Genomic DNA, 56,747 nt, shown 5'->3' with positions numbered 1-56,747 from the left:
GGCGGCCGGCTCCGGGTCGTGGGGCTCCAGGAACTCCAGCCTGTTTCCGACGGGGTCCTCGGAGTAGAAGCGGCGGTGGCCCGGCAGGTTGTCGTCCCAGACGACCTTGGCGCCGCGTTCCTCCAGTCTGCCCGCGTAGACCTCGATCCCGGTCACCCGCAGCCCGGGGTGCGCCTTGCGGGCGGGCCGGAAGTCCTCTTCGACGCCCAGGTGCAGCTGGACGGGCCCGGCGGCGAACCAGCAGCCGCCGCAGGCGGCGAGGACGGGCGGTTTGGGTATCTCGGTCATGCCGAGGACGTGCGTGTAGTAGGCGCGGAGCCGGTCTTCCGAACCGGGCGGGGCGGCGAGTTGGACGTGGTCGACTGCGGTCAGCACGGTCAGGGCTCCTTGCGGGCGACAGCGAAGATGCGGCGGAACGGGAAGACGGTGCCGCGCGGTCCGGGCGGGTACGCCTCGCGCAGCAGGTCGCGGTATTCGGTGAGGAAGGCGTCCTCGGCGTCCCGGTCGTCCCCGAGGGCGGTCAGGACGGGCCTCAGGGCGGTTCCCTTGACCCAGTCGAGCACGGGATCGGGGCCGGACAGCAGCTGGTAGTACGTCGTCTCCCAGGTGTCGACGGCGCAGCCCAGCTCTGTGAACCGGGTCAGGTACTCGCCCGGTTCGAGGAGGTGGATGTAGCGGGCGCCGTGGCCGCCCAGCCGGCTCCGCCAGCGCGGGGTGTCGCAGAGCAGGGCGAGGAGGGCGTGGCTGGGGGCGGTGAAATTGCCGGGGATCTGGAAGGCGAAGGTGCCGCCGGGGCGCAGCCCGTTGGTCCAGGCGGCGAAGGAGCCGGGGTGGTTGGGGACCCACTGGAGGGCCGCGTTGGAGACGATCAGGTCGTAGGGCTCCTCGGGGAGCCAGCTCGCGAGGTCGCCGTGGCGGAAGTCCAGGCTGCCGCCGCCGGCGGTCTCGCCCGCGTACTCCGCGCGGGCGCGCCGGAGCATCTCCTGGGAGAGGTCGAAGCCGGTGATGCGGGCTTCGGGCCAGCGCTCGGCAAGGAGGGCGGTGACGTTGCCGGGGCCGCAGCCGAGGTCGGCGATGCGGGCGGGGCGGGTCGGGAGCTCGGGTATGCGGTTCAGGAGGTCGAGAAAGGGGCGGGTCCGGTGTCCGGCGTGCCGGAGGTATTGCTGGGGGTCCCAGGTGGGCGCGGCATGGGTGGTGGCCGTGGGGATCCTTGCCGACGCGATATCGGAATACATGTTCGAGCCTCCCTGCTGGCGGGCGGTCGGAAGCGAAAGCGGTTCCGGCCCCTCCATGCCCATCGTCGCCCAAAATATATCTTGACGTCAAGAGTCACGGCCTCAAGATATCCATACCGGAGATCCTCGATTTGAAGAGACTTCACATCGACAGACCCCTTACACTGATCGGCATGGAGGACGAGGTCGACCGATTGGTCGCGGCATGGCGGCGGGAGCGCCCTGACCTCGACGTGGAACCGCTCGAAGTGCTGAGCCGCGTCAGCAGGCTGGCTCGCCACCTCGACCGCGCCCGCAGGCTGGCTTTCTCCGAGCACGGCCTGGAGCCTTGGGAGTTCGACGTCCTGACGTCGCTGCGCCGCGCCGGCGCGCCCTACCAGCTCTCGCCCGGCCAGCTGCTGACGCAGACTCTGGTCACCTCCGGCACCATGACCAACCGCATCGACCGGCTCGCCAAGAAGGGCCTCGTCGAGCGGCTGCCCGACCCCAACGACCGGCGCGGGGTGCTGGTCCGGCTGACACCGGAGGGCCGTGACCGCGCCGACCAGGCCCTGGCCGGCCTGCTGGCCCAGGAACGGGCGATCCTGGCCCAGCTCTCACAGGCGCAACGCGGCGATCTCGCTGCGCTGCTACGCCAGTTGACCGCTCCGTTCGACAACATCCCCGGCTAGGTCGGCCGGCCGCACCCCGGCCCGCCGGGCCAGTGCCACCGCAGCGAGCGTGGAGTGCACCCCGAGCTTGCCCAGCACGTTCTGCATGTGGGTGCGGACGGTGTGCGGGGACAGGAACAGCCGGGCCGCCACGTCCTTGCGGCCCAGCCCCGCCACCATGCAGCGCAGCACCTCGTGCTCCCGCGGCGTGAGGGACTCGACGAGCCGTTCGCTGTCCGTACGGTGCTTGCGCGCGGCGGTCAGTTCGCGGAGTACTCCGGTGAGCAGCGCGGGCGGAAGGTGGGTCTCCTCGCGCAGGACCCCGCGGATGACGGCCAGCAGCCGCGAGAGCGAGCAGTCCTTCGCCACCCAGCCGGAGGCCCCCGCCTGGAGGGCGAGCGCCGCCCGGCGCGGGTCGTCGCGCTCGGCGAGGACGACGGTGCGGACCCCGGAGTGGGACACCCGTACCCCGGCGACCAGCGCGATCCCGTCCGGGCCGGGCGGTGGCCCGGAGCCCGGCCCGCGCTGGGCGGGCACGGCCCCGGCGGCGGCGCCGAGATCGGCGTCGACCAGCAGGACGTCGAAGCGGCGGCCCTCGGCCACCGCGCGTTCGAGACAGCGCAGCGCGGCGGGACCGCTGCCGGCCGCGGACACGTCCACGTCGGGCTCGGCCGCGAGCGCGGCTGCGAGCGATTCGGCGAAGATGCGGTGATCATCGACCACGAGAACCCGGATGCGAACCACAAAACCCCCAAGGGTCGGGGAACGGACGACTGCGGGTACGGCGCCCGGACCGGGTGATCCGCAGCTGCCGCGGCCGCCGCCGAGACATCTCTGCACTACCCCGGACCGGACGCCGTACCCGGCGTGTCTCGACCCCTGAATCAACACCGGCCCCCACCGGTGTCACGCTCAGCGTAGAACGGGGCACGGCTCGCAGTTGGCCGAATAGCAGAAGTTTTCCGAGCGAATTTCCGGCTGGGCGGTGGCGAACAGGGTTCATCGTGGCTTGAATTCAACCGTACGGAAGGTCCGGAAGACGGTTTCCTACCGGCGCGTGCCATGGGCAGTTGCACGGAGGGCATTTCACTCGGCGCGTACGCGCCGGGCGCCCGCGCACCGAGCCCGCCCACGGCGCCGACCGCCCCTCACGCGCTCCCTGCGCACGCCGCCGCATGCACCGCACCCCCCGCACGACCGGGTGCGGGGGGTGCGGTGCACGCGTGCGGAGAGGAGTCAGGAACGGTGCTTGCGCGTGAAGTTCCACGCGTCCGTGATGATGCCGGTGAGGTCCGAGCGGGCCGGGGTCCAGCCGAGCTTCTCGTGCGCGGCGCGCGCGGAGGCGACGAGCACCGCCGGGTCGCCGGCCCGGCGCGGGGCGACGACCTCGGGGATCTCGGCGCCCGTGACCTTGCGGACCGTCTCGACGACCTCGCGGACCGAGAAGCCGTTGCCGTTGCCGAGGTTGCAGATCAGGTGCTCGCCCTCGGTGGCGGCCTCCAGGGCGGCCAGGTGGGCCTCCGCCAGGTCGGCCACGTGGATGTAGTCGCGGACGCAGGTGCCGTCCGGGGTCGGGTAGTCCTCGCCGAACACCGAGATCGACTCCCGCTCGCCCAGGGCGACCTGGAGCACCAGCGGGATCAGGTGGGTCTCGGGGTCGTGGCGCTCGCCGAACTCGCCGTACGCACCGGCCACGTTGAAGTAGCGCAGCGAGACCGCGGCGACGCCGTGCGCCGCGCACTCCCCCGCGATCATGTGGTCGACGGCCAGCTTGGAGGCGCCGTACGGGTTGGTGGGCTTGGTGACCGAGTCCTCGGTGAGCAGGCCCTCGGTGGGCTCGCCGTAGGTGGCCGCGGTGGAGGAGAACACCAGCTTGCGCACCCCGGCCCCGCGCATCGCGGCCAGCAGGGCGAGCGTGCCGCCGACGTTGTTCTCCCAGTACTTGCCAGGGTTGGCGACGGACTCGCCGACCTGCGAGGACGCGGCGAAGTGCAGCACCGCGTCGTAAGAGGCGTCCAGGTACCGCTCGGCGTCCTGGATGCGGCCCTCGATGAAGGCCGCGCCGGCCGGGACGCCCTCGCGGAAGCCGGTGGAGAGGTCGTCGAGCACCGTGACCTCGTGCCCGGCCTCCAGGAGGTGCGCCGCGACGACGCTGCCGACGTAACCGGCGCCGCCGGTGACCATGTATTTGGAAGTCGCCGTCTTGGAAGCCGCCGTCTTGCTCACTCGTCTACTGCCTCTCGCAGGGGGACGCACGCGGGGCGCGTGCACATGCCGGTCACTGGCTTACCGGATTACTGGCCTCCGGGGAAATCGGCGGCCGCCGGCGACAGCCCCGCCCGGTCCAGCAGACCCGTGCGCGCGGCCAGTGCGGCCGCCTCCAGCCGGGACCCGACGCCCAGTTTCATCAGCACCCGCTGCACGTGCGTACGGGCGGTGCTCGGGGCGATCTCCATGCCCGCGGCGATGAGCCGGGTGTCCTCGCCCTCGGCGACCCGGACCAGCACCTCCACCTCGCGCGGGGTGAGCAGCCGCAGCAGCCGGCTGCCCTCGTCGTCGGGCTGGGCGGCGGGGTTGAGCAGCTCCGCGAAGGCCCCCTGGAGCAGCTGCGGGGAGATCGCGACCTCGCCCGCGCGCGCCTTGGCCAGCGCCCGCTCCACGCCTTCGATCCGCTCGTCGTGGCGTACGTATCCCGAGGCGCCGGCGGCGAAGGCGGCCGCGATCCCGCGCGGGCTCGGCACCGGGCCGAGGACGACGACGGCGATCTGCGGCCGTTCCCGCTTGATGCGGACGACCGGCTCGAAGGCCCCGGGCTCGGCGGGCGTGGCGGTGCCCAGCAGGCAGACCTCCGGCGCCCGGCTGATGACCAGTTCGGCGGCGCCCGCGGCCGGGGCGGCCGCGGCCAGCACCCGGTGCCCGCGCAGCTTGAGTGCCGAGGCCAGTGCCTCGGCCAGCAGTCGGTGCTCGTCGAGCACCATGACCCTTACGCCCATTGGGCACCCACCCCCGACCCTTCTGACCCGGCAAGCTACACGCTTGTTCGACGGTGCGCGGCGGATACCGCGCAGAAGCCCCCGGAAGGCGGACCTTCCGGGGGCTTCTGCCGTGTGCGGGGTCCGGCCGGGATCGGCCGGGGATCAGCTGGCGCTGAACGAGACGAACAGGTACTCGGGGTCGCTCTTGACCGAGGACGGCTTGCTGACCGTCGTCCGGGAGATGAAGAGCTTGCCGTTGTGGTAGCGGTATTCGGAGTACTCGGGCGAGAAGCCGGTCTCGACGGTCCGGCTGGTCACCGGGTTCTCCATGAGGACGGTCTCCTTCATCGTCGTACCGTCGATGCTGACGATCTGGCCGCCCTTGTCGTACGGGGGCTCCTTGTACGCGATGACGTTCGACCCGTCCATGCGGAGCGGGTACAGGGTGTACCGCTCGCCCGCGTCGGCGCGGTCGGTGGTCTGCTTGCCGGTCTCCAGGTCGAAGGAGAGCAGCTCGTTGGTGCGGCCCGAGTCCTTGCCCTGGTGCTCGACCGAGGACAGGTAGACCTTGCCGTTGCCGACGACGAAGCCGGAGCACTTCTCGACCTCGGTGCCCCCGCACTTGCCGCCGAAGTTGCCGGAAGCCAGCGAGATGCGCGCCTTCAGCTCGCCCTTGGGGTCGACGACGAAGAGGTCGCTGACGCCGGAGGCGTTCTTGGCGGTCTTGCCGACGTCGGCGGCGACGATCAGGGGTTTCGTGGAGACGATGGACGCCCACTCGATGCCCGGGGAGAGCTTGTACGAGGCGGTCTGGGCGCCGGTGGCCGGATCCAGGGTCTGGGCGTACAGCGTCTCGTTGTCTCCGCGGCCGCACTTGCGGATCACGCCGAGGGCCTCGCCGCCGGCGTAGCCGCTGTCGTAGCAGCCCTCGCCGTCCACCTTGGGCGTCCACAGGGACTTGCCGTCGGCGAGGTTCCAGGCGGCGCCGCCGCTGGTGCCGCCCGCGGCGACGGTCTGGCCGCTGAGCGTGACCTCGTAGTAGGAGGCGGGCTTGTCGCCGGTGGTGGCGCCCTTGGCGTTGCCCGACCAGAGGAGCTTGCCGGCGTTCAGGTCGATGACGCCGACCTCGGTGCACGCCGGGTACTTGTTCTCGGGCGTGGCCTTCGCCGGGCGGAAGAGGACGGCCGTCTTGTTGTCGCTGACGTGCTTGGTGGCCCCGCAGAGCTCGCCGGGGAAGGGGATCTCCCACTTCTTGGCGCCGTCGACGGTGTTGTAGCCGACGACCTTCGCCAGGTCGGACTTGACGTAGGTGGTGTCGGTGAGCCAGGAGCCCGCGACGGTGGCGATGTCTTCCGGGGTCGGGTTCGGCTGGTTGAACAGCGGCTTCGCCTTGGTGTTGGCGGGCGCCTTCTCCGAACCGGCGGAGCCGGTCGCGGGCTTGTCGCCGCTCGGGCTGCCGTTCGCGGTGGGCTGCTTGTCGTCGTCGCCGCCGTCGCCGGAGACGTACCAGAGGCCGCCCGCGATGATCAGGACGACGGCCAGCACGGCCGCCCCGACGATCATCAGCTGGGTGCGCTTCTCGCTGCCGCCGCCCGCGCCGGCCGGGGCCGGGGGCTGGGCCGCCTGCATCGGGGCCGTGGGCGCGCCGTAGGGCGGCGGCGGGGTGCCGGGAGCGGCGGGCTGCTGCGGGTAGCCGTATGCCTGCTGCGGGTAGCCGTATGCCTGCTGCGGGTAGCCGTACGCCTGCTGCGGATAGCCGTACGCCGGCTGCCCCTGCGGGGGCGCGGCGGGCACGGCGGGGGCGGGCATCGTCGGCGGTACGGCCGGTACGGTCGGCGGCGCGGCCGGCTGCTGTGGCATGGTCGGCGGCGGCGCGCCGAAGCCTCCGGGCGCGGGCGTCCCCCCGGCGTTGGCCGGGGGAGGATCCTGCGGCGGTCCGAAGCCGCCGGCGGGCGGCTGGTTGGGGGGCGGCGGGGTACTCATCGCTTGCTACTGCCTCTCGGTGGGCGGCTCGGTGGACTCGTTCACTTGCCGAAGACCATCAGGAGCTTCTCGTCCGTGCCCTTGGCGCGCAGGCGGGAGGCCGAGATGAAGAGCCGTCCGTCCGCGTAGTCGATGTTCGGGGAGTAGAAGCTGCTCTCGATCGGGGCGGCCGTTCCCGACGGGTTGCGCAGGAGCGCGGTGGGCGCGCCGCCGCCGGCGGGGACGGAGACGACCTCGCCGCCCTGCTCGGACGCGGCGCTGCGGTAGGCGAACAGCTGCCCGTTCGCGGCCCCGATCGGGGTGAGGGTGCGGCCGTCCCCGGCCGGGGTGCGCCACTTGGCCTTGCCGGTGCCCAGGTCGAAGGCGACGATCTCGTTGGCCTTGCCGGGTTCGGCGACGGTCGGCATGTAGAGGGTGTTCGCGTCCACGGCGGTGGTGGAGCAGACCTCGACGGAGCGGAAGAGGCCGTTGGTGCACTCCGTGGCGAAGCTGCCCTCGCCGCTGACGGTGGCGCGCTGCTTCCCGTCGGGTCCGAGGACCACGATGGAGCGTTCCTTCTTGTCCTCGTTGCCGATGTCGAGGACGAGGGGGTCCAGCGAATAGACGGCGTTGACCTTGTACTTGGCGGGCAGTCTGAAGGTCCAGGTCTTCTTGCCGGTGACCGGGTCGGCGTCGGACACCTCGCTCGACATGTCGTCGTCGTAGCAGGTGGCGATGGCGATCATCTTGGTCTTCTCGGCGACGTACGCGTCGGGCTTGCAGCCCTCGGCGGTGGCGCTTCCGAAGAGTTTGTCGCCGGTGCTGACCTTGAAGGCGCTGGCGGTGCCGCTGCGGCTGACGGCGACGGTGTCGCCGACGATGCCCAGGCTGGGGCTGGTCATGATGTCGAAGAGACCCTCCTTGGGGACCTCCTTCGTCCAGCCTTCCTTGCCCGCCTTGAGGTCGATCTGCTTCATCTGGTTGCAGGAGGCGCTGTCGCCGTCGCCGTCCTTGAACATGACGACGGTCTTGGCCTCGGCGGTGGTCTGCCGGGTGACGGAGCAGAGGGGAGTGGGGAACGCGAGGGTCCACTTCTCCTTGCCGTCGGCGATCCCGTAGGCGGTGAGGTTCTTCCAGACGCTCTTGACGACGGTGTCGCCGACGATCCACTGGCCGGCGGAGTCCACGCCCAGGCCGGGGCCGTCGATCTTGGCGGTCCTGAGCCAGAGGACCTTGCCCTCGCCCTGCTTGCGGCCGGCGTTGAGGTCCTCGGTCTCCTTGGAACCGCCGCTGCCGTCGCCCTTGTCCACGTCGGCGGAGGGCTTGTCGTCGGCGGGCCCGGAACTCTGCGCGGCAGGCTTGCCCTTGTCCTCGTCACCGCCGCCGGAGAAGGCGAAGTAGCCGCCGGCGCCGAGGACGAGGGCGCCGGCGACGGCTGCGGCGATGACCACGGCCGTCTTGTTCCTGGGCGCCGCGCCTGTGGCCTGCTGCATCGCGACGGTCGGCATGCCGGGGGGCGGCGGCGGGAAGTGGCCCTGCTGCGGCATCGGCTGCATCGGCTGTGTCGGGGGCTGCTGGGCGTACGGGTTCTCGCCCTGCGACGGGTAGCCGTAGCCGGGCTGCGGCGGGCCGGGGAGGTGACCGTAACCGGAAGGTGTGGGCGGCTGGTTCGGCGGCTGGGGCTGCTCGGTCATCAGCGCGTACCTTCGGCGTCGGGTGGGTGGGAGATCACCTTTCTATCACTGACAGCGCTCATACATCGGGCCGGTCGATCCCCTGTTCCCAAGGGAGGACCGGCCCGTGACAACGCCGTTATCAGGCCAGTTGGCGACCCGCGCCTGGCGGGATCTAGGCCTCCTCGGCCAGTTCCAGCCAGCGCATCTCCAACTCGTCCCGGTCCGAGATGAGTTCGCGGAGCTCGGCGTCGAGCTTGGCGACCTTGTCGAAATCGGTGGCGTTCTCGGCGATCTGGGCGTGCAGGTTCGTCTCGCGGTCCGCCATCTTGTTGAGCTGGCGCTCGATCTTCGCCAGTTCCTTCTTCGCGGCGCGCGAGTCGCCGGAGGCCGTCGACTTGGCGGCGGCCGGGGCGGGCGCCGGGGTGGCCGCCTCGATCATCTTCTGCCGGCGCTCCAGGTACTCGTCCAGACCGCGCGGCAGCATGCGCAGGCTCGCGTCGCCCAGCAGCGCCATCACCGTGTCGGTGGTGCGCTCGATGAAGAACCGGTCGTGGGAGATGACGATCATCGAGCCCGGCCAGCCGTCGAGGAGGTCCTCCAGCTGGGTCAGGGTCTCGATGTCAAGGTCGTTGGTGGGCTCGTCGAGGAAGAGCACGTTGGGCTCGTCCATCAGCAGCCGCAGGATCTGCAGCCGGCGCCGCTCGCCGCCGGAGAGGTCGCCGACGGGCGTCCACTGCTTCTCCTTGGTGAAGCCGAACTGCTCGCACAGCTGACCGGCCGTCATCTCGCGGCCCTTGCCGAGGTCGACGCGGTCGCGTACGCGCTGCACGGCTTCCAGGACCCGCAGGGACGGGTCGAGTTCGCCGACCTCCTGGGAGAGGTACGCCAGCTTGACCGTCTTGCCAACCGTGACGCTGCCGGCGGCGGGCTGGGCCTCGCCCTGGGTGCGGGCCGCCTCGGCGAGCGCGCGCAGCAGCGAGGTCTTGCCGGCTCCGTTGACACCGACGAGGCCGACGCGGTCGCCGGGGCCGAGGTGCCAGGTGAGGTGCTTGAGCAGGACCTTGGGTCCGGCCTGGACGGTGACGTTCTCCAGGTCGAACACGGTCTTGCCGAGGCGGGCGTTGGCGAAGCGCATCAGTTCGGACTTGTCGCGCGGCGGCGGCACGTCGGCGATGAGCTCGTTGGCCGCCTCGATGCGATAGCGCGGCTTGGAGGTCCGGGCGGGCGCGCCGCGGCGCAGCCAGGCCAGTTCCTTGCGCATCAGGTTCTGCCGCTTGGACTCCTCGGTGGCGGCGATGCGCTCGCGCTCGGCGCGGGCGAAGACGTAGTCGCTGTAGCCGCCCTCGTACTCGTGCACGTCGCCGCGCTGCACGTCCCACATGCGGGTGCAGACCTGGTCGAGGAACCAGCGGTCGTGGGTGACGCAGACGAGCGCGGACCGGCGCTCCTGGAGGTGCTTGGCCAGCCAGGAGATGCCCTCGACGTCGAGGTGGTTGGTGGGCTCGTCGAGGACGAGGAGGTCCTGGTCCGCGATGAGCAGCTTGGCGAGCGCGATGCGGCGGCGCTCGCCGCCGGAGAGCGGGCCGATGACGGTGTCGAGGCCCTGGCCGAAGCCGGGGAGGTCGAGGCCGCCGAAGAGTCCGGTGAGCACGTCGCGGATCTTGGAGTTGCCGGCCCATTCGTGGTCGGCCATGTCCCGGATGATCTCGTGGCGGATGGTCGCCGCGGGGTCGAGGGAGTCGTGCTGGGTGAGCACGCCCATGCGCAGGCCGCCGCTCTGGGTGACCCGGCCGGTGTCGGGCTCCTCCAGCTTGGCGAGCATGCGGATGAGGGTGGTCTTGCCGTCGCCGTTGCGGCCCACGACACCGATGCGGTCTCCTTCGGACACGCCGAGGGAGATGCCGTCGAGCAGGGTACGGGTGCCGTACACCTTGCTGACTGCCTCGACATTGACCAGATTGACGGCCATCAGGAGCGCTCCAGGTGGGGGTCCCCCCGGACGGAGCCCGGGTGCGGGTGTGGATCAGCCCCCCAGCCTAACCCTCCGGGCCGCCCCGGAACGTTCCACCAGGAGCCAACCGCCCAGTGCCATGGCGATCGCGGCGGGCGCGGTGACCGGGAGGGCCACCAGGGTGGCGCTGTGGCCTTCGAGCAGGCCGCCGAGCCCGGTCATGGACAGGCCGAGGACGCCGAGCAGGCAGAGCGTGATCCCGAGGGCGGCGAGGGGCCCGCTGCCGGGCTCGGCGGTGCTCGGCGCGGGGGCTTCGAACCTGCGGAAGACGGCGACGAGCACGGCGGTCAGCCCGGCGGCCGCGAGCAGCCGCAGGGGTACCTGGGCCCACCAGGCGGCGGTGGCGGGTGCGGGGAGCCCGATGCCGAGCGCGAGCTGGGCCCCGTACACGGCGAGCATGGCGGTGAGGTGCCAGAGGAAGGCGGTCATGGCGATCCCGTTGGCGGCGACGACGGCGCGCCAGACGCGGGGCCGGGCGAGCCGGGCGGCGGCGGGGGCCCGCAGCAGTTCCACGGCTCCGACGAGCCAGATCCCGTGCGCCAGCAGGGCGAGGGTGGGCGGGGCCATGTTGGACACCTTCTCGCCGGGCATCCCGACCATGGACAGCGGGTACGGGCCGTACGCGACGAGCAGCACGGCGCCGGTGAGTCCGGCGGCGGCGAGCGGGCCGGGGCGGGTGATCCGGCCGTCGGCGCGCAGGAAGCCGAGCTGGTGGACGGCGAGCCAGACGAAGGCGAAGTTCAGGAACTCGACGTAGGGGACGGCGAGCGCGAAGCGGAGTACGTCGACGGCGGCCGCGGCCCCCGCGAGCAGGGCGAAGGCCCCCCAGCCCCGGCGTTGGTGGAGTTTCAGCAGGGCCGGGGTGAAGGCGACCATGGCGAGGTAGATGCCGATGAACCACAGCGGCTGGGTGACCAGCCGCAGGGCGGCCCCGGTCAGCCGCCCGTGACCGCCGCCGGCGAGCTGTACGGCGAGCGCCCCGGCGGTCCAGACGAGGACGAAGACGAGCGTGGGCCGCAGCAGCCGCTGGAGCCGGGCGCGCAGGAAGGCGGCGTAGACGGGCCGCCCGTCGGCGCGCCGGGCCAGGGACCGGTACGACAGGGCGTGCGAGAACCCGCCGACGAAGAAGAAGACCGGCATGATCTGCAGTCCCCAGGTGAGCACCTGGAGCGCGGGGACGAGGGCGAGCAGATTGCCTATGCCGTCACGGCTGACGGCGGCCATCAGCCAGTGCCCGAGGAGCACGGTCCCGAGCGAGGCGACCCGCAGCAGGTCGACGTACCGGTCCCGGCTCCCGGGGGTGGCCTCGGCGAGGTCCTTGGCGGTGTATCCCATGGGGGCACGCTCCCGCGCGGGACCCGGCCGGGACCAGAGTGCGGATACTCATTTCCCCCTGGGTACCCGCGGCGTGGGCCGCCGGGGCTCCGGGGCCCCGGGGCCTCCCGGCCGGACGGTCAGGACGGCAGCACCGTCCCGCCCGGGGCCGGGCCGGTGGCCGTGCGGGTGGTGCGGCAGGTGCCGGAGGCTTCGAGGGCGGCGGCGACCTTGAGCGCGGACTCCGCGTCGCGGACCAGGAACGCCGTCGTCGGCCCGGAGCCGGAGACCAGCGCGGCCAGGGCTCCCGCGGACGTGCCCGCCTCCAGCGTCGCGGCCAGCTGCGGGCGCAGCGACAGCGCCGCCGGCTGGAGGTCGTTGGCGAGGGTCGCGGCGAGCGCGTCCGGGTCGCCCGACGCGAGCGCGGCGAGGAGCGCCGGCGAGGCCTCCGGGGCCGGGACGGACCGTCCCTCGGCCAGGCGGTCGAACTCGCGGAAGACGGCCGGCGTGGACAGGCCGCCGTCGGCCACCGCGAACACCCAGTGGAAGGTGCCCGCCGCGACCGGGGTCAGGAGCTCTCCGCGCCCGGTGCCCAGTGCCGCCCCGCCGAGCAGGCTGAACGGCACGTCGCTGCCCAGCTCCGCGCAGAGCGACAGGAGCTCGGCCTGCGGGGTGTCCAGGCCCCACAGGGCGTCGCACGCCAGCAGGGCACCCGCCCCGTCCGCGCTGCCGCCGGCCATGCCGCCGGCCACCGGGATGTTCTTCGCGATGTGGATGTGGACGGCGTCGGACAGGCCGTGGCGGGCCGCCAGGATCTCCGCCGCGCGCGCGGCCAGGTTCGTCCGGTCCAGGGGGACCTGGTCCGCGTCGGGGCCCGTGCAGGTGACGGTGAGGGCATCGGCCGGGGTGACGGTCACCTCGTCGTACAGCGACACCGCGAGGAAGACGTTGGCCAGGTCGTGGAAGCCGTCGGGCCGGGCCGCGCCGACCGCCAGCCGGACGTTGACCTTCGCGGGGACCCGTACGGTCACGCCGCCGCTCACAGGGCCGGCCTCGGCGCCGCGGGCTTGTGCTCGGCGATCGCCGCGAACTCCTCCACCGTCAGCGACTCCCCGCGCGCCTGGGGGGAGACCCCGGCGGCGACCAGTGCCGCCTCGGCGCCCGCCGCCGAGCCGGCCCAGCCGGCCAGCGCGGCGCGCAGCGTCTTGCGGCGCTGGGCGAAGGCCGCGTCCACGACGGCGAAGACCTCCGCCTTCGTGGCGGTCGTCTTGATCGGCTCGGTCCGCCGCACCAGCGAGACCAGGCCGGAGTCGACGTTCGGCGCCGGCCAGAAGACCTTGCGCCCGATGGACCCGGCGCGCTTGACGTGCGCGTACCAGTTCGCCTTGACCGAGGGCACTCCGTACACCTTGCTGCCCGGCTCGGCGGCCAGCCGGTCGGCGACCTCCGCCTGCACCATCACCAGCGTCCGCTCGATGGTCGGGAAGCGGTCCAGCATAGTCAGCAGCACCGGCACGGCCACGTTGTACGGGAGGTTCGCGACGAGCGCGGTCGGCGCCGGACCCGGCAGTTCCTCCACCAGCATCGCGTCGGAGTGCACCAGGGCGAAGCGGTCCTTGCGGGCCGGCATCCGCGCCTCGATGGTGGCGGGCAGCGCCGCGGCCAGGATGTCGTCGATCTCGACGGCGGTGACCCGGTCGGCGGCCTCCAGCAGCGCGAGCGTCAGCGACCCCAGGCCGGGCCCGACCTCGACGACGACGTCGTCGGGGCGTACCTCGGCGGTGCGCACGATGCGGCGCACCGTGTTGGCGTCGATGACGAAGTTCTGGCCCTTCTGCTTCGTCGGGCGCACGCCGAGTACGGCGGCCAGTTCCCGGATGTCTGCCGGGCCGAGGAGGGCGTCGGGGGGCGTGCTGGTCGTGCTCTCGGGCTGCTGCTCTGCGGTGCTCACCGGTAAAGCGTCTCAGATCAGCCGGGTGATCCCGAGCCGGACCGGGGCGTCCGGTCCAAGGACGTGTACCCGCCGCGGACGGGTGGCGCGGGCGTGGAGGCGCAATCCCGCGCCCGGCGCCGGCAGCAGCGCCCCGGTCTCGCCGGTGCTGCCGTCCGGTCAGCGACACCGCCGGCGAAGGGGCACCCGTTCGATCCGGAACCCGGGCATGCTGCTTGCGGCTACCGGTAAAGCCTGCGGCCGCAGTGCGGCCAGGGGCTCGCCCCCCGCTGCACGTAGAGCTTCTTCGCCCGGTACGTCTGTTCCGGGCCCGGGGCGTCCTGCGGCCGTCCGCTCCCGCCGAGGCTCTGCCAGGTGTGGACGTCGAACTGGTAGAGGCCGCCGTACGTGCCCGAGGCGTCGGTGGCGGTGGGCCGTCCGCCGGACTCGCATTGGGCGAGCGCCGCCCAGTCGAGGCCGTCCGCCCCGGAGACGGAGGCCGGCAGCGGTTGCGTGCCGACCCTGACGAGCTGGGTGACGGGCTCGCGGACGGTCTCCTCGGCGACCTTGCGGGGCTTCTGCCGGACCCCGTTGACGGTGCGCAGCACGTACGTGGCCCTGCGCGCTCCGGGGCGGCCCGCCCGCTCGACCACCTCGGTGCCGGCGAACAGGTCGTCGTCCTCGGTCCTCTCGGTCGCGTACGGGATGCGTTCCTCGCGGACCTCGCGGGTGCCGGTGACGCGGAGCACGGTGACGGTCTGGCCGTCGCGCGGGAAGGAGGCGGGCGGGACGGAGGTGGTGTCCTGGCCCTGGAGGGTGATCCCGGCCTGGCCTAGGGCCTCCTGGATGGTGGCGGCGTTGGTGCGGATGGTGCTCTCGCGGCCGTCCGCCATGAAGGTGACGCTGCGTTCGGTGCGGACGGAGAGGGCGAGGCCGGCGCGCGGCACGGGGGCGGTGCGCGGGGCGGAGAGGTAGGCGCCCTCGACGCGGATGCCGAACTGGCGCAGTGCGCCCTCGACGGTGTCGGCGGTGGTCCACACCTGGCGGCTCTCTCCGTCGAGGGTCAGGCGCAGGGGGCGGCCGTGGCGGACGACGACCTCGCCGCCGTCTTCGAGGGCCTCCGTGCGGGCCGGGGCGACGAGGTCGTGGGGGCCGACGCCGAGTCCTTCGGCGGCGAGGAGCTGGTCGACGTCGCCGGCGAAGGTGTGCAGCGTCCTGGGTTCTCCGTCGACGGTGAGGCGTACCGATTTGTCTGCGGCGACGAAGGCCGTGGTACCGCCGGCCAGGAAGGCGACGACCAGCGCCTGCGGGACCAGCCGCCGCCAGCTGTCCCGGCCCGCGGCCGTCCCTGCGGGGGCGGCCCGGCGCCGCCGCCCGGTGCCGGCGGGCCGGGCGGGGACTCCGGTGGCCGGGCCCGTGGCGGGGCCGGGGTTCGGGCTGCGCCGGCGCCCGGTGCCGGGCACGGCGGGGGGCGCGAGGTCCGTGCCGCCCGCCGGGGGCGCGGCCCGTCGCCGTCCGGTCGGGGCGGCGGGTACGGGGCCGGCCTCGCCGCTCTTGCGGCGCCGGGCGGCGCGCCGCTCTCCCGTGCGCACGGCGGGCTCGGTGTCCGGGGCGGCCTCGTGCCCGTACACCCCGGTGAAAGGACTCTCGCTCACGACGCTCGCTCCACTGGTCCGGTCCCGTCGGTTCGGGCACGGCACCCTAGCGGAGCGCCCGTCACCCACCAAAGCCGGGCCGCTACGCAGCGTGTCGGGCGGGGGGCGGGGATCAGTAGTCGAAGGCGCGCGCCGTGTTCGCCGCCAGGGCGGTGGCCATCGTGTCCTCGCCGATCCCCCGGACCGCCGCCATCGCCCGTACGGTCAGCGGAATGAGGTACGGCGCGTTGGGCCGTCCGCGGTACGGCGCCGGGGTGAGGTAGGGGGCGTCCGTCTCGACGAGCACCAGCTCCCGCGGCGCCACGGCGAGGGCTTCGCGCAGCGGCCTGGCGTTCTTGAACGTCACGGTCCCGGCGAACGACATGTAGTACCCGGCGGCGGCGCACTCGCGTGCCATCTCGGCGTCTCCGGAGTAGCAGTGGAACACGGTCCGCTCGGGCGCGCCCTCCTCGCGCAGGATGCGCAGCACGTCGGCGTGGGCCTCGCGGTCGTGGATGACGAGGGCCTTGTCCTGCCGCTTCGCGATCTCGATGTGGGCGCGGAAGGAGCGCTCCTGCGCGGCCATCCCCTCGGGTCCGGTGCGGAAGTAGTCGAGCCCGGTCTCGCCGACGGCCTTCACGTGCGCCAGCGTCGCGAGCTCCTCGATCTCGGCCAGCGCCTCGTCGAGGGCGGCCTCCCCGCCGCCGGCCCGCACGCCCTGCCTCGACCATCCTCCCCCAGCCCCAGGGGGCTGGGAGGTGCCCCCAGGGTCTCCGTGCACGATGCGGGGGGCTTCGTTCGGGTGGAGGGCCACGGCGGCGTGGACGTTCTCGTACGCGGCGGCGGTCTCGGCCGCCCAGCGGGAGCCCTTCAGGTCGCAGCCCACCTGGACGACGGTGGTCACTCCGACCGAGGCGGCCTTGGCGAGTCCCTCCTCGACGGTGCCGCCCTGCATGTCCAGATGGGTGTGGGAGTCCGCCACCGCCACCCGGAGGGGTTCGGGCAGGGGCGGCGGGGTGTCCTTGGAGGCAGTGCTCATACGGCCGATCTTATGACCGGCGGAAGATCCTCATCAGTCGGGAGAGCCAGCCCCCGCGCTCGGCGGCCTCGTCGACGGCGACGGGCCCGGGGGCGTCGTGCGCCGGGATCTTGCGCTGCTTCGGGGCCCGCGGGACGTTCGCGCCGGCCGGCACCGGGCCGGCGATCCCGGGCGAGATGCGGTGGTGGTAGAGCTTGTCGATGGTGCCGAGGACCGATGACACCTGGCCTTCCCGCATGATCCGCACCACGTGCCCGCCGCAGTTGTGGCAGGTCGGGTTCGACAGCGGGGAGGGGACCCGCTCGCCCTTGACGGTGCAGATGATGAAGGGCTGGCCCTTGCCGTCGACGTGGTGCTCGATCTCGTAGCCCTGCTCCCAGGCGTACCCGCACTTCATGCACGCGAAGGAGTACGCCTCGTGCACGATCTGGACTCCGGGCCTGGGCACGGAGACGGGTACGGCGGGTACGGGTACGGGTACCGAGGTGTCTGCGATCTCACTCATGCCAGCTCCTCTTTTTCCACTGGTGCCATTGCCAGTGGACGCCTCTTCGGGCGGGAGCGCATCAGGCCCTGTCTACTGTTGGACGGTCTTTGGTCGACTCATGCCAAAAGCGCCGGGTGCGCGGTCTGAGCTTTGCTTTTCAGGTTAGCTCTTTACCGTCTTACAGCATCTTTTGAGCCGCATTCTTTGCCGCGACGACCGCGTCGAAGACCTCCCGCTTGGGTACTCCCGCCTCGGCCGCGACCGCCGCGATGGCTTCTTTCCGCCGCTCCCCGGCCTCCTCGCGCACCTGCACCCTGCGCACCAGCTCCTCGGCGTCCACGTCGCCGGGCCCGGCCGCCGGGGCGCCCTCCACGACGATGGTGATCTCCCCGCGCACGCCTTCGGCGGCCCAGGCCGCCAGCTCGCCGAGCCCGCCGCGCTTGACCTCCTCGTACGTCTTGGTCAGCTCGCGGCACACGGCGGCCCTCCGGCCGGTGCCGAAGACCTCGGCCATCGCGGCGAGGGTGTCGTCGAGCCGGTGCGGGGCCTCGAAGTAGACGAGCGTGCGGCGCTCGCCCTCGACCTCGCGGAGCCGGCCGAGGCGCTCGCCGGCCTTGCGCGGCAGGAACCCCTCGAAGCAGAACCGGTCCACCGGCAGGCCCGACAGGGCGAGCGCGGTGAGCACGGCGGAGGGCCCGGGCACGGCGGTGACCTTGATGTCCTTCTCCACGGCGGCGGCGACCAGCCGGTAGCCGGGGTCGGAGACGGACGGCATGCCGGCGTCGGTCACCAGCAGCACCCGCCTGCCCTCCTCCAGCGCCTCGACGAGCTCGGGGGTGCGGGCCGACTCGTTGCCCTCGAAGTACGAGACGACGCGCCCGGTGGTGTGCACGCCGAGTCCCTGGGTCAGCCTGCGCAGCCGCCGGGTGTCCTCGGCGGCGACCACGTCGGCCCGCTCCAGCTCGGTTGCGAGCCGGGGCGGGGCGTCGGCGAGATCGCCGATCGGGGTGCCGGCGAGCACGAGCACGCCTGCGGAAGAGGAGGTTTCGGAGCCGGGGAGCTGGTCAGTCGTCACCCGTCCATCCTCTCAGCCGTCCCGCCCGGCACACGCTCCGACCGTCCCCGGCACTGGGGTTCGCACAGGTGCGTTCCCTACGATGACCCGGTGACCAGTACCGCGACGCCGTCGCCCAGCCCCGCGGGGGCCCCGCCCGCCCCTGTGGCGGGACGCGAAGAACAGCCGTCCACCTGGCTGCGCCGCATGCGCGGCTTCGGCTACGCGCCGCCCGCGGACACCCGGCGGCAGGACGTCCGGCGGCAGGACGTCGGCACCCGCCTGGTGCCCCCGTACGCGCAGCCCTCCCCGCAGTTGTGGGCGGCGCTCGGGCTCCCGCCCTCCGAGTGGGACGTCTGGCAGCGCGTGCTGGCGTGGGCGGGGCCGGTGCTGGTGTCTCTGGTCGCCGGGGTGCTGCGCTTCGTGCACCTGGGCAGCCCGAAGGCGGTGATATTCGACGAGACGTACTACGCCAAGGACGCCTGGGCCACGATCCGGCAGGGCTACGAGGCGAGTTGGCCCAAGGACATCGACAAGTCGATCCTCGCCAATCCGGACGGGGTCGCCCTCCCGCTGGACCCCGGCTACGTCGTGCACCCGCCGGTCGGCAAGTGGGTCATCGGGCTCGGCGAGTGGATGTTCGGCTTCACGCCGTTCGGCTGGCGGTTCATGACGGCCGTGCTCGGCACCCTGTCGGTGCTGATGCTGTGCCGGATCGGGCGCCGCCTGTTCCGCTCCACCTTCCTGGGCTGCCTGGCGGGCGCACTGCTCGCGGTGGACGGCCTGCATCTGGTGATGAGCCGGACCGCGCTGCTCGACCTGGTGCTGATGTTCTTCGTGCTGGCCGCGTTCGGGGCGCTGCTCATCGACCGGGACAAGGCCCGGGCCGGACTCGCGGCCGCGCTCCCAGTGGACGAGGAGGGGCGCACCCGCCCGGACGCCGCCGTCGCCGAGACGCTGCGGCTGGGCTGGCGCCCGTACCGGATCCTGGCGGGCGTCTGCCTGGGCCTGGCCTTCGGCACGAAGTGGAACGGCCTCATCGTGCTGGCCTTCTTCGGCGTGCTGACAGTGCTGTGGGACGCGGCCGCGCGCCGCACCGCGGGGGCGGGCGCCCCGTACGCGGCGATGCTGCGCCGCGACGCGCTGCCGGGCTTCCTTTCGACGGTGCCGGTTGCGGTGGCGGTGTACCTGGCTTCGTGGACGGGCTGGATCCTGAGCCCGGACAACGGCAAGGGCGGCTACTTCCGCGACTGGGCCGCGAAGAACGACCAGGGCAGCTCGCTGTCGTTCCTGCCGGAGTGGCTGCGCAGCCTGTGGCATTACGAGACCGAGGTCTACAAGTTCCACGTCGGCCTGACCTCGGGCCACACCTACGAGTCCAACCCGTGGAGCTGGCTGGTCCTGGGCCGTCCCGTCTCCTACTTCTACGAGTCCCCCGACCCCGGCACGGACGGCTGCCCGGCGACGGAAGCCGGCAAGTGCGCCCGCGAGGTGCTGGCCCTGGGCACCCCGCTGCTGTGGTGGGCGGGCTGCTTCGCGCTGCTGTACGTGCTGTGGCGGTGGTTCTTCCGCCGTGACTGGCGGGCGGGCGCGATCGCGTGCGCGCTGGGTGCGGGCCTGCTGCCCTGGTTCAACTACCAGGAGCGGACCATCTTCTTCTTCTACGCGGTGGTCTTCGTCCCGTACCTGTGCCTCGCGGTGGCGATGATGATCGGCGCCCTGCTGGGACCGGCGGGCTCGACGGAGCGCAGGCGCGCGCTGGGCGCGATCGCGGCGGGCGTCCTGGTGCTGCTGATCATCTGGAACTTCATCTACTTCTGGCCGATCTACACGGGCCAGACGCTCCCGATGGATTCCTGGCGCGGCCGCATGTGGCTGGACTCCTGGGTCTAGCAGCGACGACGGCGGGCCCGGCACCTGATGGTGCCGGGCCCGTTCGTTTTGCATGAGGCGGAATATATCCGTCCAGTAACAAGATGTGCACGGTGCGCGAACACAGCGTAAGGTCTGCACCTGGAGTTCTTTGAACACGTTCAGGGAACTGTGGCTCCTGGGGAGGGGACGTACGTGAACGGGGCGGCGAAGGGTGCCATCGTCGGCGGGGTGTTTCTGGCGATGGTCGGCGGGGCCGGGTACGGGGTGTACGCCCTCGTGGACGGCGCCGGCAGCGGGCACGGCGGCGACGCCAAGGGCGACACCGCCCTGCAAGCGGAGAAGGGCAGCGGGCCCGTCACCGACAAGGAGGCCGCGCAGACCGCGAAGGCCTTCCTCGCCGCCTGGGCGGCCGGGGACGCGCACGCGGCCGCCGAACTGACGAACAACGTGCAGGCCGCGCAGACCGCGGTCGCCGACTACCGGGCCAAGGCGTACGTGTCCAAGGCCGTGATCACCCCGGGCACCGCGGCGGGGGCGACCGTCCCGTTCACCGTGGCCGCGGAGGTCACGTACGCGGGCACCGCCAAGCCGCTCGCATACGAGTCCAAGCTGACCGTCGTACGCGGGCTGAACAGCGGGAAGCCGCTCGTCGACTGGCAGCCCTCGGTCATCCACCCGCAGCTGCAGAAGGACGAGAAGCTGCGCGCGGGCGCCCCCGCGGCCCCGCCGGTCAAGGCCGTGGACCGCCATGGCGAGGAGCTCGGCGCCGAGAAGTACCCCTCGCTCGGACCGGTCCTCGACGAGCTGCGCCAGACGTACGGCGGCAAGGTGGGCGGCAAGTCCGGGGCCGAGCTGTGGATCGAGCCGGCCGCCCAGGACGCGCCGAAGCGGACCCTGCTGACGCTGGTGGAGGGGGAGCCGAGCACGCTGAAGACCTACCTGGACGCGAAGGTGCAGGCGGCCGCGGAGAAGGCGGTGGCCAAGTACCCGGAGTCCTCCGTGGTGGCCGTCCAGCCGAGCACCGGGCAGATCCTGGCCATCGCCAACCACCGCAGGGACGGCTACAACGCGGCGATGCAGGGGGCACGGGCACCCGGCTCGACCTTGAAGATCATCACGGCGGCGATGCTGATCGACCGGGGCAAGGCGGCGGCCGACAAGCCTGCCGAGTGCGTCAAGGAGGCCTCCTGGGGCGGCCGTTCCTTCCACAACCTGAACAACTTCGAACTGCCGGGTGCGACCTTCGCCACCGCCTTCGCCAAATCCTGCAACACCGCCTTCATCAAGCAGATCGACGACGTCAAGGACGACTCGGCGCTGTCGAAGGAGGCCACCGAGGTCTTCGGCATCGGCCTCGACTGGAAGACCGGCATCAAGTCCGTCGACGGCAAGGTCCCCGCCGCGACGGGCGCATCGGCGGCCGCCGAGTACATCGGGCAGGGCCAGGTCACCATGAACCCGCTGAACGTCGCCTCCATCACGGCCACGGCGCGCAGCGGCCGGTTCCACCAGCCCCTGCTGGTGGAACCGGAGCTCGACGGCCGGCCGATCGCGAGCGCGGCGCGCACGATGAAACCGTCGGTGCGCCAGCAGCTGCTCTCGATGATGCGGCTGACGGCGACCAGCGGCACGGGCGCAGCCGCGATGTCCTCGGTCGGCGGCGACAAGGGTGCGAAGACCGGCTCGGCGGAGGTCGACGGGGCGGGCAGCCCGGACAGCTGGTTCACGGGCTACAGCGATGACGTCGCCGCGGCGGCGATGGTCGAGGCCGGCGGCCACGGCGGCGACGCGGCGGGCCCGGTCGTGGCGGCGGTGCTGTCCTCCTCCTGACGTGCCCGGCGCGCCGCTCGCCGCTCGCCGCTCGCCGCTCGCCGCTCGCCGCCGGAGGGTACCGACGGGTCCGGACCGGCCGGTCAGCGTTCGCGGACGTCGGTCAGGGTGGCGCCCGCGTGGTTGATCAGGCCCTGCGGGGCCGTCGGGAACACCGGGTGCGGGGTTGCGGCCGCCGCCCGGACCACCTCGTGGGCCGGCAGCGGCCGGTCCGCCAGGACCCGGGTCCCGGACGGGTCAGAGCGAGGCCCGGACGGCCCGGACCAGGGCCTGGGCCCGCGGGTCGGCGGTGACCGACTTGGCGTGGGCGTTCGTCACGTAGCCGAAGCCGATGCCCGCCTCAGGGTCCGCGAAGGCCAGTGAGCCCCCGCGGCCCGGGTGGCCGAAGGAGGCCGGGGACAGCAGCGGCGAGGCCGGGCTGTGCAGCATGTACCCAGGGCCGAAACGCGTGTTGACGACCAGTACCCGGTCCGGCCCGGCCGAGAGTTCCGTACCCGCCAGCCGGACCGTCTCCGGGCTGAACAGCCGTGTGCCGTCCTCCGTGTCGCCCAGCAGCGCCGCGTACATGCCGGCCAGGCCGCGTGCCGTGCCGATGCCCGCGGACGCCGGGAGTTCGGCCGCCCGGAACTCCGGGGCGTTCTCGTCCGGCGCCGGTGTGATGGCGGCGAACGCCCGCCGGGTCAGCGACGACGGGTCGGCGTACGCCTCCGAGACGTTGCGCCGGGGCCGCGCCCGGAGCACCCCCGTCTGTTCCGGCGGGTCCACCGGACCCACCCGGCCCACCCGGGCCGCCTCCGCCTCCGGCAGGCCGATCCACAGCTCCAGCCCCCGCGGGCCCGTGACCTCCTGCGCCAGCCACTTGCCCAGCGAGGCCCCGGTCACCCGGAGCACCAGCTCGGACAGCAGCCAGCTGTACGTCTGCGCGTGGTAGCCGTGGGCGGAGCCCGGCTCCCAGAAGGCCTGCTGTTCGGCGACCGCACGCGCCCCGCTGATCCCGTCCACCGCCTCGGCGGGGGTCAGCGGCACGTCGAGGGCCGGCACCCCCGCCCGGTGTGCGAGCAGGTCCCGGACCAACGCCCGCTCCTTGCCGCCCGCCTTGAACTCCGGCCAGTACGCCCCCACGGGCGCGTCCAGGTCCAGCAGCCCCCGCTCGTGCAACAGCAGCGGTACGACGGCGGCGACGCCCTTGGTCGCCGAGCGCACCACCTGTGCCGTGCCGGCCGCCCAGGGCTCGCCGGCGCCGACGCCGACGCCGTCGTCGCCGTCGACGTGCTTCGGGCCCGCCCACAGGTCCACGACCTTCCGGCCGTCCCGGTACACGGCCACCGCCGCGCCCCGGTCCCCGAGCGCCTCGAAGTTGCGTACGAAAGCGTCCCGGACGGCCTCGAAGCCGTCCGCCACCTCACCCTGGATGTTCACAGGCGGTCCAACAATCACCTGGTCCGACTTATGCCACCGATACCGAACGGGGGTCGAAGCCGAACGGGAGCTCCAGCCGGTGGGCCCGCATCAGCTCCTCGTCGCACAGCAGGTCCTGCGTGCGCCCGTCGGCCGCGATGACGCCCTCGCTGAGGATCACCGACCGCGGGCAGAGCTCCAGCGCGTACGGCAGGTCGTGGGTCACCATCAGCACGGTCACGTCCAGCGCGCGCAGGATGTCCGCGAGCTCGCGCCGCGACGCCGGATCGAGATTGGACGAGGGCTCGTCCAGGACCAGGATCTCCGGCCTCATCGCCAGTACGGTCGCCACCGCGACCCGCCTGCGCTGCCCGAAGGACAGGTGGTGCGGCGGCCGGTCCGCGAAGGCCTCCATGCCGACCTGCTCCAGGGCCTCGCGGACCCGCGCCTCCAGTTCCGCGCCCCGCATGCCGGCGGCCGCCGGGCCGAAGGCCACGTCCTCGCGCACGGTCGGCATGAACAGCTGGTCGTCCGGGTCCTGGAAGACGATGCCGACCCGGCGCCGGATCTCGGCGAAGTTGCGCTTCTCGACCGGCAGCCCGGCCACGGCCACGGTGCCGACTCCGCCGCCGAGGATGCCGTTGAGGTGCAGCACCAGCGTGGTCTTGCCGGCGCCGTTGGGGCCGAGCAGGGCCACCCGCTCGGCCTGTCCGACGGTCAGGTCCACGCCGAAGAGGGCCTGGTGCCCGTCGGGGTAGGCGTACGCGAGGCCGCTCACCTCCAGCGAGGCCGGTACGGTCGATTGCTCCATTTCCCTCTCCCTACATGGCCTTCGCCGCTACGATCGGTCATCTGCTACGGCAGCGGTCAGGGCTTGGCCGTCATGAGTCTTCCAGGAGGCGAGTGAGAAGCCGCCCCCGGGCGGAGGAGTCACCCCATCAGACAGACGGCCGTCAGCAGGACGGCCAGTGCTGTCAGAGGGAGCGCAGAGGCGCGCGCCCACTCCGTGGGCGTTGCCGCCACGTCGTCGATCACCGGCATCGATCCGGCGTAGCCGCGGCTGACCATCGCGAGGTGGACCCGCTCGCCGCGCTCGTAGGAGCGGATGAACAGGGCTCCGGCGGTCTTGGCCAGCACCCCCCAGTGCCGGATGCCACTGGCCTCGAACCCGCGCGAGCGCCGTGCGACCGACATCCGCCGCAGCTCGTCGGTGATCACATCGCCGTAGCGGATCATGAAGGAGGCGATCTGCACCAGCAGCGGCGGCAGCTTCAGCCGCTGGAGGCCGAGGAGCAGTGCGCGCAGTTCGGTGGTCGAGGCGAGCAGGACGGACGCGGCGACCCCGAGCGTGCCCTTGGCCAGCACGTTCCAGGCGCCCCACAGGCCGGAGACGCTGAGCTGCATCCCGAGCGCCTCGACCCGCTCCCCCTGCGCCACGAACGGCATGAGCAGGGCGAACGCCACGAACGGGACCTCGATCAGCAGCCGCCGCAGCAGGAAGCCGGCCGGGATCCGGGCCGCGGCCGTGACGGCCGCGACGAGGACGGCGTACAGCCCGAAGGCCCACACCGCCTCGCGCGGTGTGGACACGACGACCACGACGAAGCCGAAGGCCGCGGCCAGCTTGCAGTGCGGCGGCAGCGCGTGGACCGGTGAGTGCCCGTGCCGGTAGAGCCTGTGGGCGTGACCCGCGCCCATCTCAGAGCGCCGTGGAGGCGGTCGAGGCGGCGGTCAGGTCCTGCGCGCGGCGGCGGCGCACGGTCCAGAAGATCCCGGTGCCGACGGCCACGGTGGTGCCGACGCCGATGACGCCGGCGAGGCCGCCGGAAAGGCGGGCGTCGCCGACGTCCTTGACGCTGTAGCCGGCGAGCGGGGAGCCGGCGGCGGCGTGCTCCTTCACGTTCCGGTCGATGCCCTTGTCGGCGGCGACCTTCTCCAGTCCGTCGGGGCTGGCGGAGGCGTAGAAGGAGACGAAGCCGGCCAGGACGAGGGCTGCGACCAGGCCGGTGATCCACACGGGCTTCGTGGACCGGGCGGCGGCGGCCGCGGGCGCGGCGGCGGCCGGGGCGTCGACCAGCTCGCCTCCGACGCGCAGCTTCAGCGGCGCGGCCAGCCCGCGCGCCCCGTGCACCAGGTCCGGCCGTACGGCCAGTACGGCGCCCACGGTCGCGGCGGTGATGACGGCCTCGCCGATGCCGATCAGCACGTGCACGCCGACCATGGCGGTGAACACCTTGCCGAGCGGGACGTCGGTGGTCCCGCCGAGGGCGTACAGGAGGGTGAACATGACGGCCGCGCCGGGCACCGAGAGCAGTGCTCCGGCGAAGGCGGCGACGGTGACCGTGCGCCGGGTGTCCGGCAGGAGCTTCAGCAGCCCGCGGAAGACGGCGTAGGCGACGACCACGGTCACGACGGCCATGTTCATGACGTTGACGCCGAGGGCGGTCAGCCCGCCGTCGGCGAACAGGACGCCTTGCATGAGCAGCACCACGGACACGCACAGCACCCCGGTGCAGGGGCCGACGAGGATCGCGGCGAGCGCCCCGCCCAGCAGGTGTCCGCTGGTGCCGGCGGCGACCGGGAAGTTGAGCATCTGCACGGCGAAGATGAACGCGGCGACGAGTCCGGCGAGCGGCGCCGCCCGCTCGTCGAGCTCCCGGCGGGCACCGCGGAGGCTGACGGCCACCGCGCCTGCGGCGGCGAGGCCGGCGGCAACGGAGACGGGGGCGTCGATGAACCCGTCGGGCACATGCATGGGGCTGCTCCGCTTCCTGCGGTCTTTGAGCTGACCAAATCTTTAACCGCTTAAGCTTAATGCCTAATTGCAAATGCTTGGCAAGAGCGTCCGCAACACAAATGCGGGCGCGCAGTTTCGTTGAAATGTGCGAGGCTGGGGGGAAATACGGACTCATATGTGCCGATTCGAGGAGTCTTGTCGTGTCAGCCACCGCCGAGAATCCCCCCGCGACCTCAGCACCCACCGCCGTCGCCACAGCCGTCGCACCCGCCGCCGTCGAGGAACGCGTCACCGCCCGCGTGATCAGCGACGACCCGCTCTACCGGAAGATCCCGGTCGCGCTGCGCTTCGCCCCCGCCGAGCCGCTCGCCGTACGGATCGTCTTCCCCGGCGGCCTCTCCCCCGAGGGCACCGACAACGAGTGGGTCTTCCCCCGGGCCCTCCTCGAAGCGGGCCTCCAGGCCCCGACCGGCACCGGCGACGTACGCGTCTGGCCCTGTGGCCGCGTCCAGGCGGTCGTCGAGTGCCACTCCCCCGAGGGCGTCGCGGTGATCCAGTTCGATATCGCCGCGCTGCGCCGCTTCCTGCGCCGCGCGAACGCCGCCGTCACCCGACGGGCCTAGCGAAGGGCCGTCTCTTTCGATTCAGCCCGAACGGGCCCGGCCCCGCACCCGGCGATCGGGTGCGGGGCCGGGCCGGGCCTGATGGGCTGCGGGGTCAGGCGTTGACCAGCTCGCGGTCCTTGCCCGGGTCCTCCGGGGACCCGGCGGTGCCTTCGAGGTGCTTGCGCAGGCTCTCGCCCTCCACGTCCACGTTGGGCAGCAGCCGGTCCAGCCAGCGCGGCAGCCACCAGGCCTTGTGGCCGAGCAGTGCGAGCACCGCCGGGACGATCGTCATACGGACGACGAAGGCGTCGAAGAGGACGGCGATGGCGAGACCGAAGCCGATCATCTTGATCATCTGCTCGCTGGCGCCGATGAAGCCCGAGAACACCGCGATCATGATGACGGCGGCGGCCACGACCACCCGCGCGCTGTACTGGAAGCCGGTCACGATGGCTTGGCCCGGGCGCTCGCCGTGGACGTACGCCTCGCGCATCCGGGTGACGAGGAAGACCTCGTAGTCCATGGCCAGGCCGAAGACGACGCCCACCATGAAGATCGGCATCATGCTCATGATCGGGCCGGTCTGCTCCACCCCGAAGAGCGAGCCGAGCCAGCCCCACTGGAAGACCGCGACGACCGCGCCGAGGGCGGCGACCACCGAGAGCAGGAAGCCGAGGGCCGCCTTGAGGGGGACCAGGACCGAGCGGAAGACCAGCATCAGCAGCAGGAAGGCGAGGCCGACCACGAGTGCCAGGTAGGGCAGCAGCGCGTCATTCATCTTCTGCGAGAAGTCGATGTTCATCGCGGTCGCGCCGGTGACGAGGACGTCGTCGCCGCTGCCGTCGCGGATCGTGTGGACCAGGTTCTCGGTCTCCGTCGAGGACGGGCGGTCCTTCGGGATGACCGTGATCACCGCGGCGTCGCCGTCCTTGTTCGGGGTCGGCGGGGTGACCGCGGCCACGCCCTCCAGGCCCTTGATCCGGTCGACCGTCTGGTCGGCGAGCTTCTTGTCGCCGTCGACGACCACCAGCAGCGGGCCGTTGAAGCCCGGGCCGAAGCCCTCGGACAGCAGGTCGTACGCCTTGCGCTGGGTGGTGGAGACCGGCTGGGCGCCGTCGTCCGGCAGGCCCATCTCCAGCTTGCCCGCCGGGATCGCGATGGCGCCGAGGCCGATCACGCCGACGAGCAGCACCACGACGGGGCGGCGCAGGACGAAACGGGCCCAGCGGGTGCCGCCGTTGGCCTTGGGCGCGGCCCCGGCGGGCTTGCCCTTGCCGAACAGCTTGCTCTTCGTACCTGCCGGAAGCACCTTCTTGCCCGCGAAGCCCAGGATGGCCGGGACCAGCGTCAGGGCGACGAGGACGGCGATGACCACGGTGCCCGCGGCCGCGAAGCCCATCTTGGTCAGCATCGGGATGTTGACGACGGCCAGGCCCACGAGGGCGATGACCACGGTGAGTCCGGCGAAGACGACGGCGGAGCCGGCGGTTCCGGCGGCCCGGCCCGCGGCCTCGTCCCGCTCCCGGCCCTCGGCGAGCTCCACGCGGTAGCGGGAGACGATGAAGAGCGCGTAGTCGATGCCGACCGCGAGGCCGATCATCATCGCGAGGGTGGAGGTGGTCGTGCCGAGGTCCAGCACGTTGGCGAGCGCGGTGATGGAGGATACGCCGATGCCCACGCCGATCAGCGCGGTCAGCAGCGGCAGCCCGGCCGCCATCAGCGAGCCGAAGGTGATGACCAGGACGATCGCCGCGATCAGAATGCCGACGATCTCGCCGGAGCCCGTCTCGGGAGCCGTCATCAGGGCGTCGCCGCCGATCTCGACGGTGAGTCCGGCGGCCTTGGCCGCGGTGCCGGAGTCCTTGAGCGCGTCGCGCGTCTCGTCCTTCAGCTCCATGCCGCTGACGGTGTACTTGACGCTCACGTACGCGGTGGAGCCGTCCCGGCTCACCGCCTGGGCCTGGTACGGGTCGGTGACCGAGGCGACCTGGGGCTTGCCCGGGCCGTCCTTCAGGCCGGAGACGATCTTCTCGACCTCGGTCTTGTTCTTCGGGTCGTTGACCGAGGCGCCCGCGGGCGCCTTGACGACGATGCGGGCGGTGGCGCCGTCGGCGGACATGCCCGGGAACTTCTTGTCCAGCACGTCGAAGGCCTTCTGGGCCTCCGTGCCGGGTATCGAGAACGATCCGGAGGTGGGCGCGGACGCGGTCGCCGCGCCGAAGCCGGCGGCGAACAGCAGCGCCACCCAGACGAGGGCGACGAGGCCGCGGCGCCGGAAGGCGCCCCTGCCGAGTCGGTAGAGGAAGGTAGCCACGGAGGCGGTTCTCCCGTTCAGGTCGTGGGTTGGATCCGGGATGGATCAGGGCGTGGAGAGCCGGCCCGACGACGAGAGCGGCGTGTCAGGAGCAGCAGGAAGGAGCCCGGAAGGACTCAGACGCCGAGGGCGGGGAAAACCACGGAGTCGATGAAGTCGGCGAGGAACGCCTGGTCCACGGATCGGTCCTCCATCAGCGGCAAGGCGATGAAGGCACCGATGAGCATGTGCGGCACGAAGCGGATCGCGGGGCGGTCCGGGGCGACCTCGCCCCGGTCCACGGCGCGTCGCAGGATCTCGTCGAGTCCGGAGATCTCCGGCTCCAAGAGCAGCCTGCGCAACGCCTGGTGAAGCTCGGGACTCTCGTGGACGGCGTGGGCGAGACCCCGCATCAGCGCGGTGTCCTTCGCCATCTGCGCGTCGTCGGAGAGCTCGACCATGCGGTGGAAGTCGCCGCGCAGCGTGCCCGTGTCGATCTCCCGGAGGGAGGCCGGCTGGGTGCACCGCAGGGCCTTGGCGACCAGCTCGGGCTTGCTCCCCCACTGGCGGTAGAGGGTGGCCTTGCTGGACTTCGTACGGGCGGCGACCGCATCCATGGTCAGCGCCTCGTAGCCGACCTCGCGGAGGAGGTCGAGGACCGCCCCGTGGAGTTCGGCTTCCCGCTCGGGGGTGATCCGGCTGCGCCGCGACGAGGTTTCTTCGGACAACTCCGGCACCTCCCTTCCGAACGAAACCGTTTCGTACACCAATGACGATACCCCCGCCGCGAAGAGAACGAAACCGTTCCGTTTCGTTTCGGGGGTGGCATGGATCACCCGTACGAGTTGCCAGCCCCCCTGGGCTTGGAAAGCATTGTGGGGTGAGTCACGACGGCGCGTACCTCCGCTTCCCGCACCTCCACGACGATCTCCTGTGCTTCGCCACCGAGGACGATCTGTGGGTCGCCCCGCTGGTCCCCGAAGGCGAGCCCCCCGGCCGGGCCTGGCGGATCACCGTCGACCGGACCAGAGTCGGCCACCCCCGGTTCTCCCCTGACGGCCGGCACATCGCCTTCACCAGCTGGCGCAGCCTCGACCCCGAGATCCACCTCGCCCCGGTGGACGGCGGACCGGCCCGCCAGCTCAGCTACTGGGGCGCCACCGACACCCGGGTCTGCGGCTGGACCCCGCCCGACAAGGACGGCCGCAGCGACATCCTCGCCGTGTCCTCGCACGGGCAGCCCTTCTCGTACTTCGCCTGGGCCTACAGCGTGCCGACCGACGGCTCGCCCGGCGGCAAGCTCCCCTGGGGCCCGGTCTCCGACATCGCGGTCCACGAGGAGGTCCACGACGGGGAAGGCACCGGCGAGCGGCGCACCCTGCTGCTGACCGGCAAGCCCCCGCACGAGCCCGCCGCCTGGAAGCGCTACCGCGGCGGCGCCACCGGCCGGCTCTGGCTGCACGGCAAGCGGCTGCTGGAGGACATCGAGGGCCACCTCGACGCCCCGATGTTCGTGGACGGCCGGATCGCCTTCCTCTCCGACCACGAGGGCATCGGCAACCTGTACTCGTGCCTGCCCGACGGCACCGGCCTGCGCCGGCACACCGACCACGAGGAGTTCTACGCCCGGCACGCCTCCAGCGACGGCTCCCGGATCGTCTACCAGTGCGCCGGGGACCTCTGGCTCGTCGAGTCGCTGGCCCGGGACACCGCCCCGCGCAAGCTCGACGTCCGCCTCGGCGGCCCCCGCGCGGGCCGCCGTACGTACCAGGTCCCGGCCGCCAGCCACGTCGACTCGCTCTCCGTCGACGCCACCGGCCGGGCCAGCGCGGTCGTCGTCCGCGGCAGCCTGTACTGGCTCACGCACCGCGACGGGCCGGCCCGGACCATCGCCGACACCCCGGGCGTCCGGGTGCGGCTGCCCGAGATGCTCGGCAGCAGCGGGCAGGTCGCGTACGTGACGGACGCGGAGGGCGAGGACGCGATCGAGATCGCCTACCTCCCCCGGGCCTCCGGGGACCGGGAGCCGCGCCGGCTGGCCTCCGGCGAGATGGGCCGCGTACTGGAACTGCTCTCGGACCCGGCCGGGGAGCGTCTCGCCATCGCCTCCAACGACGGGCGCCTGCTGCTCATCGACGCGGGCGAGGAGTCCGGCGGAGAGGTCACCGAGCTGATCCGGTCCATCAACGGGCCCGTCACCGACCTGGCGTTCTCACCCGACGGGGCCTGGCTGACCTGGTCGCACCCGGGCATCGGCCGTTCGCTGCGCCAGATCAAGATGGCCCGGATCTCCGGCCCCGGCCCGCGGGCCGTCGTGGACGTCACCAACGGCCGCTTCGAGGACGACCACCCGGTCTTCACCCGTGACGGCCGCTACCTGGCCTTCCTGTCCTGGCGCGGTTTCGACCCGGTGTACGACGTGCACACCGGAGACCTGTCCTTCCCGCTGGGCTGCCGCCCGTACCTGGTGCCGCTGTCCTCGGCGACCCCCTCGCCGTTCGCGTTCACCCCCGACGGCCGGCCCGCGGCGGGCGGACTCGACCCGGGCGAGGGCGAGGCCGCCGAGGCCACCGAGGGCGACGGCGCGGTCATGGTGGAGGTGGAGGGGCTGGAGAGCCGGGTCACGCCGTTCCCGGTGACGGCGTCGAAGTACTCGGCCCTGCACCCGGTGCATGGCGGCGGACTGGTGTGGCTGCGCTGGCCGATCTCGGGCGCGCTCGGCGAGACCTTCGCCAGCCCGACCGACACCAGCGGCAAGCCCACCCTGGAGCACTTCGAGATCACCAAGGCGCGCAAGACCGAACTGGCCTCCGGGCTGGACTGGTTCGCGGTCAGCGGCGACGGCACCCGGCTCGTCGTCAACGACGACGGGGACCTGCGCGCGGTCCCGGCGACCGAGTCCGGGGACAGCGACTCCACCGTCTACCTGGACCTGCGGCGCATCCTGCACCACGTGGACCCGGCCGCCGAGTGGCGCCAGGCCTTCGAGGAGGCCGGGCGGCTCATCCGCGCGTACTTCTGGGAGCCGGACATGTGCAACATCGACTGGGACGGGGTGCTGCGCCAGTACCGCCCCCTGGTCGAACGGGTCGCCTCGCCCGACGAGTTCGCGGACCTGCTGCGCGAGGTGCTCGGCGAGCTCGGCACCTCGCACGCGTACGTCTCCCCCGCGCGCCGCAACGAGGGCCCGCCGCACTACCACCGGCCGATCGGGCTGCTCGGCGCCAACTTCGTGCACCGCGAGGAGGGCTGGATGCTCGCGCGGATCCTGCCCGGCGAGTCCTCCGACTCCAAGGCCCGCTCCCCGCTCGCCGGCACCGGCATCCGGGAGGGCTCCGTGCTCACCCACGTGGACGGGCGGCCGGTGGACCCGGTGGCCGGGCCGTACCCGCTGCTGGAGGCGGCGGGGGGCACCACGGTCGAGCTGACCTTCCAGCCCGCCGAAAGCGGCGGCCGGGCCCGGCGGGTGGCGGTGGTGCCGCTGATCGACGAGCGGCCGCTGCGCTACCAGGACTGGGTGTCCAAGCGGCGCGCGGTGGTCCGGGAGCTCAGCGGCGGCAAGTGCGGCTACCTGCACATCCCCGACATGGGCGGCTCGGGCTGGGCGCAGTTCAACCGGGACCTGCGGATGGAGATGTCCCGGCCCGCGCTGATCGTGGACGTACGCGGCAACGCGGGCGGGCACATCAGCGAGCTGGTGGTGGAGAAGCTGACCCGCTCGATCCTCGGCTGGGACCTGACGCGCAACGCCCAGCCGGTGTCGTACGCCTCCAACGCACCCCGGGGTCCGATCGTGGCGCTGGCCGACGAGGCGACCTCCTCGGACGGCGACATGATCACGGCGGCCATCAAGCTGCTCGGGCTCGGCCCGGTGGTCGGCCAGCGCACCTGGGGCGGGGTGGTCGGCATGACCGGCCGGCACACCCTGGGCGACGGCACGGTGATCACGGTGCCGATGAACGCCGCCTGGTTCCCGGAGTACGGGTGGTCGGTGGAGAACCACGGCGTGGAACCGGACCTCGCGATCCTGCGCACCCCGCTCGACTGGGCGGAGGGGCGGTACGCCCAGCTGGACGATGCCGTGCACCTCGCGCTGGAACTGCTGGAGCAGGAGCCGGCCGCGGTGCCGCCCGGCTACGCGGACGTACCGGACCTGCGGTGTCCGAAGCTGCCGCCGAGGCAGTAGGGCATGCGGAAGGGGCGCGACCGCACTGCACGGTCGCGCCCCTCGGGGTGTCCGGACGTCCGGGCGTCAGAAGTCCCAGTTGTCGTCGAGCTCGTCGTGGACCTTTTCCTTCTTCTTCTTGGTCTGGTCGGAGGCTTGCGCACCGCGCTTGGACGCTTCGTCCTTCGCGCTCTTCGCGGCCTCCGCGGCCTTGCCCTTGGACTCTGCCGCCTTGTCCTGGAACTGGTCTTTGATACCCACGCTGTTCACTCCTGGAGGGGTGTAGGGGACTGGGCCTCGACCAGATTTGCACGGGCGGACAAAGCGCGCATTTCGATCAGTGGCGCGCTGTGCCGCGGGCGCGCTCCTCCTCGTCGGCGGCCCCTCCGGCCCCCACGAGCCCGCGGGAGACACCCGCCAGCCTGGGCCCGAAGCGCTTCATCTCCCGCCGGCCGGCGGTCGCGATGATCCCGGGCAGGTAGCCGCGCACGCCCTGCATCCCGCGCAGCCACCACTGGGCGTACACGTGCGGCGAGCGCCGCTCGATGCCGGCGACGATCCGGTCGACGGCCGGGCCCAGCGGGTACGTGCGGTTCGACGGCCAGGGCAGCCGCCGGCGCAGCTCCCGCATGACCTCGTCCTGGTCGGCCCCGCGCACCATGTCGGTGTCGGTCCAGGAGAGGTAGCCGACGCCCACCTCGACGCCCTTGTGGCCGACCTCGGCGCGCAGGCAGTGCGCGAAGGCCTCGACGCCGGACTTGGATGCGCAGTACGCCGTCATCATCGGTGCCGGTGTGATCGCGGCGAGCGAGGCGATCTGGAGGAAGTAGCCGCGGCTCTCCGCCAGGACGGGGAGGAACGCGCGGGCGGTGACGGCCCCGCCGATCAGGTTGACCTCGATCACCCGGCGCCAGGCCTCGGGGTCGGAGTCGGCGAACGGCCCGCCGGCGGCGACGCCCGCGTTGGCGACGACGATGTCGACCTTGCCGAAGCGCTGCTTGACCTCCTGCGCGACCCGGGCCATGGCCTCGTGGTCGGTGACGTCGGCGTGCCAGTGGTCGCTGTCGGTGTGCAGCCGCTCGGAGACCTCCTTGAGGGCCTCCGGCTCCAGCCCCACCAGCGCCACCCTCGCGCCGCGCGCGGACAGCTTGCGGGCGAGGAGCTCGCCGACCCCGCGTGCGGCGCCGGTGACGACGGCGACCCGGCCTTCCAGACTCCTGCTCGCACTCACGGCGTCTCCTCCTTCAGGAAGTGCGCGGTCAGCTCGCGCACGGCGTTCGTGACGGCCTCGGGGGCCTCGACCGGGGTCATGTGCCCCATGCCGGTCAGCTCGGTCAGCCCCACGCAGTGCGGCAGCGCGGCGGCGATCCCCCGGGCGTGCACGATCGGTGTGAGCCTGTCGTTCTTGCCGCCGATGACGGCGGTGGGCACCGTGAGCGCGGCCAGGTTCGCCTCCAGGTCCAGCCCGGCCAGCACCTCGGACCAGGCGTACCGGACCCGGGTGGGGCAGCCGTGCACGATCCGGGCACAGGCCTCGACCTTGTCGGGCGCGGACCCGGGGCCCATCGTGGCGTACTTCAGCACTCGTTTGGCGACCGGCGTGACGGGCCCGAGCGGGGCGCGCGAACCGAGCACCGCGCCGGTGACACGGGTCCTCGCCCGCCCGGGGCGCAGCGGCACGACCAGCGCCTCCGCGACCAGCCGGGCGCTGCCGGTGCTGCACAGCAGCGCGGCGGCGGCGTGCTCGGTGAACTCCGGCCGCCTGGCGGCGGCCATGATCGTCATGCCGCCCATGGAATGCCCGGCGACGACCGCCCGCTCCCCGGGGGCCAGGGTGGCACGCAGCACGGCGACCAGGTCGTCGGCGAGCTCGGTGGTGCCGTAGCCGGAAGCGGCGGGGCTGCGCCCGTGTCCGCGCTGGTCGTACGCGATGACCCGGTGGTCCTTGGCGAGCTCCCGGATCTGCGCGGCCCAGAAGGCGGTGGAGCAGGTCCAGCCGTGCGCCAGCACCACGGCCGGCGCGCCCTCGTCCCCGTGCTCCTCCACGTGCAGCCGGGATCCGTCGGCGGAGACCGCGACCGACTCCCGCCGGGGGGCGGGCGGCGCGTACGGCCCGGAGGTGACGTGCGCCGGCCGGCTCACGCGGCGCCCTCCTCGGCGGTGGCAGTGGCCGCGCCGGCGGCGGCTCCGGAGGCGGCCTTGCCCTTGGCCTCCGTACGGGCCGGGGCCGGGGTCTGCGCCCGGGCCGGGACCCGCTCGGCCCCGGTGTCCCGGAGGCGGACGACCTCGTACTCGGAGAGGTCCACGCTCCGCGTCTCCTTGCGGAACTCGCCGGTCGTGCCCGGCCAGACCGTGGTGTTGCGGCCCTGCGCGTCCAGGTACCAGCTGGTGCAGCCGCCGGTGTTCCACACCGTCCGCTCCATGCGGGCCTGGACCTGCCGGTTCCACTGGTTCACGGCCGAGGGCCGGGGGGCGAGCGCGACCTGCCCGCCCAGCACGTTCAGCTGGCGCAGGTAGTCCGCCATGTAGTTCAGCTGCGACTCGATCATCAGGATCATCGAGCTGTTCCCGAGGCCGGTGTTCGGCCCGATGATCGTCATCCAGTTCGGGAAGCCGGCCGCCGTGGCCCCGCGCAGCGACTGCATCCCGTCCTTCCAGTGGTCCGCGAGGGTCCGGCCCTCGGCGCCCACCACCCGGTCGGCGATCGGCATGTCCGTGACGTGGAAGCCGGTGCCGAAGATGATCGCGTCGGCCTCGGTCTCGGTCCCGTCGGCCGCGACCAGCGTGTTGCCCCGGATCTCCGTCAGCCCGGAGGCGACCAGGTCCACGTTCGGCCGGGCGAGCGCCGGGTAGTACTCGCTGGAGAGCAGGATCCGCTTGCAGCCGATCCGGTACGAGGGCGTCAGCTTGGCCAGCAGCTCCGGGTCCTTGATCGAGCGCCCCATGTTGGCCTTGGCCAGCGATTCGATGAGCCCGAGCTGGTTCGGCCGCTTGGTGAACGCGCTGACCTGGAGCTCCCTGATCCCCCACAGCAGGCCCCGGCGGGCCGCCCGGGTGAACGGCAGCTGACGGTGCAGCCAGCGCTCCACGCCGCCGATGGCCCGGTCGGTGCGCGGCATCACCCACGGCGCGGTCCGCTGGAACAGGGTGAGGCGCTCCACGTCGGGCGCGATGGCCGGCACGATCTGGATGGCGGAGGCACCGGTGCCGATCACGGCGACCCGCTTGCCGCGCAGGTCGTAGTCGTGGTCCCAGCGTGCGGAGTGGAAGACCTTGCCGGGGAATTCGGCGAGCCCGGGGATCTCCGGCATCTTCGGGTCGGACAGCGGCCCGGTGGCGGAGACGACGACATCGGCGGCAAGCGATCCGGCCGAGGTCTCGATCTCCCACCTCAGCCGGTCGGCGTCCCAGCGCATCATCCGGACCTCGGAGTCGAGCCGGATGTGGGGCCGCAGCCCGAAGGTGTCGGCGACGTGCTCCAGGTACGCCCGGATGTGCGGCTGCCCGGAGAACGTCCGCGGCCAGTCGGGATTGGGGGCGAACGAGAACGAATACAGGTGGGAGGGGACGTCGCACGCACACCCGGGATAGCTGTTGTCGCGCCAGGTCCCGCCGACGGAGTCGGCCCGTTCCAGTACGACGAAGTCCGTGATCCCCTCGCGCCGCAGCCGTACCGCCGCGCCCAGCCCGCCGAACCCGGACCCGATCACCGCCACTCGCACGTGTTTGCGCTCGCCCATGGCACCACCCATGCCGCCCATGCCCGCCGCCTTCCGCTTCAGCAGTCCCAGCCCAGCCCAGTCACAACCACAGTGGAACACTGCCAGCAATCACTGGCACAATCGGGAGGGTAGAGCAGCTCCGTACTCATGGGTAGAGGTCGCGGCCGGAAAGTTACTGCCGGTACGCCATAGGCTTCGCCTGTGGAAGACACGGAAGCGGGGACGGCAGTGCGTGAATACCGGACGGAGGAACTGGCCGAGGCGGCCGGCATCCCCGTGCGCACCCTGCGCTTCTACCGCGAGCGCAAGCTCCTGCCGCCGCCGCGCCGCGAGGGCCGGATCGCCTGGTACGACGACCACCACCTGGCCCGGCTGCGCACCATCGCCGCCCTGCTGGAGCGCGGCCACACCCTCGGCGGCATCGCCGAGCTGACCGCCGCCTTCGAGAACGGCCGCGACGTCAGCCAGCTCGGTGAACTGCTCGGCATCGGCTGGTCCGAGGAGACCCCCGTACGCCTGACGCCCGAAGCCCTCGCCGACTACTTCGAGGGGGAGGTCACCCCGGAGAACCTGGCGGCCTCCCTCGACCTCGGCTACCTCGCCACCGACGGCGACGAGATCGTGCACGTCAGCCGCCGCCTGCTGGACGTCTCATCGGCGCTGGTCCGCGAGGGCGTCCCGCTCTCCGCGGTCCTGGAGACGGGCCGCCGGGTCCGGGAGCACGCGGACGCCATGGCGGCCCTGTTCACGGAGCTGATCTCCACGCACCTGACGGAGGAGGCCCTCCCGCGACTGCGCCCGCTGGCGAAGAGCGTGGTCGAGGCGGAGCTCACCATGGCGATGGACCGCCTCCTGGCATCAGGGGCTCAGGACCCCAGCTCGTAGACCACGGTCACGGGCGCGTGGTCGGACCAGCGCTCCGGGTGCGTCTCGGCCCGCTCGACGAACGCCTTCACGGCCTTCGCGGCCAGCCCCGGGGTCGTGACCTGGAGGTCGATGCGCCACCCGGCGTCGTTGTCGAAAGCCCGCCCGCGGTAGGACCACCAGGAGTACGGCCCCTCGGTGTCGGGGTGCAGGCTGCGGACCACGTCCACGTACCCGGCCTCGTCGTACACCTTCCCGAGCCACTCCCGCTCCTCGGGCAGGAAGCCGGCGCTCTTCCGGTTGGTCTTCCAGTTCTTGAGATCGGCTTCCCGGTGGCAGATGTTCCAGTCGCCGCACACCACGACCTCCCGCCCCTCACCGGCGGCGCGCACCTTCAGAGCGGCGAGATAGGGCAGGAATTCCGCCATGAACCGGTACTTCTCGTCCTGCTTCTCGGTCCCGGCCTCGCCGGAGGGCAGGTACAGGCTGGCGACCGTCACCCCCGGAAGATCCGCTTCGAGGTAGCGCCCGCTCGCATCGAACTCGTCGCTCCCGAATCCCACCTGCACCCGCTCGGGCTCGCGGCGCGTGTACAGCGCGACCCCGGCCCGCCCCTTGGCCGCGGCCGGTGCGAACACGGTGTGCCAGCCCTCGGGCCTGCGGACCTCGTCCGGGATCTGCCCCTCCTCGGCCCGTACCTCCTGGAGGCAGACCACATCGGCATCCGACCCTGCCAGCCACGGGGAGAAACCCTTCTTGGCGGCGGCGCGGATCCCATTCACATTCACGGAGGTCACGGTGAGCATCCCAGCACCTTAACGGGAGCGTTCCGTACGATGTTCCGATGTCTCACGGGATACAGCTCCGCGCCCTGGCGTACGACCACCCGGACGCGGTCGCACTCAACGACCAGGTCCAGCTCGAATACCAGGCGCGCTACGGCGGCCCGGGCGATGCCACCTTCCTCGACCCGGCGATGTTCACCCCGCCGAACGGCGTGTACCTGCTGGCGTACGACGCCTCGGGCACGCCGGTGGCCAGCGGCGGCTGGCGCAGCCAGGACCGCAACGACGAGGGCTACGCGGACGGCGACGCCGAGCTCAAGCGCATGTACGTCGTCCCCGGCGCCCGCGGCCTGGGCCTGGCCCGCCGCATCCTGGCCGAACTGGAATCCGACGCCCGTGCCTCGGGCCGCGTCCGCATGGTCCTGGAAACCGGCGACCAGCAGCCGGAGGCGATCGCCCTCTACCTCTCGTCGGGCTACACCCCGTCGGAGAAGTTCGGCTACTACCGCTCGTACGAGTCGAGCCGCTGCATGGCCAAGCCGCTCCGCCCCTGACGCCCCCCTCTCCCCCCCTTGACGCGCCCTCGCACCGCTGCGCGGACCGAGTACCGGGGATCCGGGGCCGGGCCCCGGGATGCGGAGAAGGGGCGGGGCGGGGAGAAGAGCCCGCGCAGCGGCCCGGCAGGGCTACCGCGGGAGCCACTGCGCCCGGTCCGTCCCCCACCGGGACGGACCCCGCCCCCAGTCCCCGAACGGCACCGGCGACCCGGCGTACCGCAGCACCCCGTACCCCGAGTCCACCTCCCTCAGCCACGGCTCCGCCGCGTACGCCGCCCCGGCGGGACCGGCCGCCGGGACGTCCCGTACGAGCCACGACGCCGTCCCCGCCAGCGAGAACCGCAAGGACCGCCCGCCTCCCGCGGCCAGCGCCCGCAGCACGCCTGCCGCCGCCAGGTACCCGGTGCCGTGGTCCAGCGCCTGCGCCGGCAGCACCCCGGGCACCCCGCCGGCCCCGTCCCCGTACGCGGCGGCCAGCCCGTACCCCGCCTGCACCAGCGAGTCGAACCCGCGCCGCCCCGCCCACGGACCCCGCCACCCCCACGCGCACAGCTGCGCCACCACCAGCCCCGGCCGGCGCTCCAGCAGCTCGTCCGCCCCGAGCCCGTACCGCTCCAGCGCCCCCGGCCGGTACCCGGTCACCACCACGTCGGCCTCGGCCCGCAGCCCCTCGAAGACGGCCCGCTCCCCCGCGTCCGCCAGATCCAGCAGCGCCGACCGCTTCCCGAACCCGGTGTCCGCGTACGCGTCGTGCGACTCCGGCAGCCGCGGCGAGTCGATCCGCAGGACGTCCGCCCCCAGCAGCCCGAGCGTCCGCGTCGCGACCGGCCCCGCGATGACCCGCGTCAGGTCCAGCACCCGCACCCCGGCCGCGGGCAGCGCCCCGGGCCCGAACTCCCGCCCGGCGCCCCCGGACTCCCGCACCTCCACGAGCGGCTGCGGATCCCCGTACTCCGCGGCCACCGCGACGGCCAGCCCGCCCTCCCCGTACACCCGCTCCTGCACCTCGACGGCCCCGCGCCCCGCCACCGCGTCCCGCAGCGCCTCGGGGGTCGCGGACGGCAGTCCCAACGCCCGTACCAGGGCGGCCCGGTGGTGCGGATAGTTGGCGTGCGTGCGCACCCACCCGTCCGCCGCCCGCCAGAACCCCGACAGCGGCGCGAAGTTCACCGGCTCGCGCCCCGCCACCCGCAGATGCCGCTCGCTGACGAACGCGGTGGCCACCGCCCCCTCGTCCACCACCAGCGGCTCCACCCCGGCGGCCGCGCCCCCGGCCCGAACGGCGGCCAGCTCGGCCGCGGCCAGCGTGCACACCCCGACGGTGGCCCGTGCCAGCTCCCGCACGGGCAGCGGCCCCTCCCCCAGCCCGCTTCCGCCCCGGTAGACCACCCGCCCCGCCAACCCGTCCGCCCCGCCGAGCGCACCCCACGCCTGCCGCGTCCCGCCATCGAAGATCGTCATGGGCCCATTCTCCGGAGCCCCTCGTCGCCCGCTCCGGATCCTGACGGCGGCCCAGGAGGTGGTGGACGAACCGTTCTACGCCATCGTTACCGACCTGGTGGGCACGCCCACCGAGCTCGTCGACGAGCGGGGCGCCCTGGCCTGGTGCAGCCGGCCGACCCTGTGGGGGTCCACGGCCTGGAGCCGGGACGCCACCGCCTACACCCCCCTGCGTTTCCCCGGCCAGTACTTCGACCCCGAATCGGGTCTGCACTACAACTAAGTACCTATGGGGCGCACACTTCTGGTCCCCGTCTTACTTCGCGGCCTCCTGCGGCGGGGCTCCCCTGTCGATCATCAAGGAGTACATGGACGATGCGTCGGGGGCCCGGATCATCATCGACCGCGGCCTCAGGGACGGAGACGGCAATCCGGTGGTGATCATCCGCCAGGACCATATGATCCACGCCTACCACGTCGAGGAGAAGGACATCTCGAACTACATCACTCCGCGAGACGGCAAGGATGCAGCGAAGTGGCGAACCCCGAAACCGGATGAAATGAATGAGTAACGAGGGCCCCACCGGGGCGCAGCAGTGGCCGGGCTACCGCTCGAAGCCGTCCTACGACCCCGGTCGGAACCTGGTCTTCCCCGCCCCGGTGCCCGCGGGCCTGCGGGCACTCGGGCAGGAGGTGCGGGCGGCCGGCTGGCCGGTGCGGCTGGCCTTCCGCGCCTCGCGGATCACCCTGCTGGACACCCTGTGCCGCTGGCAGACCCTGCGCGCGCTGGCTTATCTGCACGTGCTGGCCGCCGGGACCGCGGATGCGCGGCTGCTGAGCGACCTGCGGGTGGTCCCGGGGCCGGAGACGGCCGGCGACCCGGCGCTGTCCGAACTGCCGGCACGACTGGAGCGGTACGCCCTGGCCCTCCCGCCGGACCTCGTGGACGCGGTCGTCTGCGATGCCGGCGGACTGCTCGCGGACAACCGGTTCACCGCGTCCGCACTGGCCGCCGGGCTCACCGCCGATTCCCGCCCGGCCGACACGGACGAGGCGGTTTCCCGCGCGGTGGTGCTCACCAGCTACTGGTACGAGACCCCGGGCCAGCGCGGCGCCCTCGCCCTGGCGTGGAGCGCCAACCAGTTCGTCCGCTCCTGGCTGTGGTGGTCGGCCGGCTTCACGTACGGCGACCCGGCGGGCGGCATCGGCATCACGACGGACCCGCGCCCGGCCCGCCCGTCGCCGTCCGCCCTCCCGGCCTGGGCGGCCGCTCTGCTGGACCGGGCGGCCGACTGACCGGCCGGCCGGGGCCGGGGCCCGGGAGGCCGGAGGGGGAAGCCGGGCTGCTCCGGCAGGCACCAACCGGTCCCCGGGCAGGACCTGTTCGGGCCTCGCCTCGGACACGCCCTGCAAACGCCGAGATCCCGTCCGGCCTTTCGGCTGAACGGGATCTCGTGACGATTCCCGGTAGCTATCCGAGAACTGTCGTTTGTGGACCTGTGGGGATTTGAACCCCAGACCCCCTCGATGCGAACGAGGTGCGCTACCAGACTGCGCCACAGGCCCTTGCGACGTGTGAAACATTAGCATCCCCGCGCCGGTGCTCCAAAACCGATACCCGGGAGCGTCCGTGCAGGTCCGGTCACTCGTTCGCGGCGCGGGGGCGGCCGTCGCTCTCGTACTGGTCGAACAGCGGCGTGCGGCCGCGGTCGCGGCCGCGTGCGCGGGCGTTCGGGTGGGACTTCTGGTCCGGCTTCGCCTCGGACTTGGCCTCCGGCTTCGGCGCCGGCGACGGCTGGGCGCGCAGGCGGGGGTCCGTCGGCTCGGCCGCGCTGGAGCGGGTCGCGCTCCAGGCGTCCGGGGCCGCCGGGCCGGTGGCGCGCGGGGCCACCGGGGCCGTCACGTACGTCGGCAGCGGGACCGGGACCGGCTCCCAGCTGTCACCGCGGGCGGGGCCGCGTTCACGTTCGCGCTGCTGGTCCACCCACTCGGCGTGATCGGTCTGCTCGACCAGAGCGCGCCGTCCGGCCTCCTGCGGGGAGACCGGTGGTGCAGGGTCCGGTTCGGCGCCCGCGGCGGGGGCGTCCTCGGGGTGGCGGCGGCGCGGCCGGCTCTCGCGCAGCTGCCGGGCGGCGGCCTCGGCACGCCGCCGGTCCATGGTGAACTCGTAGCGGCGCCGCTCCTGGACCCGCAGGTGCACGATGTACGCGCTCAGCAGCAGGGCGGGCAAGGCGGGCACCCAGAGGTAGGCCAGGCCGCCGACCGCCGCGACGATCGCGCCGAGCGTGAAGGTCAGGAACAGGAGCGCGGTGGTGCGCCGACGGCGCGCCAGCACCTGAAGGCGCTGCTCGCGCCGCTGCCGCTCCGCCACGGCCGACCTCGGCACCGCCCTGGCCGGGGGTACGCCGACGGCCCGGGCGTCGGCGTCCACGGAATTCACCGTTTCCGTCGCGGCGTCCGGGTCCGCGCGGTACTGGGGCTCGGCCTCCTGGTCGCCGCGCTCACGCAGCCCCCTGGCGTAACGGCGCTCCATTCCCGCCCGGCCGGAAAGCAGCCGAATGGCAGTGGAGAAGCGTTCCGTCGGACGGGCCTCGTTCAGCTCGTCCTGCCTCCGGAGCCACATGGGCACCAAGTAGGCGGCCCAGGCCCCGACAATGACTGCGTAGATGAGGCCGCTGCTGCTCACACCTCACACCGTAGAGGGGCGCGGCCGGGCGGATCCGCCAATTGGACCGGTGTGTCGCACGAACTGGCTGATATCACGGACTTTTTTTGTGATTCTTCGGATCAGGTTATGGGCGAATCGGTTCCCGGGCCCCGATAATTCGAACAGTTATTCGTTTATGAGGGTGAGGTGCCCTGCCTGCGCCCACGGTGCCAGCGGCGCAGCAGACCCTCCGGGACCTCCTCCGCGGTCAGCACGTACACGAGGTGGTCGCGCCACGCGCCGTCGATGTGGAGGTAGCGCGGACGCAGCCCTTCCTCGCGGAAGCCCAGCTTCTCCACCACCCGCCGGCTCGGCCCGTTCTCCGGGCGGATGCACACCTCGATCCGGTGCAGCCCGACCTTCGCGAAGCAGTGGTCCACGGCGAGTGCGACCGCCGTCGGCATCACGCCGCGGCCCGCCACCTCGCGGTCCACCCAGTAGCCGACGTGGGCCGCGCACATCGAGCCCCAGGTGATCCCGGCGACCGTCAGCTGGCCGACGAGGCGGCCCTGGTACTCGATGACGAAGGGCAGCATCCGCCCCGCGTTCGCCTCGGCCCGCAGATGGCGGACCATCTGCCGGTACGTCGGCCGGTGGATCACCGGCCCCCAGGGCGCGGGCGGCGGAATCGTCGCCTCCCACGGCCGGAGCCAGTCGCGGTTGCGCCGGTTGACCTCGCGCCAGGCACTCTGGTCCCGCAGTTTTATCGGCCGGAGCGTGACGTCGCCGTCGGTCAGCACCACCGGCCAGGAGGGTCCGTTCAGCTCGGGCTCCCGGAGGATCTGCCGGGGGGCGCGGGGTGGTCGCCGCCCCGGATCTGGTCCACGGCGTGCGGCAGGATCCGCGTGAGGACCGCGAGGCCGTCGCGGACGCCACCGGTGGAACCGGGCAGGTTCACGATCAGGGTGTGGCCGGCCACACCCGCGAGGCCCCGGGAAAGGGCCGCGGTCGGCACGTTCGCCAGGCCCTCGGCGCGGATGGCCTGCGGGATGCCCGGGATTTCGTAGTCCAGCACCCGCGCGGTCGCGTCCGGGGTGCGGTCGGTCGGCGAGATGCCGGTGCCGCCGGTGGTGAGGATGACGTCGTACCCGGCGGCCACGCCCTCGCGCAGCGCCTGCTCGACCGGATCCCCGTCGGGGACGACCCGCGGACCGTCCACCGTGAAGCCGAGCCTGCCGAGCCCCTCGGCCAGCAGCGGACCTCCCCGGTCGGCGTACACGCCCGCCGAGGCCCGGTTCGAGGCGGTGACCACGAGCCCGCGCAGGGCGCGCCCGGGCTCCCGGGCCGCGCCCGCCGCATCCGGCTCGGCGGCCGGGGCCCCGCCCGCCTCCGTCGGCGTTGCGGGGATGTGGCTGAAGGCGGCGCCGCCGCGCGGGGCGTTCACCCGCGGGTCCAGTCGCCGGACTTTCCGCCGGTCTTCTCCTCCACCCGGACGTCCGTGATGACGGCGCCCTTGTCGACGGCCTTCACCATGTCGATGACGGTGAGCCCGGCGACCGCGACGGCGGTCAGCGCCTCCATCTCGACGCCCGTGCGGTCGGCCGTCTTGACGGTGGCGAGGATCTCGACGGCGTCGTCGGCGACCGAGAGGTCCACCTTCACGCCCGACACGGCCAGCGGGTGGCAGAGCGGGATCAGGTCGGGGGTCTTCTTCGCGCCCATGATCCCGGCGATCCGCGCGGTGGCGAGGGCGTCCCCCTTGGGCACGCCCTCGCCGCGCAGCAGTTCGACCACCCGCGCGGAGACGAGCACGCGCCCGCTGGCCCGCGCCGTCCGCGTCGTGACGTCCTTCCCCGAGACGTCCACCATCCGGGCCGCGCCGGCCTCGTCGATGTGCGTCAGCCTGCTGTGCGTGCTCATAGGTTCGTGCCGCTCCCGCTCCGGGCCCCGCAAGGGCCTGTGTGGTGCAACACGCTACCCGCACTCGCCCGGCTTCAGCCGAGCAGGACCACTTCCAGCTCGGCCCCCGGCTCCACCGAGGTGACGTCCTCCGGTACGACCATGAGCGAGTCGGCGTGGGCCAGTGCCGCGATCAGGTGGGAGCCCGTTCCGCCGACCGGGCTTACCGTGCCGCTCTCCGCGTCGTACGTGCCGCGCAGGAACTGGCGGCGGCCCGCCGGGGAGCCCAGCGCCTTGTCCGCCTTCAGCGCCGCCCGCACGCTCGGCCGGCTCACGTCGGCCAGGCCCATGAGCGCGCGGATCGCGGGACGCACGAACAGTTCGAAGGAGACGTACGAGGACACCGGGTTGCCGGGCAGGGCCAGCAGGGGGGTGTGGTCCGGACCGATGGTGCCGAAGCCCTGCGGCTTGCCGGGCTGCATCGCGAGCTTGCGGAAGTCCATCCGCCCGCCGTCGACCCCGCCCTCGGCGCCGTCGCCCGAGCCGCCCGTGCCCACCGAGGACAGCGCCTCCTTGACCACGTCGTACGCGCCGACGCTGACGCCGCCCGTGGTGACCAGCAGGTCGGCCCGGATCAGCTGGTCCTCGATGGTGGAGCGCAGGGTCTCGACGTCGTCGGCGACGGCCCCGACGCGGTAGGAGATCGCCCCGGCGTCGCGCGCGGCGGCGGCCAGCGCGAAGCTGTTCGAGTCGTAGATCGTCCCCGCGGCCAGGGCCTCGCCCGGCTGGACCAGCTCGCTGCCGGTGGACAGCACGACCACGCGCGGGCGCGGCCGGACCCGGACGGTGCCCCGTCCGATGGCGGCCAGCAGCGCGATCTGCGGCGGGCCGAGCACCGTGCCGGCGGCCAGGGCGAGGTCCCCCGCCTGGACGTCGCTGCCGCGCGACCGTACGTGGGCCCGCGCCTCGGCGGCCCGGTGCACCCGCACCTCGCCGCCCGCGCCCTCGGGGGCCGCGCTGGCCGGGGTCATGCCGGCGGCCGCGCCGCCGCCCGTACCGCCGTCGGTCCACTCGACCGGCACGACCGCCTCCGCGCCCGGGGGCAGCGGGGCGCCGGTCATGATGCGGGCGGCCTGGCCGGGGCCGACGGCGGGCAGCTCGGCGCTGCCCGCCGCCACGTCCCCGATGACCGTCAGCACCGCGGGGAACTCCTCGCTCGCGCCCTGGACGTCGGCCGTACGGACGGCGTAGCCGTCCATGGAGCTGTTGTCGAAGGGCGGGAGGGCGACGGGCACGGTGACGTCCTCGACCAGGACGCAGCCCTGGGCATCGAGCAGCTGGAGCTCGATGGGCTCCAGCGGCCGGATCGCGGCGAGGACGTCCGCGAGGTGCTCGTCGACCGACCACAGACGCTGGGCGGCGTGGCCGGTGTCCTGCGGTGCGCGGCTGCTCAAGGTGCTACATCTCCTCCGTGACGTAACGGTGAAGCCAGGTGCGGAACTCCGGGCCCAGGTCCTCACGCTCGCACGCGAGGCGGACGATGGCCCGCAGGTAGTCCCCGCGGTCCCCGGTGTCGTAGCGACGGCCCCGGAAGACCACGCCGTGCACCGGGCCGCCCACGGTCTCGTCGGCGGCCAGCTTCTGCAGGCCGTCGGTGAGCTGGATCTCCCCGCCGCGGCCCGGCTCGGTCTCCCGCAGTATGTCGAAGATCGCGGGGTTGAGTACGTACCGTCCGATGACCGCGTAGTTGCTGGGCGCGTCCGCCGGGTCCGGCTTCTCGACGAGGCCGGTGATCTTGACGACGTCCTTCTCGTCCGTGGCCTCGACCGCGGCGCAGCCGTAGAGGTGCACGTTGGCGGGGTCAACCTCCATGAGGGCGATGACGGTGCCGCCGGTGCGGGCGTGGACGTCGGTCATCTGGCGCAGCAGCGGGTCGCGCGGGTCGATCAGGTCGTCGCCGAGGAGGACGGCGAAGGGCTCGTCGCCGACGTGCGGCTCGGCGCACAGGACGGCGTGGCCGAGGCCGCGCGGGTCGCCCTGGCGGACGTAGTGCATGGTGGCCAGGTCGCTGGACTCCTGGACCTTCTTGAGCCGGTCGTCGTCGCCCTTGGCGATGAGGGCCGACTCCAGCTCGTAGTTGCGGTCGAAGTGGTCTTCGAGGGCGCGCTTGTTACGTCCTGTGATCATGAGGACGTCGTCCAGGCCGGCTGAGACGGCCTCCTCGACGACGTACTGGATGGCCGGCTTGTCCACGACCGGGAGCATTTCCTTGGGCGTCGCCTTCGTCGCCGGAAGGAAGCGGGTACCGAGACCCGCGGCCGGGATCACGGCCTTCTTGATCACAGGGTGCAACTGAGTCATGGGCAGAACGATAGTGGGTCGCACAGACCACCCCGGATTCGATTCCGGTAAGTAGGTGCGACATCGCCCCGATATGAAGGGAAATCAGAGTCAGCTGTGGTAGAGAACCTGCCGAACCTGTCCGAAAAGGCCCGGCTGCGCCGGGAACTGCTCGCCGAACGCCGGTCTTTGTCCGCCGAATCCCTGCGGACGTCGGCCCTCGCGCTCTCCCGCTCCGCCCTCGAACTGCCCGAACTGGCCGATGCTCACACCGTCGCCGCGTACGTCTCCGTCGGCTCCGAACCCGGTACGCGCGATCTGCTCGACGCCCTGCGCACGGCCGGGAAGCGGGTGCTGCTCCCCGTCCTGCTGCCCGACAACGACCTCGACTGGGCCGGGTACGAAGGCCCGGACAGCCTCGCCGAGGCCGCACACCCCGGCAAGATCCGGCTGCTGGAGCCGGCCGGGCCACGGCTCGGGCCGGAGGCCGTCACCGGCGCCGACGCCGTCCTGCTGCCCGGACTGGCCGTCGACGGCCGCGGGATGCGCCTCGGGCGCGGCGGGGGCTCGTACGACCGGGTGCTGGCCCGCCTGGCGCGCTCCGGGGCGCATCCGGCCCTGGTCGTGCTCCTCTACGACGAAGAGGTGGTCGCGCGGGTCCCGGAGGAACCGCACGACCACCCCGTTCAGGCGGTGGCCACCCCGTCGGGGGTGGTGCGTTTCACGGCTTCAGCGTGAGCGTCTCGGCCGTCACCTTGTCCACTGCCTCCTTGCCGAAGGGCCAGTCCAGCAGCTCGCCCTTGGCCCACATGTCCGTCTGGTCCGTGTAGTTGTCGTGGTACGCGTGGCCCGAGGCGCCGGTCAGGTTGATCCAGCGGGACTTGTCCAGGTCGCCGAGGTTCACGACCATGCGCATCGACGGGACCCAGGTGACCCCGTACCCGGCGGACGCGTTCCAGCCGGACGCGTTCACGGTGGCCTCGCCGCCGCCCAGGTTCCACGGGCCGCGGTTGAGGAGGAACTGCAGGAAGCCCGGGCCCTCGGTGCCGAGGGTCTGGTTCTTGAGCGTCAGCTGGTGCAGGCGGCCCCAGCTCCAGGTGGACTGGTCCTTGCCGAGCTTGGCGGTCAGCTCCCAGCGGGCGTCCTTCATGGCCCGCGCGAACAGCTGGTCGCGGGTGGCGGTCGCCGGCTGGTTGCGGGCGGCGGGCGTCTGCCACCAGGCCGACTTCTCGTCCTTGACCAGGCGGCGGACCACCTCGAACCAGCGGTCGCCGCCGTCCGGCTGCGCCGAGTCGGGACCGCGCGTACCGCACTCGCGGACCGTCTTGGCCAGGTCGTCGACCGGACCGCTGCTCTCCTCCTGGACGTTCATGCAGCTGCCCTCGATCCGCAGCTCCTTCGGCATCTTGTCGCCGAAGGACAGCTTGAGGATGTTGCGCCAGACCGCGTTGAAGTACGCGGCCGCCGCCGAGTCGGGCTCCTGCGTGTAGTTCCAGCCGTCCAGGAGCTTCTGGGCGGAGCGCACGTCCGGGTCGGAGACCTCGATCTTGGCCAGCATCGGGGTCAGCAGCGCGGCGATCTCGCTGCTGTTGTCCATCTGCATGGTGCGCATGTCGTCGGTGGAGATCTTGCCGCGGTCCTTGATCTTCGCCTCGATGAGGTCGTTGATCCGCTGGCTGCGGGCGCCGTAGCCCCAGTCGGTGGTCAGCAGGTACGGGTACTTGCCCGCGCCGGTGCCGTTCTCGACGACGGCCTGGTTCGCGGTGACGATGTAGCCGCGCGCCGGGTTGTAGTCGTAGGGCATCTCGTCCTGCGGGATGTAGCCGGCGTTGCCGTCCTTGCCGCCCTTCCAGGCGTACTTGGAGTCCCAGCCGGGGGCCGGCATGCGGCCGTCGCCGGCGCCGCGGACCGGGATGCGGCCCGGGGCCTGGTAGCCGATGTTGCCCGCGGGGCCCTTGTTGTCGGCGTAGATCAGGTTCTGCGACGGCACCTCGAAGTCGCGGGCGGCGGCACGGAAGCCCGCGAAGTCCTTGGCCCGGTCGAGGGCGAAGACCGCGTCCATCGACTTGCCGGGGTCCAGGGCGGTCCAGCGCAGGGCGACGGCGTAGCCGTTGCCGCGGTCGGGGGCCGCGCTGGAGACGGGGGCGCGGCCGCCGACGGTGCCGAGCTCTTCGCTGCGGTCGGAGATCAGCGGACCGTTGTTGGTGGTGCGGACGGTGATCTTCTTGCTCGTGCCGCCCGCGATCTTGATGACCTCTTCACGGATCGTGAAGGGGACCACCTTGTTGTCGTAGACGTAGCCCTCGGGCTTGACCTGCTCCAGGTAGAGGTCGGTGACGTCGGCGCCGAGGTTGGTCATGCCCCAGGCGATGTCGGCGTTGTGGCCTATGACCACGCCGGGCATGCCGGAGAAGGTGTAGCCGGCGACGTCGTACTTGCACTGGTTCGAGACCGCGCGGCAGTGCAGGCCCATCTGGTACCAGACCGAGGGCAGCTGCGGGGACAGGTGCGGGTCGTTCGCGAGCAGCGGCTTGCCGGTGGTCGTGTACTGGCCGGAGACGACCCAGGAGTTCGAGCCGATGCCGCTGCCGTTGGGGCCGAGGATCGCGGGGACCTGGTCCAGCGTCTTGGCGAGGGAGGTCAGCGAGGTGCGCAGGCCCACGGTCGCGCCCTGGGCGGTGGTGTCGTCCGCGAGGCCGGTCGAGGCGGCAGGGGCGGCGGGGGCTGCGGGGGCGGTGGATCCGGTGGAGGCCTGCGAGCCGGTGGTGCTGCCGCCGCCGGATCCCTTGCCGGTGCCCGTGGAGCCGGCGGCCGCGCCGCCCTGGGGGGTGTACTTGCCGCCCTCGATCTTGCCCGCGTCGACGATCGGCCGGTTCCGGTCGAAGGGGTACGGCGGGTAGAGCTCGTCGATCTGGGCCTGCGTGAGCTTGTTCGTCATCAGCGCGCGGTCGATCTCGTCCTGCATGTTGCCGCGCAGGTCCCACGCCATCGCCTTGAGCCAGGCCACCGAGTCCACCGGGGTCCACTGCTCGGGCTGGTAGTCGTCGCTCAGCTTGAGGGCGGAGTGCTCGACGGAGAGGTCCTTGCCGGACTTCCCCTTCAGGTACGCGTTGACCCCGTCGGCGTAGGCCTGGAGGTACTTCTTCGTCTCGGCCGAGAGCTTCGTGTCGTACTCGGCCTGGGCGACCTGGCGCCAGCCGAGCGTGCGCAGGAAGGCGTCGGTCTCGACCTGGCCGGACCCGAACATCTCGGAGAGCCGGCCGGAGGTCATGTGGCGGCGGACGTCCATCTCCCAGAAGCGGTCCTGGGCGTGGACGAAGCCCTGGGCGCGGAAGAGGTCGTCCTCGTTGTCGGCGTAGAGCTGGGGAATGCCGTGGGAGTCGCGCTTGACCTCCACGGTCCCGGTCAGGCCGGGGACCTTGAGGGTGCCGGTGGCCTGCGGGAACGAGGCGCGGACGTTGTCCATGCCCCAGTAGGTCCCGTACCCGAAGCCCGCGAGGAGCGCCAGGACCAGTACGAGCACGATCAGACGGGCGCGTCGTCCCTTCTTTTTGACGGAAGGAGCGGTTTCGTTGGCGGGCATCGCTGTCCTTAGAGGGGCAGGGTGGTCCTGGGAGTGCTGGGAGCAACCATAGGCGCAGGACCCGGTCCGGTGATCCGCCAGGGGTCCAGGTGACGAGGACAGGGCCGAACAGGCGTTTCACAATGTGGTTATCGCGTAAAGAGCGCGTCAAATATTAGGTAAGGTAACGAAGTACCTGTCGATCTTGCCGGACTTGTTGCCTGGAGGAACGTTCCGCCTGGCGACTTGAGGAAAGGGCCGCCCGCTGACCGTCCACACGCTCAATGAGCTCCTGCTGGTCTGCTCGCTCGTGCTGCTCGTCGCCGTGGCGGCGGTACGCATCTCTTCACGCAGCGGCCTCCCCAGCCTGCTCATCTACCTCGGCATAGGCATCGCGATAGGCCAGGACGGCATCGGCCACGTCGTCTTCGACAACGCCGAGCTGACACAGGTCATCGGCTACGCGGCGCTCGTCGTGATCCTCGCCGAGGGCGGTCTGGGCACCAAGTGGAAACAGGTCAAGCCGGCCCTGCCGGCCGCGGTCATGCTGTCGCTGGTCGGCGTCGCGATCAGCGTCAGCGTCACGGCGGCGGGCGCGCACTACCTGGTCGGGCTGGACTGGCGCCAGGCCCTGCTGATCGGCGCGGTCGTCTCCTCGACCGACGCGGCGGCCGTCTTCTCCGTCCTGCGCAAGGTGCCGCTGCCCTCCCGCATCACGGGCGTGCTGGAGGCTGAGTCGGGCTTCAACGACGCCCCCGTCGTGATCCTGGTCGTCGCCTTCGCGTCGGTCGGCCCGGCGGACGAGTGGTACGTCCTGGTCGGCAAGATCGCCCTGGAGCTGGCCATCGGCGTCGCGATCGGCCTCTCCGTCGGCTTCCTCGGCGCGTACACCCTGCGGCACGTGGCACTGCCCGCCTCCGGCCTCTACCCGATCGCCGTGATGGCGATCGCCGTGGCGGCGTACGCGGCCGGCGCGCTGGCGCACGGCTCCGGCTTCCTGGCCGTGTACCTCGCCTCCATGGTGCTCGGGAACGCGAAGCTCCCGCACTGGCCGGCGACCCGGGGGTTCGCGGACGGGCTCGGCTGGATCGCACAGATCGGCATGTTCGTCCTGCTCGGCCTGCTGGTCACCCCGCACGAGCTGGCCAAGGACTTCTGGCCCGCGGTGATCATCGGACTGGTGCTGACCATGGTGGCGCGACCGCTGGAGGTCTTCGTCAGCCTGCTGCCGTTCCGGCTGCCCTGGCAGGAGCAGGCCCTGATGTCCTGGGCGGGCCTGCGCGGCGCCGTGCCCATCATCCTGGCGACCATCCCGATGGTGACCGGGATCGAGGGCAGCGAGCGGGTCTTCAACATCGTCTTCGTGCTGGTCGTCGTCTACACCCTGGTGCAGGGGCCGACCCTGCCGTGGCTGGCGCGCAAGCTGAACCTCCGCGACACCGACGAGGCCGCCGCGGACCTGGGCATCGAGTCGGCGCCCCTGGAGAAGCTGCGCGGACACCTGCTGTCCTTCGCCATCCCGGCCGCCTCGCGGATGCACGGCGTCGAGGTGAGCGAGCTGCGACTGCCGCCGGGGGCCTCGGTGACGCTGGTGGTCCGGGACGCCAAGAGCTTCGTACCGCTGCCGTCGACCGTGCTGCGGCGCGGGGACGAGCTGCTGGTGGTGGCCACGGATCCGGTACGGGACGCGGCGGAGGCCCGGCTGCGGGCGGTGGCCCGCGGCGGCAAGCTGGCCGGATGGCTCGGGACGGGCTCGAAGGGATCATGAGCCGGGGTGGACCCGGGCTCGAACAGCGGGCCAGAGCATCGTTCTCATTCGATGTTTCGGGGGTTCACGGGCCGTTTCACCCCGCTTTGACAGGATTCGGAATGCGAACTTCCAGTTAATCCCAGGCGAAGGCACATCTTGTCGCCGGAATCACAGGGTGCGACAGCGGGTGTACCTGTACGATAAAGGCACACCAGATCGAACCAACTCTGCCTGACGCAGAGCTGGCGCGACCGCAAAGCGGCCGTGGCATCCCGCAGTGGGCGCCCAGGTATCACTCGGTTCTGCGCAAGAGGACAGCTCTCGGGGCTCCCACATGTACGGGTGCGGTCGCTCACGAGGCGGCACACCGTCCGCAGACGGGGACGCTCTACCAGGCAGCGGAAAGGCCAGGCCGTGACATCCGCGGTCACGACCGACAAGTCCGCACGCCCCGGTTACGGACAGCTCCTGCGCACGCCCGGCGCCATCGGCTTCGTCCTCCCGGGATTCGCCGCCCGGCTCCCGTTCGGCATGCTGACCATCAGCATCCTGCTGCTCGTGCAGCACACCACCGGTTCCTACGGCAGCGCCGGCATCGTCGCCGCCGTCACCGGCATCTCGATGGCGCTGTCCGCCCCGGTGATGGGCAAGCTCACCGACCGCCACGGCCAGAGCGCCGTCCTGGCCCCCGTCGTCCTCCTGCACTCCGCCGCCGTCGGCGCCCTCGTGGCGTTCGCGCTGCTGGGCGCTCCCGTGTGGGCGCTGGCCCTGGCCGCCGTCCCGGCCGGCGCCTCCGTCCCGCAGGTCGGGCCGATGGTCCGGGCCCGCTGGGCCGCCCGGCTGGAGGGCTCGCCGCTGCTGCCGACGGCCGCCGCGTTCGAGTCCGTCACCGACGAGTTCACCTTCGTCGTCGGCCCGGTCCTGGCGACCGCCCTGTGCACCGGCGTCCACCCGGCCGCCGGCCTGGTCACCGAGGCCGCGCTCACGCTGGCCGGCGGTCTGGTCTTCGCCGCCCGGCGGGCCAGCCAGCCCAAGCTGCACGCCGCCCCGGCCGGCGGCGAGAAGCACGCCTCCGCGCTGTCCTTCCCGGGCCTGCGCGTCCTGATCGCGGCCTTCCTCGGCATCGGCGCCGTCTTCGGCGGCATGCAGGTGTCGCTGGCCGCCTTCTCGAACGAGATCGGCAACCCGGGTGCGAACGGCCTGCTCTACGGCGTCTTCGCGGCCGGCAACATGACCGCGGGCATCGCCTGCGGCGCCATCGCCTGGAAGATCGGCCCGCGCCGCCGGCTGCTGCTCGGCTACGCCGGCCTCACCGTGGCCGCCTCGGTCCTGTGGACCGCGCACTCGATGATCCTGCTGGGCGCCCTCGGCCTCGTCGTCGGCCTGTGCATCGCCCCGGCCCTGATCACCGGCTACACGATGATCGAGTCGCTGATCCCGGCGAACGCCCGGACCGAGGCCTTCACCTGGCTGACCGGCGCGGTCGCCTTCGGGCAGGCCACCGCCGTGATCGTGGCCGGCCGGCTGACGGACGCGCACGGGTCCTCGTACGGCTTCCTCGTGCCCATGGCGGGCACCGTGCTGGCGCTGGCGACCCTGCTCACGCTGCGGGCGAAGCTGGCCCCGAAGGCTCCGAGCCGGATCATCAACGCGTCGGCGGGACCCGCCGCGGACGAGGCCGCCGCACCGGCCGGGCAGGCCCCGGCTGCGCGGGGGAACGAGCGTGGTGTCGGTCACCGCGTGCCGGTGACGGTGGACTGATCGGCCGGAATACGTCACCATGGAACGTCGTTAGCACTCATCGAGTCAGAGTGCCAGGAGGAAATTCGTGCCGACCTACCAGTACCAGTGCACCGAGTGCGGTGAGGGCCTTGAGGCCGTGCAGAAGTTCACCGATGACGCACTGACCGAGTGCCCGAACTGCCACGGACGCCTGAAGAAGGTGTTCTCCGCGGTCGGCATCGTCTTCAAGGGATCCGGTTTCTACCGGAACGACAGCCGCGGCGCTTCGTCGAGCAGCACCCCTGCCTCGAAGCCGTCGACGCCGGCCGCCCCGGCCGCTTCGTCGACGTCCGGCACGTCGTCCGCGTCCTCGACGCCGAGCTCCAGCAGCAGCTCCACCTCGGCTGCCTGAGCCGCTCCGAAACCGTTCGTTCTTCGTAAGGCCCCGTCGCCCCTTCCGGGCGGCGGGGCCTTGCGCATGCCCCGTTAGGGTGGCTGCATGGCTAACGCAGAGATCGGTGTCATCGGCGGCTCGGGCTTCTACTCCTTCCTGGAGGACGTCTCCGAGGTGCAGGTGGACACCCCGTACGGGCCACCGAGCGACTCCCTCTTCCTCGGCGAGCTGGCCGGGCGGCAGGTCGCGTTCCTCCCCCGCCACGGCCGCAGCCACAAGGTCCCGCCCCACAAGATCAACTACCGGGCCAACCTCTGGGCGCTGCGCTCGGTGGGCGTACGCCAGGTGCTCGGCCCGTGCGCGGTCGGAGGCCTGCGCACCGAGTACGGTCCGGGCACGCTGCTCGTCCCCGACCAGCTGGTGGACCGTACGAAGTCCCGGGCCCAGACCTTCTTCGACGGGGAGCCGCTGCCCGACGGAACCGTGCCGAACGTCGTGCACACCACCTTCGCCGACCCGTACTGCCCGGTGGGCCGCTCGGTGGCGCTGGCGGCGGCGCGGGGCCGTGCGTGGGAGCCGGTGGACGGGGGCACGATGGTCGTGGTCGAGGGCCCGCGCTTCTCGACCCGTGCCGAATCGCGCTGGCACGCGGCGATGGGCTGGTCGGTCGTCGGCATGACGGGCCACCCGGAGGCGGTCCTCGCCCGCGAGCTGGGGCTCTGCTACACCTCGATGGCGCTGGTGACCGACCTGGACGCGGGCGTGGAGACGGGCGAGGGCGTGTCCCACGCCGAGGTCCTGAAGGTGTTCGGCGAGAACGTCGGCCGCCTGCGCGAGGTCCTCTTCGACGCGGTGGCGGCGCTGCCGCCGACGGACTCCCGCGACTGCCTGTGCACGCACGTGCACGACGGCTGGGACCTGGGCATCGAACTGCCGTAGCCGGCCCGGCCTGCCTGCCCGTCCGCGAAATCCGAGGCGGGCTGTCACATTCCGGAGGGCTGTCCGGTCTCGGCTGGTGAAGGACCACCGAGACCGGCCGACCCGTCCAGGAGGCGACCGCCATGCCGCGCATTTCGCTCACCCCGCCCCGCACCCTCCTCATGCGCATCGGCGCCTGGTACTCGCGCCGCAGGTACGGCAAGGTCCTCGACCCCGGCCAGGCGTACGGGCACAACTCGCGCGTGCTGCTCACGTACGTCCGCCTGGAGCAGCAGGCGGCGAAGTGGCACGCCCTCGACGCCGGGCTGAAGCACCTCGCGGTGATGGCGGCGGCGGCCCGGATCAACTGCTCGTGGTGCATGGACTTCGGCTACTGGGAGGGCCTGGAACAGGGGCTGTCGGCGCGGAAGACCGGGCAGGTGCCGCAGTGGCGGGAGAACCGCGAGACGTTCACCGAGCTGGAACTGCTGGTCATGGAGTACGCCGAGGCCATGACCGAGACCGAGCCGGCGGTCACGGACGAGCTCGCCGCGGAGCTGATCGCGCGCCTGGGAGAGGCGGCGTTCGTCGAACTCACCGCGATGGTCGCGCTGGAGAACTGGCGCTCGCGGGCCAACCGGGCCTTCGGCCTGACCAGCCAGGGCTTCTCGGAGGCCTGCGAGATCCCGGCCCGGCCGTGAACCGCACAATGGCCGGGTGATCAACGACAGCCGGGCGATCGTCGCCCTCGATTTCGACGGGCGCGCGGACGCCGAGGCGCTCGTCGCGCGGCTCGGGGATGCGTGCGGCCACTACAAGATCGGGCTGGAGCTCCTCACCGCCGCCGGGCCCGGCCTCGTCGAGGAGCTCGTCGGGCGGGGGAAGGAGGTCTTCCTCGACCTGAAGCTCTTCGAGATCCCGGACTCCGTGGCCGGCGCCGTGCGCGCCGCGGGCGCGCTGGGCGCGTCCATGGTGACCGTGCACGCCATGGGCGGTACGGGGATCATGGCCGCGGCGGTGGACGCGGCCCGGGAGTTCCCGGGGCTGCGGGTGCTCGCGCTGACGGTGGTCACGAGCATGACCGGGAGCGACCTCGCCGACATCGGCATCGGCGCGACGACCGACGAGCAGGTGCTGCGGCTGGCCCGGCTCGCGATGGGCGCGGGGTGCCACGGGGTCATCGCCTCGCCGCGGGAGGCCGGGGCGCTGCGCGGCGTACTGGGGCCGCGGCCGCTGATCGTCACGCCGGGCGTGACCCTGCCGGGCGGGGAGGCGGG

At 72.4% G+C, this 56,747-nt stretch carries 50 protein-coding genes, 1 tRNA gene and 2 pseudogenes (2 of these 53 running past the window's edge); 18 read left to right on the top strand and 35 right to left on the bottom strand.

Annotated features, from left to right (window positions below; all coding sequences use genetic code 11):
- On the bottom strand, positions 1-375 hold the 5' portion of the coding sequence (locus ABTY04_RS08785) for a VOC family protein (RefSeq protein ID WP_352212616.1). Its footprint begins 3 nt before the window's first position; 375 of the gene's 378 nt are visible here — the first part of the coding sequence; the start codon lies at positions 373-375; its stop codon lies off the left edge, out of view.
- Positions 376-377: 2 nt separating this feature from the next.
- Positions 378-1,235 carry a trans-aconitate 2-methyltransferase gene (locus ABTY04_RS08780; RefSeq protein ID WP_352212615.1) on the bottom strand — a complete coding sequence of 286 codons (858 nt, stop codon included), beginning with the start codon at positions 1,233-1,235 and terminating at the stop codon, positions 378-380.
- Between the two features lie 173 nt (positions 1,236-1,408).
- Here ABTY04_RS08780 and ABTY04_RS08775 point away from each other — a divergent pair, with 173 nt between their 5' ends.
- Complete coding sequence (locus tag ABTY04_RS08775) at positions 1,409-1,906, top strand: MarR family winged helix-turn-helix transcriptional regulator (RefSeq protein ID WP_030297045.1); 498 nt, start codon at positions 1,409-1,411, stop codon at positions 1,904-1,906.
- Here the strand turns inward: ABTY04_RS08775 and ABTY04_RS08770 are convergent.
- The 13 genes from ABTY04_RS08770 to rsmI all read right to left on the bottom strand — a co-directional run bounded on the left by ABTY04_RS08770 (position 1,865) and on the right by rsmI (position 17,988).
- A complete protein-coding gene (locus ABTY04_RS08770) occupies positions 1,865-2,629 on the bottom strand; it encodes a LuxR C-terminal-related transcriptional regulator (protein ID WP_352212614.1) in 765 nt (254 codons plus the stop codon). The two genes, ABTY04_RS08775 and ABTY04_RS08770, sit on opposite strands and share 42 nt — an antisense overlap.
- A gap of 492 nt (positions 2,630-3,121) precedes the next feature.
- A complete protein-coding gene (gene galE / locus ABTY04_RS08765) occupies positions 3,122-4,069 on the bottom strand; it encodes a UDP-glucose 4-epimerase GalE (RefSeq protein WP_352212654.1) in 948 nt (315 codons plus the stop codon).
- Between the two features lie 110 nt (positions 4,070-4,179).
- Complete coding sequence (locus ABTY04_RS08760; RefSeq protein ID WP_352212613.1) at positions 4,180-4,878, bottom strand: response regulator transcription factor; 699 nt, start codon at positions 4,876-4,878, stop codon at positions 4,180-4,182.
- Between the two features lie 144 nt (positions 4,879-5,022).
- Positions 5,023-6,720, bottom strand: coding sequence for an outer membrane protein assembly factor BamB family protein (locus tag ABTY04_RS08755; protein ID WP_352212612.1), 1,698 nt, complete (start codon positions 6,718-6,720; stop codon positions 5,023-5,025).
- A gap of 164 nt (positions 6,721-6,884) precedes the next feature.
- Entirely contained in the window at positions 6,885-8,516 is a 1,632-nt protein-coding gene (locus ABTY04_RS08750) for an outer membrane protein assembly factor BamB family protein (RefSeq protein WP_352212611.1), read from the bottom strand.
- A gap of 154 nt (positions 8,517-8,670) precedes the next feature.
- On the bottom strand, positions 8,671-10,467 hold the full coding sequence (locus ABTY04_RS08745; protein ID WP_352212610.1) for an ABC-F family ATP-binding cassette domain-containing protein: 1,797 nt from the start codon (positions 10,465-10,467) through the stop codon (positions 8,671-8,673).
- A gap of 54 nt (positions 10,468-10,521) precedes the next feature.
- Complete coding sequence (locus tag ABTY04_RS08740) at positions 10,522-11,844, bottom strand: acyltransferase family protein (RefSeq protein ID WP_352212609.1); 1,323 nt, start codon at positions 11,842-11,844, stop codon at positions 10,522-10,524.
- Positions 11,845-11,963: 119 nt separating this feature from the next.
- Positions 11,964-12,866, bottom strand: coding sequence for a 4-(cytidine 5'-diphospho)-2-C-methyl-D-erythritol kinase (locus tag ABTY04_RS08735; protein WP_352212608.1), 903 nt, complete (start codon positions 12,864-12,866; stop codon positions 11,964-11,966).
- Positions 12,863-13,774, bottom strand: a complete 912-nt coding sequence (rsmA, locus tag ABTY04_RS08730; protein ID WP_352212607.1) for a 16S rRNA (adenine(1518)-N(6)/adenine(1519)-N(6))-dimethyltransferase RsmA — start codon at positions 13,772-13,774, stop codon at positions 12,863-12,865. The genes ABTY04_RS08735 and rsmA overlap by 4 nt, the downstream gene beginning before the upstream one ends.
- Positions 13,775-13,995: 221 nt before the next feature.
- A complete protein-coding gene (locus ABTY04_RS08725) occupies positions 13,996-15,216 on the bottom strand; it encodes a resuscitation-promoting factor (RefSeq protein WP_502996591.1) in 1,221 nt (406 codons plus the stop codon).
- Between the two features lie 304 nt (positions 15,217-15,520).
- Positions 15,521-16,426: a TatD family hydrolase gene (locus ABTY04_RS08720; RefSeq protein ID WP_352212605.1), complete on the bottom strand. Its 906-nt coding sequence runs from the start codon at positions 16,424-16,426 to the stop codon at positions 15,521-15,523.
- Between the two features lie 10 nt (positions 16,427-16,436).
- Positions 16,437-16,931 carry a hypothetical protein gene (locus tag ABTY04_RS08715; RefSeq protein ID WP_502996586.1) on the bottom strand — a complete coding sequence of 165 codons (495 nt, stop codon included), beginning with the start codon at positions 16,929-16,931 and terminating at the stop codon, positions 16,437-16,439.
- Between the two features lie 160 nt (positions 16,932-17,091).
- Entirely contained in the window at positions 17,092-17,988 is an 897-nt protein-coding gene (gene rsmI, locus ABTY04_RS08710) for a 16S rRNA (cytidine(1402)-2'-O)-methyltransferase (protein WP_352212604.1), read from the bottom strand.
- Between the two features lie 90 nt (positions 17,989-18,078).
- On the opposite strand from rsmI, the gene ABTY04_RS08705 reads away from it, so the two are divergent.
- Entirely contained in the window at positions 18,079-19,860 is a 1,782-nt protein-coding gene (locus ABTY04_RS08705) for a dolichyl-phosphate-mannose--protein mannosyltransferase (RefSeq protein WP_502996585.1), read from the top strand.
- A gap of 174 nt (positions 19,861-20,034) precedes the next feature.
- Positions 20,035-21,672, top strand: coding sequence for a penicillin-binding transpeptidase domain-containing protein (locus ABTY04_RS08700; RefSeq protein ID WP_352212603.1), 1,638 nt, complete (start codon positions 20,035-20,037; stop codon positions 21,670-21,672).
- Between the two features lie 237 nt (positions 21,673-21,909).
- On the opposite strand, the gene ABTY04_RS08690 is transcribed toward ABTY04_RS08700, so the two are convergent.
- From ABTY04_RS08690 to ABTY04_RS08675, 4 genes are all read right to left on the bottom strand, one after another.
- Complete coding sequence (locus ABTY04_RS08690) at positions 21,910-23,091, bottom strand: serine hydrolase domain-containing protein (RefSeq protein ID WP_352212602.1); 1,182 nt, start codon at positions 23,089-23,091, stop codon at positions 21,910-21,912.
- Positions 23,092-23,119: 28 nt separating this feature from the next.
- On the bottom strand, positions 23,120-23,881 hold the full coding sequence (locus ABTY04_RS08685; RefSeq protein WP_352212601.1) for an energy-coupling factor ABC transporter ATP-binding protein: 762 nt from the start codon (positions 23,879-23,881) through the stop codon (positions 23,120-23,122).
- Between the two features lie 119 nt (positions 23,882-24,000).
- Positions 24,001-24,768 carry a cobalt ECF transporter T component CbiQ gene (cbiQ, locus tag ABTY04_RS08680; RefSeq protein ID WP_352212600.1) on the bottom strand — a complete coding sequence of 256 codons (768 nt, stop codon included), beginning with the start codon at positions 24,766-24,768 and terminating at the stop codon, positions 24,001-24,003.
- 1 nt (position 24,769) lies between these two features.
- Positions 24,770-25,825 carry an energy-coupling factor ABC transporter permease gene (locus ABTY04_RS08675; RefSeq protein WP_352212599.1) on the bottom strand — a complete coding sequence of 352 codons (1,056 nt, stop codon included), beginning with the start codon at positions 25,823-25,825 and terminating at the stop codon, positions 24,770-24,772.
- A gap of 182 nt (positions 25,826-26,007) precedes the next feature.
- Between ABTY04_RS08675 and ABTY04_RS08670 the strand changes: the two genes are divergently transcribed.
- Complete coding sequence (locus ABTY04_RS08670) at positions 26,008-26,430, top strand: SsgA family sporulation/cell division regulator (RefSeq protein WP_352212598.1); 423 nt, start codon at positions 26,008-26,010, stop codon at positions 26,428-26,430.
- A gap of 94 nt (positions 26,431-26,524) precedes the next feature.
- On the opposite strand, the gene ABTY04_RS08665 is transcribed toward ABTY04_RS08670, so the two are convergent.
- Together ABTY04_RS08665 and ABTY04_RS08660 are read right to left on the bottom strand one after the other, a co-directional pair.
- Positions 26,525-28,726: an MMPL family transporter gene (locus ABTY04_RS08665; protein WP_352212597.1), complete on the bottom strand. Its 2,202-nt coding sequence runs from the start codon at positions 28,724-28,726 to the stop codon at positions 26,525-26,527.
- Positions 28,727-28,842: 116 nt separating this feature from the next.
- The gene (locus ABTY04_RS08660) at positions 28,843-29,433 is read right to left on the bottom strand and encodes a TetR/AcrR family transcriptional regulator (RefSeq protein ID WP_352212596.1); all 591 of its coding nucleotides are present in this window, start codon (positions 29,431-29,433) and stop codon (positions 28,843-28,845) included.
- 152 nt (positions 29,434-29,585) lie between these two features.
- Here ABTY04_RS08660 and ABTY04_RS08655 point away from each other — a divergent pair, with 152 nt between their 5' ends.
- Entirely contained in the window at positions 29,586-32,891 is a 3,306-nt protein-coding gene (locus ABTY04_RS08655) for a S41 family peptidase (RefSeq protein ID WP_352212595.1), read from the top strand.
- A gap of 66 nt (positions 32,892-32,957) precedes the next feature.
- On the opposite strand, the gene ABTY04_RS08650 is transcribed toward ABTY04_RS08655, so the two are convergent.
- The 4 genes from ABTY04_RS08650 to ABTY04_RS08635 form a co-directional block, all read right to left on the bottom strand.
- Positions 32,958-33,131 carry a hypothetical protein gene (locus ABTY04_RS08650; RefSeq protein WP_352212594.1) on the bottom strand — a complete coding sequence of 58 codons (174 nt, stop codon included), beginning with the start codon at positions 33,129-33,131 and terminating at the stop codon, positions 32,958-32,960.
- Between the two features lie 76 nt (positions 33,132-33,207).
- Complete coding sequence (locus ABTY04_RS08645; RefSeq protein ID WP_352212593.1) at positions 33,208-34,101, bottom strand: SDR family oxidoreductase; 894 nt, start codon at positions 34,099-34,101, stop codon at positions 33,208-33,210.
- Entirely contained in the window at positions 34,098-35,012 is a 915-nt protein-coding gene (locus ABTY04_RS08640; protein ID WP_352212592.1) for an alpha/beta fold hydrolase, read from the bottom strand. The genes ABTY04_RS08645 and ABTY04_RS08640 overlap by 4 nt, the downstream gene beginning before the upstream one ends.
- The gene (locus ABTY04_RS08635) at positions 35,009-36,610 is read right to left on the bottom strand and encodes a flavin-containing monooxygenase (RefSeq protein ID WP_352212651.1); all 1,602 of its coding nucleotides are present in this window, start codon (positions 36,608-36,610) and stop codon (positions 35,009-35,011) included. Before ABTY04_RS08635 ends, ABTY04_RS08640 begins: the two co-directional genes overlap by 4 nt.
- 183 nt (positions 36,611-36,793) lie before the next feature.
- Here ABTY04_RS08635 and ABTY04_RS08630 point away from each other — a divergent pair, with 183 nt between their 5' ends.
- Positions 36,794-37,477, top strand: a complete 684-nt coding sequence (locus ABTY04_RS08630) for a MerR family transcriptional regulator (protein ID WP_352212591.1) — start codon at positions 36,794-36,796, stop codon at positions 37,475-37,477.
- On the opposite strand, the gene ABTY04_RS08625 is transcribed toward ABTY04_RS08630, so the two are convergent.
- A complete protein-coding gene (locus ABTY04_RS08625) occupies positions 37,459-38,262 on the bottom strand; it encodes an exodeoxyribonuclease III (RefSeq protein WP_352212590.1) in 804 nt (267 codons plus the stop codon). The two genes, ABTY04_RS08630 and ABTY04_RS08625, sit on opposite strands and share 19 nt — an antisense overlap.
- 38 nt (positions 38,263-38,300) lie before the next feature.
- Between ABTY04_RS08625 and ABTY04_RS08620 the strand changes: the two genes are divergently transcribed.
- Positions 38,301-38,795, top strand: a complete 495-nt coding sequence (locus tag ABTY04_RS08620; RefSeq protein ID WP_352212589.1) for a GNAT family N-acetyltransferase — start codon at positions 38,301-38,303, stop codon at positions 38,793-38,795.
- A gap of 132 nt (positions 38,796-38,927) precedes the next feature.
- On the opposite strand, the gene ABTY04_RS08615 is transcribed toward ABTY04_RS08620, so the two are convergent.
- Positions 38,928-40,259 (bottom strand): CoA transferase, encoded by a 1,332-nt coding sequence (locus ABTY04_RS08615; RefSeq protein ID WP_352212588.1) that lies wholly within the window; start codon positions 40,257-40,259, stop codon positions 38,928-38,930.
- A gap of 46 nt (positions 40,260-40,305) precedes the next feature.
- Between ABTY04_RS08615 and ABTY04_RS08610 the strand changes: the two are divergent.
- The 4 genes and pseudogenes from ABTY04_RS08610 to ABTY04_RS08595 form a co-directional block, all read left to right on the top strand.
- Positions 40,306-40,518 (top strand): annotated as a pseudogene (locus tag ABTY04_RS08610) (RHS domain-containing protein); the annotation flags it as partial.
- Positions 40,519-40,525: 7 nt separating this feature from the next.
- Positions 40,526-40,615, top strand: a pseudogene (locus ABTY04_RS08605) (transposase); the annotation flags it as partial.
- Positions 40,607-40,810 (top strand): hypothetical protein, encoded by a 204-nt coding sequence (locus ABTY04_RS08600; protein ID WP_352212586.1) that lies wholly within the window; start codon positions 40,607-40,609, stop codon positions 40,808-40,810. The pseudogene ABTY04_RS08605 and the gene ABTY04_RS08600, both read left to right, overlap by 9 nt.
- Positions 40,803-41,534 carry a hypothetical protein gene (locus ABTY04_RS08595; RefSeq protein ID WP_352212585.1) on the top strand — a complete coding sequence of 244 codons (732 nt, stop codon included), beginning with the start codon at positions 40,803-40,805 and terminating at the stop codon, positions 41,532-41,534. The genes ABTY04_RS08600 and ABTY04_RS08595 overlap by 8 nt, the downstream gene beginning before the upstream one ends.
- 196 nt (positions 41,535-41,730) lie before the next feature.
- Here ABTY04_RS08595 and ABTY04_RS08590 read toward each other — a convergent pair.
- From ABTY04_RS08590 to galU, 7 genes are all read right to left on the bottom strand, one after another.
- A tRNA-Ala gene (locus tag ABTY04_RS08590) sits at positions 41,731-41,804 on the bottom strand.
- Positions 41,805-41,880: 76 nt separating this feature from the next.
- Positions 41,881-42,924 carry a divisome protein SepX/GlpR gene (gene sepX / locus ABTY04_RS08585; protein ID WP_352212584.1) on the bottom strand — a complete coding sequence of 348 codons (1,044 nt, stop codon included), beginning with the start codon at positions 42,922-42,924 and terminating at the stop codon, positions 41,881-41,883.
- 155 nt (positions 42,925-43,079) lie between these two features.
- On the bottom strand, positions 43,080-43,688 hold the full coding sequence (locus ABTY04_RS08580; protein ID WP_352212582.1) for a GNAT family N-acetyltransferase: 609 nt from the start codon (positions 43,686-43,688) through the stop codon (positions 43,080-43,082).
- Positions 43,689-43,705: 17 nt separating this feature from the next.
- Complete coding sequence (locus tag ABTY04_RS08575) at positions 43,706-44,209, bottom strand: MogA/MoaB family molybdenum cofactor biosynthesis protein (protein WP_352212650.1); 504 nt, start codon at positions 44,207-44,209, stop codon at positions 43,706-43,708.
- Between the two features lie 116 nt (positions 44,210-44,325).
- Positions 44,326-44,805, bottom strand: a complete 480-nt coding sequence (gene moaC, locus ABTY04_RS08570) for a cyclic pyranopterin monophosphate synthase MoaC (protein WP_352212581.1) — start codon at positions 44,803-44,805, stop codon at positions 44,326-44,328.
- Between the two features lie 74 nt (positions 44,806-44,879).
- Positions 44,880-46,238, bottom strand: coding sequence for a molybdotransferase-like divisome protein Glp (gene glp / locus ABTY04_RS08565; RefSeq protein WP_352212579.1), 1,359 nt, complete (start codon positions 46,236-46,238; stop codon positions 44,880-44,882).
- 4 nt (positions 46,239-46,242) lie between these two features.
- Positions 46,243-47,145, bottom strand: coding sequence for a UTP--glucose-1-phosphate uridylyltransferase GalU (galU, locus tag ABTY04_RS08560; RefSeq protein WP_352212578.1), 903 nt, complete (start codon positions 47,143-47,145; stop codon positions 46,243-46,245).
- A gap of 96 nt (positions 47,146-47,241) precedes the next feature.
- Between galU and ABTY04_RS08555 the strand changes: the two genes are divergently transcribed.
- A complete protein-coding gene (locus tag ABTY04_RS08555) occupies positions 47,242-47,862 on the top strand; it encodes a 5-formyltetrahydrofolate cyclo-ligase (RefSeq protein ID WP_352212577.1) in 621 nt (206 codons plus the stop codon).
- Here ABTY04_RS08555 and ABTY04_RS08550 read toward each other — a convergent pair.
- On the bottom strand, positions 47,846-50,707 hold the full coding sequence (locus ABTY04_RS08550; RefSeq protein WP_352212576.1) for a penicillin acylase family protein: 2,862 nt from the start codon (positions 50,705-50,707) through the stop codon (positions 47,846-47,848). The genes ABTY04_RS08555 and ABTY04_RS08550 overlap by 17 nt on opposite strands.
- A 289-nt stretch (positions 50,708-50,996) precedes the next feature.
- Between ABTY04_RS08550 and ABTY04_RS08545 the strand changes: the two genes are divergently transcribed.
- From ABTY04_RS08545 to pyrF, 6 genes are all read left to right on the top strand, one after another.
- Complete coding sequence (locus ABTY04_RS08545; protein ID WP_502996584.1) at positions 50,997-52,454, top strand: potassium/proton antiporter; 1,458 nt, start codon at positions 50,997-50,999, stop codon at positions 52,452-52,454.
- A 396-nt stretch (positions 52,455-52,850) separates the two neighbouring features.
- Positions 52,851-54,197, top strand: a complete 1,347-nt coding sequence (locus tag ABTY04_RS08540) for an MFS transporter (RefSeq protein ID WP_352212575.1) — start codon at positions 52,851-52,853, stop codon at positions 54,195-54,197.
- Positions 54,198-54,264: 67 nt separating this feature from the next.
- A complete protein-coding gene (locus tag ABTY04_RS08535; RefSeq protein WP_352212574.1) occupies positions 54,265-54,570 on the top strand; it encodes an FmdB family zinc ribbon protein in 306 nt (101 codons plus the stop codon).
- Between the two features lie 87 nt (positions 54,571-54,657).
- Positions 54,658-55,491, top strand: a complete 834-nt coding sequence (locus ABTY04_RS08530) for an S-methyl-5'-thioadenosine phosphorylase (RefSeq protein WP_352212573.1) — start codon at positions 54,658-54,660, stop codon at positions 55,489-55,491.
- Positions 55,492-55,613: 122 nt separating this feature from the next.
- Positions 55,614-56,171, top strand: a complete 558-nt coding sequence (locus ABTY04_RS08525; RefSeq protein ID WP_352212572.1) for a carboxymuconolactone decarboxylase family protein — start codon at positions 55,614-55,616, stop codon at positions 56,169-56,171.
- Positions 56,172-56,187: 16 nt separating this feature from the next.
- On the top strand, positions 56,188-56,747 hold the 5' portion of the coding sequence (gene pyrF / locus ABTY04_RS08520; protein WP_352212571.1) for an orotidine-5'-phosphate decarboxylase. It continues 133 nt past the right edge of the window; the window shows 560 of its 693 coding nt (coding positions 1-560); its start codon is at positions 56,188-56,190; its stop codon lies beyond the right edge, outside the window.

The sequence above is a fragment of the Streptomyces sp. NPDC097981 genome (assembly GCF_040302565.1).
GTDB lineage: Bacteria > Actinomycetota > Actinomycetes > Streptomycetales > Streptomycetaceae > Streptomyces.
Note: the sequence above shows the minus strand (reverse complement) of the source record. Positions and strands in the feature narration are given on the sequence as shown.

Coding starts and splice junctions, on each gene's coding strand:
- ABTY04_RS08780 (WP_352212615.1), bottom strand. CDS start 1,235: ATGTATTCCGATATCGCGTCGGCAAGGATCCCCACGGCCACCACCCAT.
- ABTY04_RS08775 (WP_030297045.1), top strand. CDS start 1,409: ATGGAGGACGAGGTCGACCGATTGGTCGCGGCATGGCGGCGGGAGCGC.
- galE (WP_352212654.1), bottom strand. CDS start 4,069: ATGGTCACCGGCGGCGCCGGTTACGTCGGCAGCGTCGTCGCGGCGCAC.
- ABTY04_RS08760 (WP_352212613.1), bottom strand. CDS start 4,878: ATGGGCGTAAGGGTCATGGTGCTCGACGAGCACCGACTGCTGGCCGAG.
- ABTY04_RS08755 (WP_352212612.1), bottom strand. CDS start 6,720: ATGCCACAGCAGCCGGCCGCGCCGCCGACCGTACCGGCCGTACCGCCG.
- ABTY04_RS08750 (WP_352212611.1), bottom strand. CDS start 8,516: ATGACCGAGCAGCCCCAGCCGCCGAACCAGCCGCCCACACCTTCCGGT.
- ABTY04_RS08745 (WP_352212610.1), bottom strand. CDS start 10,467: ATGGCCGTCAATCTGGTCAATGTCGAGGCAGTCAGCAAGGTGTACGGC.
- ABTY04_RS08740 (WP_352212609.1), bottom strand. CDS start 11,844: ATGGGATACACCGCCAAGGACCTCGCCGAGGCCACCCCCGGGAGCCGG.
- ABTY04_RS08720 (WP_352212605.1), bottom strand. CDS start 16,426: ATGAGCACTGCCTCCAAGGACACCCCGCCGCCCCTGCCCGAACCCCTC.
- ABTY04_RS08715 (WP_502996586.1), bottom strand. CDS start 16,931: ATGAGTGAGATCGCAGACACCTCGGTACCCGTACCCGTACCCGCCGTA.
- ABTY04_RS08685 (WP_352212601.1), bottom strand. CDS start 23,881: ATGGAGCAATCGACCGTACCGGCCTCGCTGGAGGTGAGCGGCCTCGCG.
- cbiQ (WP_352212600.1), bottom strand. CDS start 24,768: ATGGGCGCGGGTCACGCCCACAGGCTCTACCGGCACGGGCACTCACCG.
- ABTY04_RS08675 (WP_352212599.1), bottom strand. CDS start 25,825: ATGCATGTGCCCGACGGGTTCATCGACGCCCCCGTCTCCGTTGCCGCC.
- ABTY04_RS08635 (WP_352212651.1), bottom strand. CDS start 36,610: ATGGGCGAGCGCAAACACGTGCGAGTGGCGGTGATCGGGTCCGGGTTC.
- ABTY04_RS08625 (WP_352212590.1), bottom strand. CDS start 38,262: ATGCTCACCGTGACCTCCGTGAATGTGAATGGGATCCGCGCCGCCGCC.
- ABTY04_RS08620 (WP_352212589.1), top strand. CDS start 38,301: ATGTCTCACGGGATACAGCTCCGCGCCCTGGCGTACGACCACCCGGAC.
- ABTY04_RS08615 (WP_352212588.1), bottom strand. CDS start 40,259: ATGACGATCTTCGATGGCGGGACGCGGCAGGCGTGGGGTGCGCTCGGC.
- ABTY04_RS08600 (WP_352212586.1), top strand. CDS start 40,607: ATGGACGATGCGTCGGGGGCCCGGATCATCATCGACCGCGGCCTCAGG.
- ABTY04_RS08595 (WP_352212585.1), top strand. CDS start 40,803: ATGAGTAACGAGGGCCCCACCGGGGCGCAGCAGTGGCCGGGCTACCGC.
- moaC (WP_352212581.1), bottom strand. CDS start 44,805: ATGAGCACGCACAGCAGGCTGACGCACATCGACGAGGCCGGCGCGGCC.
- galU (WP_352212578.1), bottom strand. CDS start 47,145: ATGACTCAGTTGCACCCTGTGATCAAGAAGGCCGTGATCCCGGCCGCG.
- ABTY04_RS08550 (WP_352212576.1), bottom strand. CDS start 50,707: ATGCCCGCCAACGAAACCGCTCCTTCCGTCAAAAAGAAGGGACGACGC.
- ABTY04_RS08530 (WP_352212573.1), top strand. CDS start 54,658: ATGGCTAACGCAGAGATCGGTGTCATCGGCGGCTCGGGCTTCTACTCC.
- ABTY04_RS08525 (WP_352212572.1), top strand. CDS start 55,614: ATGCCGCGCATTTCGCTCACCCCGCCCCGCACCCTCCTCATGCGCATC.